We start from the raw sequence: 57,671 nt of genomic DNA on the forward strand, positions 1-57,671 counted from the left end.
TCGTAGCGCACGCCGAGCTGACGCTCACCGTGGCCGCCCTTGCGGTCGCCCTGGGTCTGGGTCTGGGTGGCCGGCTTGGCGTCCGACGCCGCGTAGGCGGCGGTGACGGGGCCGGCGATGGCCCCACCGGTGAACGCGAGGCCGGCGGCGGTCAGGGCGGTCTTACGAATCAGATCGGTACGCATGATGGCGTGCTCCTCTGCTTCATCGGGGGAGGGTCCACACGACGTGAATCGGGGGTGCGGTCGTGCGGGAAAGTTCTCGGGGGTTCACCCGGCGGCTCACCGAAGGGGCCGGCGTCGGGACAGGGTGTAACCGTTCGCGGCGGCGGATCATTCCACCCGCCTGCGCGACGGCCATGGTGCTCGGGCCGCGGGGGACGTAACCGGGGTGGCCCGGCGGATGTTCCCGGGGGCTGCCGCTCACCACGACCTGACAGCCGCGGTGGTCTGCCAGGTATAACGACCCCGGCCGGCCCCCGATTCCGCGACCGGGGTGGCCCCGACCACCCGACACCACCCGTCAAACCCGACAAACCAACCTAACGCCCACCGGACAAACCCGGCACGGCGGCCAGCACACCGTGATCCGCTCGGGTTTCTGGAATTCGGGGTGTCCCGGCGCGGGGGACACCCCGACATCATGAAACCCGAGTGGATCACGCCGCCGCGCGGCGGCCGGCGACACCTGCGGTGATCGGCGGCGCAGTGGCACGGGTCCTGACAGCGGGGTGGGGCAGCCCGAACGTGTCGGACTGCCCCATTCCGCTGTGCGGAGACGAAATCAGAACCCGAGGACGTCCCGGCCGCCGACCACCGGCAGTCGCAGCTCGCTGTCGTTGGGCGCGACCCGCAGTGCGGTGCCGCCCAACGGGAGCAGGGTGTACTCCTGGTCGCTGGAGAAGACGACCACACCGATGCGGTGCCCCGCCGGGAAGATGTAGTCCTTCGGCTCCATGGTCCACCGGTAGTCGTACAGCTTGCCCTGCCTGACCGGCTCGGTGCGCGCGGCGCTCTTGCGGTTCTGCGGGTCCATCCAGCCTCGGGTCACCACGGTCGGGGCGGCGGTCGACCCGGCCGGACCGTAGTCGACCAGGTACGCGGTGAGGTTCGCGTCCGGTTTGTTGTCGATCGCCATCCGTAGCCGCATCTCGGGGCGTCCGGAGATGCGCACGCTCTGCGTCAGCTCGGGGGAGCGGTAGGCGAGCCGGTTGGCGCTCGCGGCGTCCGGGTTGGCCACCAGGGTGTCCGGGTGGATGGTCCGGCCCTCGTCGACGAAGCTCTGCTCGACCTTGCCCTTCGGCGGCTTGCCGGTGGTGAGCGCCCCCGGAGCGGTGGCGTCGGTGGCCGCGAACCGCAGACCGACCTCCCGCGCGGCCGGGTCGGGCCAGTTGGCGTACGTGGTGTAGGCGCGGTCCTCGCGCTGGAGCACGGCCGTCGGCTCGTCCATGATGCCGTTGCGCACGTTCCACAGCCAGAAGTCGAACCAGCGGTTCTCGGTCTGCTTGTACGTCCACGTCCGGCCGTCCGGCAGGGTCACCGCCGCGCTGCTGCCCGGCCCGCCGTGCCCGCCCTGGTGCAGCCAGATCTTGCGCGGCACGTCGCGCTTGGCGAGCTGGTCCCACCAGCCGGCGAAGTGCTCGGTCTTCACGTTCCAGTCGTTGAGGCCGTGCACCACGAAGACGCTGGCCTTGACGTCACTGGCGTCGAGGTAGTCGCGGTCCTGCCAGAACTTCGAGTAGTCGCCGGTGACCCGGTCCTGCTCCTCGGTGATCTTCGCGATCTCGTCGGCGCAACGCCCCTCGGCGCGTGCCTGCCCGGCGGTGTACTGGGCCAGGATGTCGAGGTCCTCGCCCTGGAACGTGCCGGGCGCGACCACCAGTCCGTTGGCCCGGTAGTAGTCGTACCAGCTGCTGATCGCGGAGACCGGCACGATGGTCTTGAGGCCCTTGACGCCCGTGGTGGCCACCTGGTTGGGCAGGGTTCCGTTGTAGGAGACGCCGGTCATGCCGACCGCGCCGGTGGTCCAGCCGGCGGTGATCGGGGCGCCGTTCGCGTCGTACCCCTTGGCCCGGCCGTTGAGCCAGTCGATGACCGCCTTGGTGCCGAGCGTCTCGGCCTGGTCACCGCTGGTCGGGCAGCCGTCCGAGTCGCCGGTGCCGACACTCTGGCCGAGCACCACCGCGTAACCGCGGGGCACGTAGTAGTCGTCCAGGGAGCCGGGCAAGTTGGCCTTCGCCTGGGCCCGTTGGACGCCCACGTCGAGCGCGCGCCGCCCGGAGCGGTCGGTCAGGCCGTTCTGCGGCAGGTCGTCGACCAGCACGCTCGGGTACGGCACGTCACCCCAGGTGCCCTTGCGGTACGGGCTGTGCTCGAAGATGACCGGCACCTTGAAGCCCTGCGTGGCGGTCTCCCGGGGGCGGGAGATGTCGATCGCCACCCGGTCGGGTCGACCGTCGTGGTCGGTGTCCACCGGGGTCTGCACGAACACCCGCTCCTCGATCGCGTCGGCGAGCGAGAACACCGGTTGGGTCATGCCGTCGCTGACCACGATGCCGGTGGGCGTGGTGGGCGTGGGCGGAGCCGCAGCCGCTGGTGGGGCTGCGCCGAGGGCCAGGGCGCCGGACAGACTGACGCTCAGGAGCGCCAGATGACGGGGTCGACGCACGCGCGTCTCCCTTCGGTTGGGCTGGTTGCCGGGGTCGGCAGGGGCCGATCTCGAAGATCCAATCATCGACATGCTAGGACCGGTCCGTCGTCTCGTCGATCCCTTCGATCGGGGATGCCGCATTGGTCCACAATGCGCCCGGCGGTAGCGGGGCGAGTGGCAATCGAAACGTCATCGAACCGGGCGGCGGCCCGACACGCTGCGGAAATCCGCGATCGCACCAGTGGGAAAAGCCCTCGTCGAGGGTCCCCGAAGATCGTTTTCCTGCATAGGATCTTGCGGAAGTCGCCCCGAACGGGCGCGTTCGTCCACATCAGACGAGGAGCAACATGCTCAGGAGAACACGGTGGCTGTTGGCCGTCGCCGTCACGGCCACAACACTGACCGCCCTACCGGGCGGCGCCGCCACAGCCGGACCCGGCGACATCGGTCAGACCGGCACACCCGCGGCCTCGGCCGATCCGAAGACGCACACCGTCACCCTGCTGACCGGCGACGTGGTGACCGTACGGAACACCGGATCGGGCTGCCCGCAGGCCACGGTGCGACCGGCGGACGAGAACGGCGTGATCCGCCAGAGCTGTGGTCCCGACGGCCACCTGCACGTCGTCCCCGCCCGCGTCGCGTCCCAGATCGGGTCGGTCCTCGACCCCGACCTGTTCGACGTCACCACCCTGATCGCCGACGGCTACGACGACGACAACTCCGACGAGCTGCCGCTCATCGTGCAGCCCGCCACCGCCTCCGCCCGGGTCGCCGCGCTCGGTGACGTACTGGCACTGCCCAGCATCGGCGCGGTCGCCGGCCGCGTACCCAAGAAGAGCCCGGCCACCGCGAAGCTCGCGAACAACTCGCTGCTCGCCGGCGCGAAGAAGGTCTGGCTCGACCGCAAGGTGCACGCCACCGCCCTGACCGGCGGTGGGCGACCCGCCGACCTGGACCGCAACCTCGGCCAGATCGCCGCCCCGGACGCCTGGAAAGCCGGCTACACCGGCAAGGGCGTCCGGGTCGCGGTGCTCGACACCGGCGCCGACTTCACCCACCCGGACCTGGTCGGCCGGGTCGCCGAGCGGGCCGACTTCACCGCCGAGGGCGGTGACGCCGTCGACCACAACGGCCACGGCACGCACGTCGCCTCGACCATCGCCGGCACCGGCGCGGCCGCACACGGCCAGCGTCGCGGCGTGGCGCCGGAGGCCAAGCTGGTGATCGGCAAGGTGCTCGACGACCACGGCTCCGGCGAGGACTCCGGCATCATCGCCGGCATGGAGTGGGCCGCCGCCCGTGCCAAGGTCATCAACATGAGCCTCGGTGGCAGCGCGCCGGACGACGGCAACGACCCGCTCTCGCTCGCCGTCGACGGTCTGAGCAAGGCCACCGGCGCGCTGTTCGTGATCGCCGCCGGCAACAGCGGCGCCGCCATCTCCTCGCCCGGTTCCGCCGCCAGCGCGCTGACCGTCGGCGCGGTCGACCGTGACGACAAGCTCGCCGACTTCTCCAGCCGCGGACCGCTGGTCACCAGCAACGTGGCCAAGCCGGAACTGGTCGCACCCGGTGTCGACATCGTCGCCGCGCGGGCCGCCGGCACCAACCTGCAGGACCCGATCGACAGGTACTACGAGGCGATCAGCGGCACCTCGATGGCCAGCCCGCACGTGGCCGGCGCCGCCGCGCTGCTCGCCCAACGCCACCCGAACTGGACCGGTGAGCGGCTCAAGGCCGCCCTCGTCGGCGCCGCCGACCCGCTCACCGGCATCGACCCGTACGCCGTCGGTGCCGGCCGGCTCAACGCGGCCCGGGCCCTCGGCGGCCCGACCAGCAACCAGCCGGTGGTCAACCTCGGCACCTTCGCCTACCCGCAGGCCGGTACCAGCGAGACGACGCTGAGCTGGACCGGTGAGTCGACGGCGGTTCTCGACCTCGACGTGTCGATCGTCAACCACGACGGCCAGTCGGTGCCGCGCGGCGCGGCGTCGCTCTCGACGAGCCGGGTGACGGTCCGGCGTGGCTCCACCGCCGCGGCGACCCTCCGGGTCGACCGCGCGGCGCTGGCCGCCCGGCCGGGCTTCTACCTGGCCACCGTCACCGCCCGCACCGCCGGCCGCAAGCTGGTCGCGACGACTCCGGTGAGCTTCTACGTCGAGCAGCCCAGCTACGACCTGACCATCCGGACGAAGCCGCTGCCCGGGCTCAAGGAGGGCGCGGAGAGCTGGGTCAACCTGATGGTCACCAACCTCACCGACCCGACGATCTACTACGGTGGCGCGGGCGGTACGCCCGGAGACACCTTCACACTGCGGGTTCCGGCCGGTCGGTACTCGGTCCTCGGCGCCGCGGTCGCCTACTACGTCGACAGCGACGTGTTGGAGACGACGCTCAACGGCGAGGCCGACCTGGACGTGCGTGGTGCCCGGACCCTGACGTTCGACCCGGCGTTGGCCAGGCCGGTGACGGCGACGGTCGACGGGGCCCCCACGACGCCCACCCGGACCGACCTCACCAACGTGCAGACCGCGGTGAACGGTCTGTCCTGGTGGCACCAGATCAGCGGATACGGGACCGCGGCCTCGGTCCGTACCACCGCGCTGCCGAAGCCCACCGTCGGCTCCCGGCGCACCTGGGCGGCCGTCAACCTGGACTCGCCGGCCGGCACCGCCACGCCGTACCGCTACAACCTGGTGCACGAGTACGCGGGTGGCGTACCGGCCGACCCCGCGTTCCGGGTGAGCAAAACCGAGCAGGCCAGGCTGGCCCGGATCGACGAGCGGTTCCACCAGACGGATTCGCCGGAGATGTTCACCCAGTTGGTCCGTACCGGCATGACCCGCGACGGGGTGGGGGTGACCCAGACCCACGAGGGGAACCTGCCGCCGTACCGGACCGACTACCTCTCGCCCGACATCCTCTGGGCCGACCAGGGCGTCTACGGCGGGCTGGCCGCGGACGAGGCACCGCGCAGCTACCAGCCGGGGAGCCGGCAGACCAAGGTCTGGGCGCGTCAGCCACTGCACTCCGGCTGGTACGACGACCCGGCCGGCACCGGCTGGAGCTGTGCCACCGCACCGTCGCGGACCCGGGGCAACCTGCACCTCGACCTGGTGTCGCTGACCGATCAGCACCAGCGGGCCGACTGCCTGCAGGGCGAGGCGATCGGGGTGAAGCGCAAGCTGTCGCTGTACCGCGACGGCAAGCTGGTCGACGAACGGTCAGGCCCGTCCGGCGACTTCACCGTCGGGCAGTCGGTGGCCGACTACCGGGTGACCCTCGACGTCGACACCAGCCTGATCCTGCCGATCTCGACCAGGGTCAACACGTCGTGGACGTTCCGGTCGGCCGGGCCGGACGGGACCGAAAGCGTGCCGCTGCCGCTGCTCGCGGTCGACTACGCGCTGCCGATGGACCACGACAACCACCCGGTCGACGGCACGGCCGAGCTGGCCGTCCGACAGGCGCACGGTGTGCGGGCGCAGAAGGTCACGTCGTTCCAGGTCTGGACGTCCACGGACGACGGTGCCACCTGGCGGTCGGCCCGGGTCACCGGCAGCGGTGACAGCTACCGGGTCGAGCTGCCGAAGGCCACCACCGGGCAGGCCGTGTCGCTGCGCGTGAAGGCCGCCGCCAACGGCGGCAGCGGAATCGACCAGACCATCATCCGGGCGTACCACGCCGGCTGACGGTGGACGCGGTGGTGCGGCCCGGCTCCGGCCGGACCGCACCACAGTTCCTTCCTGTCGCGGTGTCGATCCGGCCGCACCTCGTTCGTCGTGACGGTGACCGTCACTGGCCCTCCCACACCGCTTTCGCCCCGGAGTCGCCGGTGCGGACCACGTAGTACACGGTGACGGCGGCGGCCACCAACGACAACACCTGCAACGCCGGGGTCAGCAGCCGGGGGCGCACACCCTCGGCGGGTTTCGGCGGGACGAGCCGGACCAGTGCCAGGGCCACCACCCCCAACCCGATGCTGGCGTAGAGCGTGATGTCGCCGAATTCCTGGTGCGCCTCCAGCTTCGGAAGGAACTCGGGCGTGACCCGGTTGGCAGCGCGCATCCGCTCGAGGAAGGCGTCACCGGAGAGCTTCGTCAGCAGAGCCGCGACGGGCGCACCCACGGCGAGCAGCCCCAGCACCCACCGGGTGTGCGGCCGGATCAGCGGGACGAACGCGTAGCCGACAGTCAGCAGGGCCAGCAGCGGCACGAACGCGACAGCGGCGTGCAGCAGCAGAGGGTGGGCCGGGATGCCCATGAACTCCTCGAACATCGGCGTCTCCTCCGGTGACATCAGCCTGGACGTTGATCGTCCACACAGGGGGACGCTATCGGTACCAGGCGGGCGTGTCATCCCCGCCGATCACTCACCTGTCGCAACGCAATGCGGACTCAGGTCGCCGCCGCGAGGACGCCGAGGCCGACCAGGATCACGCCGGTCAGCCGATCGAGCATTCGTCGTACCGATGCGGTGCGCAGCACCCGGGCGGCGGCACCGGAGACGACGGTCCAGCCGGCGAGCCAGCAGGTGTTCAGCGCGGCGTGCGCCGTGGCGAGCACCAACATCGGCAGCAGCACCGGTCGGCCCGGTTCGAGGAACTGCGGCGCCAACGTGAGGTAGATGGCGGCGGCCTTGGGGTTCAGCACGTTGCCGAGCAACCCCTGCGGGTACGGGTGGTCCACCCGCCAGGGCAGCCTCCGGACGGAAACCGTCGGTCGCCGTCCCGCCTCCCTGCGACGGCGCGACGCGGACCAGAGCATCCAGAGCCCGAGCCCGACCAGATAACCGGCCCCTACCAGCTTGACCACCCAGAACGCCTGCGATGAGCGGAGCACCAGCGCGGCCAGGCCGACAGCGGCCAGCGTGGCGTGCACGTAGAGCCCGGTCACCGTACCCAGGATCACCCACCAGCCCTGCCGGAGCCCGCCGGTGGCGACCCGTGAGACGACCAGGGTCAGGCTTGTGCCCGGCGTGGCGGAGATCGGCGCCACGGCGAGCAGGAAGCCGAGTACCGCGACGCCGCGCACGGTCAGACCACCACCCGGTAGTGGGTGGTGAGCGGCCCGGTGCCACCGCGGTCGTCACCGAGCAGACCCTTGCGGTACGCGTCGCGCACGTCGTGGTTGCCGGGGTAGACCATGACCGGCAACGGAGAGTCGAAGAGCCTTGCCGCGGTCTCGTACTCGGCCACCTCGCCGTGGTCGGCGGTGTCCCCGGTGATCAGGATCGCGTCGACAGGTCGTGGCAGGTCGTGCAGGTGATCCATGACCCGGACGCTACTCCGGGCCAGGTCGGCCGGCGCCGCAGCGCGGTGGCTGTCGCGCTCAGCCGCGGGAGCGCGGCAGACAGTCCTTCTTGTACTTGAGGCCCGAGCCGCACCAGCAGGCGTCGTTGCGCTCCGGCGGCCAGGCGATCCGTGCGGAGGGCCGCGCCGCCACCTCGGCCGCGTAGGCCGCCCGGACCGCCACGTCGGCCGGGTCGCCGCCGCGTCGACCGGCGACGCCGTTCAGCCCGTCCACCGTCGCCCGGAACACGCCCAACCCGGCCTGACCGGCACCGCGGAGCCGGACCAGCTCCTTCTCCAGCCGGCCCCGGTGCGCGTCCCAGTCCGGCCCGTACACCTCGGCGAGAGCGGGATGTTCGGCGAGCAACCGATCGAACTCGGCCCGGGGCCAGAAAAGCAGATCCGACTCGGCGTCCCGGCGCTCACCGGCGCGGCGCACGAGCTGGGTCTCCAACCGGTCCGCCAGGTCGTCCTGCCGGTCGTGCGGCAGGTTGAGATTTCGGCGTACCCGATGCCGCTGTTGCAGCAGGAAGAAGGCGACACCGGGCGCGTCCGGCGGGCCGAGATCCACCACCGGGTCGATCACGGTGCTGGCCGGCCCGGACGCCGCGGCCGCGCGTTCGTTGAGCACGGTGTCGACCGCCTCGCTCAGCCACGACTCGGCGGTCGGCGAGCGCCCACCGGCGTCCAGCGCGGCACTGACGTAGGCGGGGGCGTCGGGCTGCGTCAGCAGCAACGGGCGCAGCGCGGTCAACTCCGCCATCGCCTCGTCGTCGCGACCGCCGGCCCGGAACAGGGCACGGGCCCGCAGCGCGCGGGCGAAGCCGGCCCGGGGGTCGTCTCCGGACGGGTACGCGGCCAGGGCCCGCTCCGCGTACCGTAGCGCGGCCTCGGGCCTCGCCCGGATCTCGGCGATCTCGGCGGCCAACGTCAGCGCGTCCCCGGCGTCGTCCGGATCCTCCAGGCGGCCCTGCTCGGCCGCCTCCGCGACGTCGGCGGCGACACCGAGCGGGTTGGCCGTCCCGAGCGCCGACCGGCGCAGTTCAGCCAGGTCAGCCTTCGTGAGTACGTCTCTCGTCGACACGATCTCACGGTACGTCGGGGGACTCCCGGGATGCCGACAGATAGCCTGTTACGTCGCTTACCCTGCCGCCCGGCGCTACGACCACGCGCCGGCTGCCGCGGCCCGGGCGACGTAACTGTCGAAGTCGAGCGGGTCACGCCCGAGCACCCGACGCACCCCGTCGGTCGGTTCGGCGAGATGACCGGCGCGCATCCCGGCGAACAGGTTGTTCAACGCCGTCGCGGTCTCCTCCGGATACCCCTGGGCGAGAAGTTCGGCCCGGTACTGCTCCGGGGTGAGCTCCACGTAGCGGATCACCCGGCCGGTCGCCCGCGCGATCGTCGCCACCGCCTCGGCGAAGGTGAGCGCGCGAGGACCCGACAGGTCGTACACCTGTTCGTGGTGACCGGGTGACGTCAACAGCGTCGCGGCCACCTCGGCGATGTCCTGGGCGTCGACGAAGGGCTCCGGTGTGGCCCCCATCGGCAGCGCCAGCCGACCGTCGAGCAGCGGCTGACGCCACAGGTCCTCACTGAAGTTCTGGTTGAAGTTGTTCGGCCGGATGATCGTCCACTCGATGCCGGACTTCCGCACCGCCTCCTCCGCGGCGAGCATGCCGGGGGAGAAGTCGCCAACCTGGTCGATCCCGCGCCCGGACAGCGCCACGATCCGACCGACACCCGAGTCGACCGCGCGGGCCACGAAGCCGGCAGCCAGCGCGGGATCCTCCGGAGCCAGCAGGTAGACCGCCGACGTCCCCGCCAGGGCCGGCTGCCAGGTGTCCTGCCGTGACCAGTCGAACCGCACCTCACCCGAGCGGGACGCCGCCCGGACGGGCTGGCCCGCCGCCCGAAGCGTCTGTACCAACCGGCGGCCGGTCTTGCCGGTCCCGGCCATCACCAGCATCGAGGGTTCGTCAGTCGTCATGCTCACGAGTCAACCCGGCCGGTCGCGGCCGGTACATGTGCTGTCGTACGGCACGCATGTCCGATCGTCCGGACGCTGTCGGCCGCGCTCTATCGTCGATGCCATGGACCCGCTCGACAATCTGCTGCGAGGCGTGCACGCGGACGGCGCGGCCTTCGGCCGGTCGGTGCTGACACCGCCCTGGGCGCTGCGGTTCACCGACGGCGCCCCGCTGACGCTCTGTGTCCCGCTGCGCGGCGAGGGGTGGCTCTCCCACCCGGAGAGCGACAAGCCCCGGCTGGTACGGGTCGGGGAGGTCGCCGCCGCACGCGGACCGGCACCGTTCACGTTCTCCGCCGAGCCACGATCGAGCTTCCCACCCGGGGAGATCCGGGACGTCCGACGCGGCCGGACCGGCACGGCCGACCCGGTGGGCGCGGACCACACCGAGCGCCTGGAACTGCTCGTCGGGGTGTACCACGTACGGGGCAGCGTGCCCCAGCGGCTGCTGGGCGCGTTACCGCCGGTGCTCGTCGTGCCGGACGACCACGACTGCGCCCCGCTTCGCGACTACCTCGACGCCCAACTCGACGCGAGTCGACCCGGCCGGCAGATCGTGCTGGACCGCCTCCTCGACTGGCTGTTGGTGTGCACGGTGCGGGACTGGTTCGACCAACCGGACGCCGAGCCTCCCGGCTGGTACCGCGCGTTGAGCGACGACACGGTCGGCCCGGTGCTGCGGGCCATGCACGACGCGCCGGGCCGGCCGTGGACCCTCGCCAGCCTGGCCGGGCAGGCCGGAGTCTCCCGGTCCACACTGGCGAAACGGTTCACCGAGTTAGTGGGTGAGCCGCCGCTGACGTACCTGACCGACTGGCGGATGACCCTGGCCGCGGACCGGCTGGCCGAATCGACGGCGACGGTCGCCGCCGTCGCACATCAACTCGGGTACGCGGACGCGTTCGGCTTCAGTGCCGCCTTCAAACGGGTCCACGGGGTCAGCCCGAGCGGGCATCGCCGGCTCGCCCGTGCCCGCGAACAGGCCGCCTGACCGGTGGCTCGGCGGAGTCTCCGAGCCCCGGAGCCGGTCGCCGAGTGGCCGTAGAACCAACCAACTACGGTCATCTGCCGTCAACCCGTCGTCGGTAGCGTCCGGTCGCCAGTTTCTCGACCAGATCGCACAAAGGCGGAGTTATGGGCACGGTGGATCGCCGTACGTTCCTCAAGGCGATGGGAGTTCCCGCGATCGGCGCGGCGCTCCCGATGGACCTCAGCAAGGCGCTCGCCATTCCGGCGAACAACCGGACCGGCTCGATCAATGACGTCGAGCACGTCATCATCCTGATGCAGGAGAACCGCTCCTTCGACCACTACTTCGGCACCATGCGTGGTGTACGCGGATTCGGTGACCCGCATCCGGCGACACTGCCGTCCGGCAAGGACGTGTGGCACCAACCCAACGGCACCGACGAGCTGCTGCCGTTCCGGCCCGAGGTGAAGGATCTCGGCCAGACCTTCCTGCCGGACCCGCCGCACGGCTGGAACGACGGACACGCCGCCTGGAACGACGGCCGGTTCGACAGGTGGGTGCCGAACAAGGGCGTCACGGCGATGACCTACCACACCCGCCAGGACCTGCCGTACCACTACGCGCTCGCGGACGCCTTCACCGTCTGCGACAGTTACCACTGCTCGCTGATGGGGCCGACCGACCCGAACCGTTACCACATGTGGAGCGGCTGGGTCGGCAACGACGGCAAGGGCGGCGGCCCGGTCATCACCAACGCCGAGGCCGGCTACGACTGGTCCACGTACCCGGAGCGGCTGGAGCGCAACGGGATCTCCTGGAAGGTGTACCAGGACGTCGGCACCGGTCTCAACGCCGCCGGCTCCTGGGGCTGGACGAACGACCCGTACATCGGCAACTACGGCGACAACTCGCTGCTCTACTTCCACCAGTACCAGAACGCGCAGCCCGGCACGCCGCTGGCCGACAGGGCCAAGACCGGCACGGAGATCAGGACCCAGGGCCGCGACCCGGAGGCACTGCTTGCCGACTTCCGCGCGGACGTCGAGGCGGGACGCCTGCCGGAGGTTTCCTGGATCACCGCTCCCGAGGCGTACACCGAGCACCCGAACTGGGAGCCGGCGTACGGCTCCTGGTACATCTCCCAGGTCATCGACATTCTCGCGTCGAACCCCGAGGTGTGGAGCAAGATGGCGCTCTTCATCACGTACGACGAGGAGGGCGGCTTCTTCGACCACGTGGTCCCGCCGACGCCCCCGCAGACCCCCGAGCACGGGCAGTCGACCGTGCCGACCACCAACGAGATCTTCCCGGGCGACGCCAGCCACCCGGCCGGGCCGTACGGCCTGGGCATCCGGGTGCCGATGGTCATCGTCTCGCCGTGGACACGGGGCGGCTATGTGAACTCGCAGGTCTTCGACCACACCTCGCTGATCAAGTTCCTGGAGGCGCGGTTCGGGCACGGCCGACCGGACCTGATCGAGCAGAACATCACCCCGTGGCGGCGGGCCGTCGTCGGCGACCTGACCACGGCCTTCGACTTCCGGCACCCGAACCGTTCGCGCGAGGTCAGGCTGCCCGACACCGACGACTTCAAGCCCGAGGAGCTGGTCCGGCACCCCGACGAGGTGCCGGTCCCGCCGGCGAACCAGCGGCTACCGAAGCAGGAGCACGGGGTACGCCCGGCGCGCGCGATCCCGTACACCCTGCACGCCGACGGGCGTCTCGCCGACGGCTCGTTCCGGATCGACTTCCGTAACTCCGGCGGAGTCGCCGCGGTCTTCCAGGTCCGCCAGGCGGGCAGCGCGGACGCCCCGCGCAGCTACACCGTCGAGCCGGGCAAGCAGTTGACCGACACCTGGCCGGTCACCTCCGGGTACGACCTGTCGGTGCACGGGCCCAACGGCTTCTTCCGCCGGTTCACGAGCGGCCCGTCCCGCCTCGACGTCATCCCCTCGTACGACGAGCACGGCGACAAGGTCGCCCTCACGCTCGCCAACCGCGGGGCGAAGCGGATCGAGGTGACCGTCCGCGACGGGTACAACTCCCGTCCGGTGAAGGTGTCGGTGCGCCCCGGCGGCAGCGAGCGCGCGACGTGGGCGCTCGCCCGCACCCACGGCTGGTACGACCTCACGGTCAGCGTCGCGGGTGACGCCGACTTCGCGTACCGCTGCGCGGGTCATGTCGAGAACGGCAAGGACAGCATCAGCGACCCGGCCCTCGGCGGGCTCGTCTAACCGCAGGTCGCGTCACCCGGGCCGCTGCCGGCCCGTCGCCCCGCCACGCCGCCCGGACGCTCGCCGGTCGGAGGCGGATGTCTCGTTGAGCGTTATGACTCACAGGTATAAATATGCCTGTGAGTCATAACGCTCGTCGTGCTACCCGCCCGTCTTGAGGTCACGCTTCGTAGCGGCCACGCCGTGCCGTTGGTGCGTTGCCCGCACCGCACGACGACCGGCAACCCGCCACCAGCGGGCTAAGGGACACCTCCGAGGTACACACGCATCGCCTCGCGGCTACTCGGAAGGCCGTACTCACCGACGAGCATGGCCACGTTGCCGAACTCCTGCCCGTCGATGAGCCACGGCTCGGTCGACCGGCCCAGCACCTCCGCGAGCCGCCGCTGCCGGGACGGCAACGCCGCGACCGGCGTCCCCGCCGCCGGACCGTCCGGGAACGCGAGACGCAGCGCCACACCCAGCACCGTCAACGACCGCTCGCCGCTGACGGTGGGCAACCGGGCGAGCAGCGCGTCGAAGGCGCGGTCCTCGTGCTGCGGGCCGAGCTGCCGGGCTGCGAGGCCCGCGTAGCCGCCGCGATCACCGTCGAGGAACGGCACCCAGTCACTCTCGACCAGCGCGGGGCCGGCGTCGTCGGGTGGCGCTGACGCCCAGCCCAACAGCTCATCGACGGTCGCCGGGTCGGCTGTCGCGCCGAGGACCCGGGCTCGACCGATCGCGGCGGCCCAGCGGAGCGCCGGTCGCGGGTCGGCCAACCAACGAACGTCCGGCGCGGCACCGAGCAGCCCCGACGCCACCAGCATGGTGGCCAGCTCCCCGGGGGTCGACTCCACGCCCGGCCGCTCGGCGGCGTCGATCGCCCCGGCCAGCGCCGGCACGGTGCCCTCGGCCTCCTCCGGAAACCAGGCGAGGGCGTACGCCGCGACCGTCCGCACGCCCGGATCGGAGTGTGTCAGCAGGGTGCGGAACAGGGGCACCCCGGCGCGGACCGCGTCGTACACGGCCAACTCGACGTACGCCCACAGCCGACCCTGCTCCGCCGCGGACAGTGACTCGACGAACGTGTACTCGACGTACTCCTTCTTCGACTCGTCGGTGCCGGTCCACGGCGGCGGCTTCGCGGCGAGCAGCTCACGCCCGCCCTCGGCGGCCCGGCGGTACTCGGCCACCGGGAAGCCCTCCGGCAGGAAACCCTCGTCGTGCCCGACGGCCAGGGCGCTCAGCAGCCCGAGCACCGCCGCCGGATCCGGGGTGGCCGCAGCGGCGAGCATCTCCAACAGGAACGGCACCGCGTACGCGCTCGCCTCGAACCGGTTGCCCTGGTGGAAGACGTTCGTGTAGAGGTCGCCCAGGGCCTCGTCCCGGGTGGCCTGGTCGGGGGAGAGCAGGGCGCGCAGCTGGCCGGGCACGTCGTCGGCCGCCCCGTAGGCGTGGCCCAGCCGCGCCCAGTCGATGTCGTCAAGTCCGTCGAGCACGCCCCATGCTCTCCCAGCCCACTGAGCGTCAGCGGGTGGGGTTCGTCAGAACTCCTCGTACACCGCCGGGTCCTGGTCCGCGAGCCGCCCGTCCGGGCGGCCGAGCGCGGTGATGGCCTCGACCTGCGCGTCGGTGATCTTGGTACCGAAGACGTCCAGGTTCTCGGCCTGCCGCTGCGGCGAGGCGGCCTTGGGCAGCGGAATCACCTGGCGGGCCACGTGCCAGGCGAGGATCGTCTGCGCCGGGCTGACCCCGTGCGCGGTAGCGATCTCCACGATGACCGGGTGCTTCTGCAGGTCGTTGCCACGGCCGAGCGGGCTCCACCCCTGCACCAGGATCCCGCGTTCCCGGTGGTAGTCGAGCGCCTCCTGCTGCGGGAAGTACGGGTGCACCTCGATCTGGTTGACCACCGGGGCGACCCCCGTCTCGGCCACCAGCCGCTCGATGTGCTCGGGCAGGAAGTTGGAGAGCCCGATGTGCCGGACCAGCCCGCGCTCGCGCGCCTCGATCAGCGCCCGCCACGCCTGCACGTACAGGTCGACCTTCGGGTTCGGCCAGTGGATCAGGTACAGGTCGATTCGGTCGAGACCGGTGCGGAACACACTCTCCTCAATGGTGGTCAGCGCCTCGTCGTAACGGTGGTGCCGCCCCGGCAGTTTCGAGGTGACGACCAGCTCGTCGCGCACGTCGCCGGCCGAACGGGCGGCCCGGCCGACCGCGCCCTCGTTCTCGTAGTTCACCGCCGAGTCGATCAACCGGTAACCCGCCCGGATCGCCTGACCGATCGCGTCGACACCCGCCGAGCCGTTGAGTCGGTAGGTGCCGAGCCCGATCGCCGGCAGGGTGGTGCCGTCGGCAGCCGTAAGGTGGGGAATCGTCATGATTGGGACCCTACCCGCCAGTGGGGGCGTCTCGGATGGCGAGTGCGGCTTGGACGAGCGCGGCGTGGGTCAGCGTCTGCGGGTAGTTGCCGAGGTGGGCACCCGTCGCGGGGTTCAACTCTTCGGCGTAGAGGCCGAGAGGGCTGGCGTGGTCGACCATGGCCTCGAACAGCTCGACGGCCTCGCGGCGACGCCCGGTGCGGGCAAGGCCCTGAACGAGCCAGAACGAGCAGGGTAGGAACGCGCCCTCGGTGCCGGGGAGGCCGTCACGTCCGGGCGGGTAGCGGTAGAGCAGTGGGCCGCCGGCGGACAGCCTGTCCCGGATGGCGTCGATGGTGCCCCGTACCCGGGGTGACTCGGCCCCGTCCATGCCCAGCAGCGGCAGTACGAGCAGGGCCGCGTCGAGGTCCTGCGAGCCGTAGCTGCGGACGTAGCTTGCCGCCGCCGGGTCGAAGCCGCGCGTCCGGACCTCGGCGGCGATGGCATCCCGAGCGTTCTGCCAGCGTCGACGTTGAGCCTCCCGCAGGGGATGGGTGTCGGCGATGGCCAGGGCACGGTCCAGGGCGAGCCAGCCCATCAGCTTGGAATGGACGTGTTGGTCGGGCTGCCGTACCTCCCAGATGCCGGCATCGGGCTGCTGCCAACAACCGGCGACGACGTCGGCGAAACCGCGCACCGCCCGCCACGTCTCGGCGTAGAGGCGGTGTCCGGCCTGCGCGAACGCCCAAGCGGCGTCGATCACCCAGCCGTAGCCGTCGAGCTGGTGCTGACCGGCGGCAGCGTTGCCCATCCGTACCGGACGGCTGTCGAGGTAGCCGGGCCAACCGGACAGCTCCCGCTCCGCCGGCACGTGCCTGCCGTGCAGGGTGAGCAGCGCCGGCAGGCGTGGCCGTTGCAGTCGGCTGGCGTGCAAGAGCCACGCGAGGAACCCGCGGGCCTCGTCGGTCTTGCCGACGCTGAGGAAGGCGCTGACGCCGATGCTGGCGTCCCGGGGCCAGACATAGCGGTAGTCCCAGTTTCGTTCCCCACCGGGATTCTCGGGCAAGGACGTGGTGGGTGCGGCCACCGGTGCTCCCGAGGGCGAGTAGGTCAGCAGCCGCAAGGTGAGCAGGCTTCGTGCGACGTGTTCCCGGAACGGCAGCCGCTCGTCGATCTCCGCGGTCCAGGCCCGCCATCGCGCCTCGTCCTCGACGAGCAGTTCCCAGGCGGCCGTCGGCTCGACGTGGATCACCGGTTCGCGGTGGGCCACCGCCAGTACGAGGGTGACCGGGCAACCCGGCCTGACCGTGATCGAGCTGGGCCGACCCGGCTCGATTCTGCACGCGGGCGTGCTGTCCAGAGCGACCGCGAGCGCCCCCCACTCACACACGAGGGCCTGGCGTCGGTGGTGGACTCGGGGCCGGCGGTGCCGTGCGCCGAGGCGGGGATCGAACTCCACCACCGCGTCGACCGCAGCCTGCTCGGCCGACAGCCGTCGCACGATCAGGGTCGTGGGCAGCAGGCGACCGCTCACCTCGGCCACCATCGCCTCGGTGAGGCGGAGCCTGCCTCCGCCCACCGCCCAGGTGGTCTCCAGGGTGGCGGTGTGCTGCCGGTAGCGTCGTTCGACGACCGTGGCCGGCCCGGCCGGACCGACCCGGAACGTTCCGGCGTTCCGGCCCCCGACCAGCCGTCCGAACAGCGGATCGCCGTCGAAGCGTGGCACGCAGAGCCAGTCCATCCCGCCGTCACTCGCGACCAGCGCGGCGGTGCGTGTGTCGCCCAGCAGCCCGTAGTCGCCGATCGGTGCCGGGGGCTGAGGACGCGTCGGGTCGGGCCCACCAGTCATGGAGATCGCTCCCCGTCGAGCCGCGTGGGCGGTGGACCGCAGACTTCAGGCGGCGACGGCAGCCCGGTGCGGATCACCTGACTTGCAGGAGCAACCCGAGACAAGCCCCGTAGACGACGTGGACGACAGCCGTGACCAGGGGCGTCTGGATGCCGTAGTTGACGGCGAACAGCCCGGGCGGCTCCAACACCGCCGTGCTGGCCGGCCCCGCCCGCTGCGAGGCCATCCGCGGGTGGACACCAGGAAGCAGCGGCAGAATCACCGTCAGCGCGATCCCGACGTGCGCAATACCGAGCAGCGCGCCGATCCACCAGGTAGCGCGGTGCAACAACGCGAACGTGGCCGCGTACCCGAGCGCGAACCCCTGCCCGGCGCAGAGGTGGAGGAAGAACCCGACGACCCGGGCCCGATCGGGGTCCCCGGTGACGAACGCCCCGAGCACCAGGGGAAGGTCGAGGCGCGTGAGACCGGCCAGTTGAGCGGTGATCATCGCCGCGGTGAGCGCCGCGGTGGCGACCAACCCGAACAACGCCCATCCGGCCCAGTCCATCTCAGCAGTCGTCGGCGTCGCGGGCGTTCTCGGTCATCGGTCCACCCTCCGGCTGAACAGCGTGGATCCCACGGCCCGGACCGGACACCCACCCACCGGGCGCCCGATTTCTCACCATAGGGCATCGCACGAGACCGGCCCCCGGATTGCGCGAAGAATCCTGGAGTGCCAATCTCGTGCGAATGCGTCAGCCCGGTGCCGGCAGCCTCAAATGCCGAGGGATTTGCCGTACCGATCGAATTGTCAGGTGCGGCAGCCGGTTACAACGAGACGATGACCGGCTGGACCTGGACGTTCTTGGTCAGTTGCTCCGGCGAGGGGACGGGTGCGCTGACCTTGACGGACGTGTTGTAGCCGTAGATGACGACCCCGTCGAGGTGGTTCGCACCCGGCCAGTTCGACTTCAAGCGGACCGCCATTTGCGTGGGGAAGTTGGTCACCTCTTCGGCGCACGACCGGATCAAGACCACACTCGGGGTGGCGGTCAGGTGGGTGGCCAGCATTCTGGCCAGCTTCTTGTAGGTCCAGCCCCAGTCCTTGGCGCCGGCCTCGGCGTCGCCGATCTCGTCGTCGTTGCCGTGCGCGCGGATGCACAGCGGCTCGCCCGCCTTCACGCCGGCCAGGTAGGTGGCCAACTGTCGATCCGCCTCGGCCTGCGTGAGGCCGGCGTCGATGGGCAGGAGGGCACCCCAGGCAGCCGCCCCCGAGTCCGGCCCTTCAGATTGGCCGCGCGTATTCGGATCCTGCGTCGCCACGATGAACATGACATTCTCCTTCGAGGTAGCCGCGTGTTTCGGAACAACTGCCGAAGGAAGATTAGCGGCGGTCGAAGAATTGCCCTGTCAGCTATCCGGCTCACCCGGAATCTGTCGCTGGTCGGACAGCTATCGACGGCGGTGAAATGGTCGGGCTCGGTCAGCGTCACTGACCAATACACAAATCCCGGATGCGCAATTGGCGTACGGGCTATATGGACCGGGGCCGTCCGATCGCATGGGTCGCCTCGCGTGTCCGCGAGGGACACGACGACGCGACTGCTTCCGTCGCTGGTCAGGCGGTAGCGGCGACCTCAACGGGCCGAGATGGGAGGACCTTGACGCCCAGCCAACGGGGGCGCTGGTGTGGCGGACTTTCAGCCAAGGTCGTGCTCGTCCAAGCCGGTGTTGAGGACCCAGGCGAGCGGCATGGTCGCCCGGGTGACGTACTGGTCGCCATCCAGGCGGTGCATCGTGACGGTCTGCGCCGAATCCTGATCGACCACCCAGTACTGGGGGATACCGGCGGCGGCGTACTCGCTGCGCTTGGTCACCGTGTCGACGCCCTCGGAGCCGGGTGAGACGATCTCGACCACGAGGAGCACGTCGGCGACCGGCAGCCATACACCGTCTGCCTGGGCCTTGCCCCACACGACCAGATCCGGGATCCGTCCGCCGACACCGCCACCACGGCCCGGTATGCGTAGCCCGACCGCCTGGGCGATGTGTTCCGCCGGAACCCCGCCCTGGGCGAGCCACACCATGAGCCGGGTCGCGATGATCGCGTGGTTGTAGCCCGGCGGCGGCATGATCGAGACGACTCCCTCGGGGCTGATTTCGTACCTGTGGTTCTCGTCTGCGGCCATCATCGCCGTCAGGTCGTCGAGCGTCACGACAGGGGGCATGTACCTGCCAACCGCCTCTGAGCTCATGGGCGCATCGTACCGGTTCGCCGTCCGGCAACGGTGGTGGCGGAGCCGCATGGCCTCATCGGTCTTCGAATCGCTAGCCAAGTCAGCTTGCGAACAGCATCCTCGTCGGAAACTCGCCGCTGGAACGCCATGCCTTCACGATCTTTGCCGTGATCGCGCCGGCAGCGGAATTGAAATCACCATCCTCGACACGGGCGTCGAGGGTGCGTGGATCGATCGTCAGGATGCGGTCGAACTTGTCGTCCAAACCGAACTCGTATCGGATCTCGTCTGCACCCGCCTCGACGCGCCGCGCGGTCACCATCATCCCCATGGCGCTAGCCTCCAATGTTCGAGTAGTCCTCGTAGGTCGGCCCGGGTATGGACGCTCCCCAGTCGGACACCTGGTTGGCAGCAAGATGCGCTTCCCGGTAGGCCGCCTCCGGATGTGCCTGGTAGTACCGCAGCTCGGCCAGCTCGTGCTCCAATAACGCGTAATCCTCGGGCAGCGGGCTGCCCCGTCGCAGGCGCAACCAAGCCTCAGCCATGGGTGGACTCGGATCGTATCGTTGATGGACGACTCCGCCTGCGTAGTCATCCATAGGGTGCTCATCGAGGAAGATGTGCCGGCGGATCTGCTCGATCTCCTCCTTTGAGAACCCCCGGGAACCGTCGATACGGGGGGCGTCCGTTACGTGACGAGATATTACGTCAGCGTCGTCTTGCTGACGGATCACCTCGTACGCCTCCTCCGCCCAACGGTCTTGCCGACCATAGTCGGCGAGATCACGAGGCCGAGTGGTGTGGCCGCCGTGAACGCCTCGCGCCTCGTCGGCCGCGTTACCGGGGCGTGCATGCGGTGCGTCGCGGAGCCGCCCCAGGGCCTGCTTGAGTTTCTCGATGAGGTCGCCGAGTCGGCGCATCTCCGGAACCAGCCGCCGCAGGCTGGCCAGCAACCCCCGCAGCAGCCGCGCGATTCGCGCCCCCCACGACGCGACCAGGGTCGTGACCTGTTCCACCACCAGCGGCGCGGCCAGTCCGCCGGTGATGAGGAGTTCGCCCGCGTACACGATGAGGCGGGACACGCAGGTGGCGATGGCGTCGCGGACCAGGAGTCGGACGGCGGCCACCAGGCCGGCGGCGCCCTCGGTGATCGCGGCCAGGGTGTCGGCACCCTGGGCGAGGCCGATGATGGCCTGTTGCTGTTCGGCAGCCCAGGCCCGGTAGGCGGGGCCGGCGCTGCCACCCCAGCCGGCGACGTCGTTGCGGACGGCGCGAGCCAGTTCGGCTGCTTCGTCGCGCAGCGAGCCGGCGACGTTGCGCCAGGTCTGGGCGTGTGCGGTGATCTGCGCGGGGTCGCCGGCGAGCCAGTCCAGCGCCTCGCTGAGTGGCTTGACGTGTTCGATGAGCCAGGCGATCCCGTACTGGAGCAGGGCGCCGACCGGGTCGGAGACGAAGGCGAGGGAGTCCAGGCCGGCGCTCACGACGCCGAGGCTGCCGTCGATCCAACTGCCGTTGCGGACGCCCTGCGCGATGAGTTCGATGTCCTCGCAGATCCAGACTCCCGCCCAGGCGCTGGGCGCGGTGTCCGCGGCGGCGGCGACGAGCGGGTTGGACGTCACGGTTGTTGCCGCGCCCCGTCGAGTGGGTGCGGCGGCATCCCGTCGAGCCGCTGCTGGCGCACCCCGTCGAGCAACTGTTTGGCGTGGCTGTCGGAGCTTCGATAGCGGTCCGCTCCGACCCGGAGCTTGCCGGCGGTGTCCCGCACCGACGCGACGGCGGTGCCGATGCCGTCGACCAGGGTCCGTTGCAGGCCGTCGAGCAGCACCGGCATCATCGCGCAGAGTTGCCCGTACGCGTCGGTGCCCAACCGGACGTGCTGGCCTGCCCGCTGGGCGGTGTCGAGGCTGCCGGCGCAGTGATCGAGACGCGTGGCGTGGGCGGTCAGGTCGTCCGGGTCGACCTGGATGCCGTCACCGCCGGGCATCGTCTGATCCCTGGTCGGGGAGGAGCCGGCTACGGTACGAGTCGATGATGGCCTGGGCGCTCGCGTCGTCGCCGAGCGATCCCGCGGTGACAACATTCACCTGTCGGAGCAGATCGGCGCGGGCGGCGGTGGTGGTCTCCAGGATCTGCCGGGCGGTGTGCGCCGCGGGTTGTCGCCGGATGCGTTCGTCGAGCCGTAGGTCGATCAGCAGGCCGGTCGAGTCGACGGTGACGTCGACCGTCCGATCGGCGTTGCGGGCGGTGCCGGTCAGGTCCCGCATCATCGTCGACAACCGCTTCGCGCGTTCCGCCCGCTCGGCGAGCGATGATTCCCACTCGTCGAGCCGGAGCTGCGCCGCATCGAGCGCGGCGTCGTCCGCCCACATGTCGGCCCTCCCCAGGGGACACCACCGACGGCAGCCGGTGGGATCACCGGCACGTTATCAACCAGTCGCACTACGTGTGTGCCTGTATCACTCCGGCATGGCGGTCAGGTCGACGAGGATTGTCCCGTGACGAGCGACAACACGCGCCGGGGGTGGTCCGCCCGGACCGCCTGGGAGGGGCGGCTCAACGCTCCGCTGCGCTCGTTTCTGCGCACCGAGACCGGCGGCGCGCGGGTGGTGCTGCTCGCGGCGGTGGTGGCCCTCGGGTGGGCGAATCTGCACGCGTCGTCGTACGAGTCGCTCTGGAGTACCTCCCTCGAGATCCAGTTGGGCGACTGGTCCGTGTCACACGACCTGCGTACCTGGGTCAACAGCGGCCTCATGACGTTCTTCTTCCTTGTGGCCGGGCTGGAGTTGCGCCGCGAGTTCGACATCGGCGAGCTGCGGGAGCGGCGTCGGTTGGCGTTGCCGATGCTGGCCGGGTTCGGCGGCATGCTGCTGCCGATCGCGATCTACCTCGCCATCAACGCCGGGCACACCACCGCCGCGGGCTGGGGTGCGGTGATGGCCACGGACACGGCGCTCGCGCTCGGCGCGCTGGCCGTGTTCGGGCCGCGCTTCTCGGAACGGCTGCGAGGTTTCCTGCTGACCGTCTCCGTCGTCGACGATGTGCTGGCGATCGCGGTGCTGGCCGTCGCGTACCCGCACCATCCGTCGCTGACGGCGCTGGTCGTCGCGGCGGTGATCTTCGGTGTGGTGCTGCTCGTCCGGGCGTGGGGCGTGCGGTTCGGGCCGGTCTACGCGGTGCTGGGGGTGGCCGCCTGGCTCGCCGTCTCGATGTCCGGTGTCGATCCGGTCGCGGTGGGTCTGGTGATGGGGCTGCTGACCTACGCCTACGCGCCCGACCGGGGCGACCTGCAACGGGCCAGCGACCAGTTCCGCCTCTTCCGGGAGCAGCCCACCCCGCAGCTCGCCCGGATGGCCCGGGCCGGGCTCGTCTCGGCGTTGTCGCCGAACGAACGGTTGCAGACCCTCTACCACCCGTGGGCGAGCTATGTGGTGGTGCCACTGTTCGCGCTGGCCAACGCCGGGATCGTGATCGACGGTGAGCTGCTGACCCGGGCGGTGACCTCCCCGGTCACGGTCGGTGTCGTGGTCGCGTACATCGTCGGCAAGCCGGTCGGGATCGTGATCACCGCGTGGCTGGTGGCCCGGCTGAGCGGCAACCGGTTCCGACCACCCGTCGGTTGGCTTGCCGTCGTGGGGGTCGGCACGATCTCCGGTATCGGGTTCACCGTCGCGCTCCTGATCGCCACCCACGCCCTGAGCGGCCCGGCCCTGGACGAGGCGAAGTTCGGCATTCTCGTGGCGACGCTCGGCGCGTCGCTCGTCACCTGGCTGGTGTTCCGCTCCGTCGGACGGCTGTCACCGGCGCGGCGGACCCGCGCTCTGCTGGGCGTCACCGAGGGGATCGTCGACCTGATGCTGCCGGTCGACCCGGACCGTGATCACATGCGCGGGTCGCTTGAGGCGCCGGTGACGGTGGTGGAGTACGGCGACTTCGAGTGTCCCTACTGCGGGCAGGCCGAGCCGGTGGTCCGCGAGCTGTTGGCCGACTTCGCCAACGTCCGCTACGTCTGGCGGCACCTGCCGCTCACCGACGTCCACCCGCACGCCCAACTCGCCGCCGAGGCCGCCGAGGCGGCGGGGGAGCAGGGCGCGTTCTGGGAGATGCACGACCTGCTCCTCGCGCACCAGAAGGCCCTCGACCCGGCCGACGTGCTCGGCTACGCCGAACAGCTCGGTCTCGACCTGGACGGGTTCCGGGAGCACATGGGCAAGCGAATGGGCGTCGACCGGATCGCCGAGGACGTCGAATCCGCCGACCTCAGCGGCGTCACCGGCACGCCGACCTTCTTCATCAACGGTCGCCGCCACCACGGCGCATACGACATCGCCGCACTCTCGGCGGCGGTGAAGTCGGCGTTCGCGAGCGCGAAGCTCCGCCCCGAGTACCACCGTCGGGATCCCGGGCGCCGGGAGACCGGGCCGGCGAGCTGACCGCGCGCCGCCTGGGCCCCCGGCCCGCAGCCTCGCCGCCCGCGCGGCGGTCAGGTGGCGGGGAGAGCGGCCGGCCGGTTGGCGCGGCGGCCCGCGGCGGCCACGACGACGGCCAGGAGCAGGGCGATCAGGAAGAAGACGTCCGCGCCGGTGAAGGCCGCGTGGAAGCCCGCCGTCGGGTCGTTCGCGGAGCTGGCCCGGGTGTACGCGATGGTCAGGATCGCGATGCCGAGTGAGCCGCCGAGTTGGTGGGCGACGTTGACGAGACCGGACGCGGCACCGGCATCCTGCGGTTCGACTCCGGCGACGCCGCCCTGGGTCATCAGAATGATCGCGATACCTTGGCCGATTCCGATCACCAGCAGTGGCAGCAGCACGTCCGGGAAGTAGCTGGAGCCGGTCGAGATGCGCGACAGCCAGGCCATGCCGACCAGCGCGACGACGAGCGACGCCACCAGCAGGGCGGGGCGGCCGAGCCGGTTCTGCAGGGGCCGGATGGCGTACACCATGGCGAAGAACATGCCGGTGATGGGCACGTACGCGAAGCCGGTCTGCAGGGCGCTGAGGTGCAGCACCTCCTGGAGGTACTGGCTGAGGAAGTAGAAGGTGGAGAAGGTCGCGCCGACGATGAGGATCCGCCCGGCGTACGCCCCGGAGCGTTCCATGTCGCGGAAGAGCCGCAGCGGGGTGATGGGCTGGGGTGCCCGGTGTTCGATCAGCACGAAGGCGATCAGGAGGACGGCGCCGAGGCTCAACGCGACCACGGTGGTCGGCGCGCTCCAGCCGGCTGCGGCGGCGCGGATGAAGCCGTACACCAGGGCGGTCATGCCGGCGGTGGAGGTGAGCGCGCCGCCGAGGTCGAAGGCGCCGGAGCGGCGTTCGGTCTCGGCCAGGAACCGGGGGGCGAGCAGCGCGATGGCGATGCCGATCGGGACGTTGACGAGCATTCCCCAGCGCCAGGACAGCAGGTCGGTGAAGACGCCGCCGACGACGATACCGACGCTGCCGCCGGCGCCGATGACCGCGCTGTAGAGGGCGATCACCCTGGCGCGGGCCCCCGGCTGGGGGTGGTCGGCGACCAGCAGCGCGAGCGTGGAGGGCACCGCGAGCGCGGCGGCGAGGCCCTGCACGACACGGGCGGTGATCAGCCAACTGCCGTTCTGGGCGAGGCCGGCCGCGAGGGACGCCGCGGTGAACAGGGCGATTCCGGCGAGGAAGACGCGGCGGCGGCCGAGCAGGTCACCGGCTCGGGCACCGAGCAGGAGCAGGCCGCCGAACGCCAGGACGTAGGCGTTCTGCACCCAGGAGAGCCCGGACTGGGAGAAGCCGAACTGTCGCTGCACGTGCGGCAGCGCGGTCGTGATGATCGAGGTGTCCAGGGTCATCATCAGCTGCGAGCCGAGGATGAGTGCCAGGGCGATCCCGCGGCGGGCGGCGGGAGTCGGGGACATGGTCAGCCTTCTTTCGGGCTAGACTGATAGGGAACCTCCAGATAAACGGAGGCGCACTATCACTATAGTGATAGGTCGCATCCACTTCCTAGCCCCGGGAGAAGTCGGCACCGTGACGGCCCTCACCCACCTGCGCGTGGCCCGCCCGAACCGGGCGGACGCGGCCCGCAACTACGACGCCATCCTGGCGGTGGCCCGGGTCGCCTTCGCCGAGCAGGGCGCGGACGCTCCGCTGGAGGAGATCGCGCGCCGGGCGGGGGTGGGCGTCGCGACGCTCTACCGCAACTTCCCGACCCGGGAGGTGTTGATCGAGAACGTCTACGTCACCGAGGTCGAGGCGGTCTGCGACATGGCCGGGGCGGCCGAGAGTCGCGCCCCGCGCGACGGCCTGTACGCGTGGCTGCGGCGCTTCGTGGAGTACATCGGCGCGAAGCAGCCCCTGGCCGCCGGCCTGAACCGGGAGTCCGCCGCCTATCTGGAGTGCCGGCGGGCCCTGTACGCGGCCGGGGGGCCACTGCTGGAGCGGGCGCAGCAAGCGGGCGAGGTGCGCGCCGACGTGACGATCGACGACGTCATGCGCCTCGCCAGCGCCATCGCGTCCGGGCACTTCCCCCGTCCCGACCAGCGCGATCACGTGCTCACGGTCGCCCTGGACGGGTTGAGCAGGGGGCCCGCCTGACCTGTCGCTCGGCCACCCGCGCGTCGATGTCCGAAGTGGAACAGCTGCGGAGCGTGTTCGTGGAATCACGATGGACTGCGGCTCTTGACTCCCGAGAAACATCAGGCCACCATCTGACAACGTTGTCACAGCCCCCCGCCACCTGACAACGTTGTCATCACTGGAGGCAAGATGTCCGAGCCATCGCCCATATCGCGGCGTACCTTCCTCTCCGCCGGCGCGACGCTGCTGGCGTCGGTCGGGGTGACCGCGGTCCTACCGGGCGCCCCCGCTGCCGCCGCGGGGAAGGCGCCGACCGCCACCCCGCCGGCCACCGACCTCGCCCGGTACCGCCCGGTGACGGTCTCCTCGACCGACTACGCGCCGACGCCCGCCACCTTCGCCGTGGACGGCCTGCCGCAGGTCGGCGTCCGGGGGAGTGGTTGGCGCGCCGCCAGCGGCGATCCGCAGTGGATATCCGTCGACCTCCAGGCGCTGTGCCGCATCGAGGCCGTCTCCCTGGTCTTCGAGGCCACCCTCACCGACGGGCCCTTCGACGGCAACTACACCGACACCGACGGCGACGAGATCCTCTCCAGCGCCGCCACGGCGTACCGGATCGACGTCTCCACCGACGGCCGCGACTGGCGGTCGGTGTACGAGACCACCGAGGGCCAGGGCGGCGTGCAGGCCATCAAGCTGCCCGAGCCGGTAACCGCCCGATGGATCCGCATGACCGCCACGAAGCGTTCGAACAGCAACCCCGTTGGTCTCAACGGCTTCCAGGTGTACGGCGTACCGCTGGCCGGTCGGCCGACGGCCGAGGGCTGGACCAGCTGGGAGGGCGGCAACACCGACAAGGCTCCCGAACTCACGGTCGCCGCCGACGGCACGGTGCCGCTGGAGTCGGGCTGGTCGTTGACGATGGACGACTTCGCCGGCACCGCCGACGGCGCGGAACTCTCCCGCACCGGTGTCGACGTCCGGTCCTGGCTGCCGGCGACGGTGCCCGGCACCGTGCTGGGCACCCTGGTCGAGCAGGGCCACCTACCCGATCCGGTGGCCGGCTTCAACAACATGCGCATCCCGGAGGCGCTGTCCCGGCACACCTGGTGGTACCGGCGCGCGCTGCGACTGCCCCGCGATCTGGACACCTCGCCCGGCCGCCGGATCTGGCTGGAGTTCGACGGGATCAACCACGAGGCGACCGCCTGGGTCAACGGCGTACCGGTCGGCAGCGTCAAGCACCCGTTCGCGCGGGCCGCCTTCGACATCACCGACGCGCTGGCCGGTCAGCGTGGCGAGCACGTCCTCGCCGTCCGGGTCACCCCGATGCCGCACCCGGGCACCCCCGGTGACAAGGGCGCGGACGGTCGTACCTTCCTCCAGTCGGCCCACCACTACCTCGACGCGCCCACCTACCTGGCGGTGTCCGGGTGGGACTGGATGCCCGCCGTCCGCGACCGGGTCACCGGCCTCTGGGACCACGTGCGCCTGCGCAGCACCGGCGCGGTGGTCATCGGCGACCCGCACGTGCAGACCACGCTGCCCGACCTGCCCGGCACCGACACCGCCGAGGTCACCATCCGGGTGCCGGTCCGCAACGCGGCGGCCACCGCCACCACGGTCACCGTCCGCGCCGAGTTCGACAAGGTACGCGTCGAGTCCACGGTGACCGTCCCCGCCGGCGGGAGCACCACCGTCACCTTCACCCCGGAGCGCTCCTCCGCGCTGCGCCTGCGCAACCCGCGACTCTGGTGGCCCAACGGCTACGGCGACCCGCACCTGTACGACCTCACTCTCACCGCGACCGTCAAGCGCGCGGTCAGTGACCGGCGCGCGCTGCGCTTCGGGATCCGGGAGTTCGGCTACGACTGGCACCAGCCGATCGTCATCTCGCCCCCCGGCAAGCCGGCGCTGGAGTTCGTCGACGGCGCGGCGACCCAGACGGTCACGTTCGCCCGGCAGCACGCCCAGCATGTGCGGATCCAGGCCGGACAGCGCGCCACCGGGTGGGGAATCTCGATGTTCTCGCTGTCGGTGGCAGACGGCACCGGGCCGGATCTGGCCCTGCGCCGCGACGCCACCGCCTCGTCGTCGGAGAACGACAGCAACGGTCCCGGTAGGGCCGTCGACGGCGACCCGGCGACCCGCTGGGCGTCGCAGGCCGAGGACAACCAGTGGATCCAGGTCGACCTCGGCGCGGCGGTCGACTTCGACCGGGTCACCATCGTGTGGGAGCAGGCGTACGCGCTCGACTACCGCGTGCAGGTCTCCGCCGACGGCGACGCCTGGACCGACGTGACGTCGGTCAGCAACGACACCCCGCTGGGCAGCCGCGCCACCCAGGTCGAGACGTTCGCCAGCCAGACCGCCCGGCACCTGCGCATCCAGACCGGCGCACGGGTGACCTCGTGGGGGGTGTCGATGTGGGCGCTCTCGGTGCAGCGGCAGGCCGAGCCGGACGTCGACCTGGCGCTGCGCCGGACGGCCACCGCGTCGTCGTCGGACAGCGACGCGAACGGGCCGGACCGGGCCGTCGACGGCAATCCCCGGACCCGGTGGTCGTCGAAGTTCGAGGACAATCAGTGGATCCAGGTCGACCTCGGCGCTCCGGTCAGCTTCGACCAGGTGACCATCGTCTGGGAGCAGGCGTACGCCCGCGACTTCGTCATCCAGGTCTCGGACGACGGGCAGCGCTGGACCGAGGTGAAGTCGGTCAGCAACGCGGTCACCCAGCTCAAGATCAGTGTTAACGGGGTGCCGGTGTTCGCCCGGGGCGGCAACTGGGGCTGGGACGAGCTGCTGCGCCGGGTGCTGCCCGACCGGTTGGCCGACACGGTCGAGATGCACCGCGACATGAACTTCACGATGATCCGCAACTGGCTCGGCAGCAGCAACCGCGAGGAGCTGTACCAGGCCTGTGACGAGCAGGGCATCCTGGTGTGGAACGACTTCTGGCAGGCGGGCGCGTTCCTGCCCAACCCACCCGGCTACGTGGACATCGCCGCCGACACCATCCGGCGCTTCCGCCACCACCCCAGCATCGTGGTGTGGTGCGGCGCCAACGAGGGTGACCCGCCGCCGATCGTGGACGCCGGGCTCAAGCAGGCCGCCGCCACCGAGCACCCGGAGATCCTCTACATCCCCAACTCGGCCGGCGGCATCGTCAGCGGCCACGGCCCGTACCACTGGGTGGAGCCGGCGACGTACAACAACAGGAACACGTACGACACCGGCGCGTTCGGTTTTCACACCGAGATCGGCATGCCGGTGGTGTCGGTGGTCGAGAGCATGCGCAACCTCGTCGGTGACGCGCCGCAGTGGCCGATCGGTGAGGTGTGGAACTACCACGACTGGTCGACCATCGGCAACCAGCGCGTCGGCACGTACCAGGCGGCGATCGACGCGCGGCTCGGTGAGTCCGAGTCGCTGGACGAGTTCGCCACCCGGGCGCAGTTCGTCAACTACGAGAGCCACCGCGCCATGTTCGAGGCGTGGAACGCCAACCTGTGGCAGGACGCCACCGGCCTGCTGCTGTGGATGTCGCACCCGGCGTGGCACAGCACCGTCTGGCAGACCTACGACTACGACCTCGACGTGAACGGCGCCTACTACGGCGCCCGCAAGGGGTGCGAACCGGTGCACGTGCAGGCCGACCCGGGCACCTGGCAGGTCCGGGTGGTCAACCACACCGCCGCGCCGCTCAGCGGGGTCACCGTGACCGCCCGACGCTACGACCTGAGTGGCCGGTCGCTGGGCACGCCCCAGCGTCAGCGGGTGGACGTGGCCCGCTCGGCCACGACGGCGGCGTTCCCGCTCGCCACGCCGGACGGTGGTGGGCTGCACCTGGTGCGACTGGAGCTGCGGGACAGCCGCGACCGGTTGCTGGCGGAGAACACCTACTGGCGCTACGACAAGGCCGAGCAGGTGCGGGCGCTCAACGACGTGCCGAGCACCCGACTGTCCACGTCGTCGAGCACTGTGCGCGTCGTCGACGGACGGAACACCGTCACCACGACGGTCCGCAACCAGGGCCGTACGGTCGCCGCGTTGGTCCGGCTCGCCGTGCGTGACAAGCGCGGCGACCGGGTCCTGCCGGCCCGCTACGACGACAACTACTTCTGGTTGCTGCCGGGGGAGGCCCGGGAGGTGCGGATTTCCTGGCCGGCGCGGTCGGGCCTCGCCCGCCAGGTCACGGTGACCGCGCAGGCGTACAACTCCTGAACGCGTAGGTCCTGACCTGGCCGGGGCTGTGGGGCGCAGCCGGCGGTTGGCGGTGACCCTCGGTCGCCTCCGTCGGGGCGGACGCGGTATTGAGCGGTATACCTCAGAGTCATATTCATGCCTCTGAGGTATACCGCTCAACAGCACATCGACGTGCGGGCGCCCTGGGCTGAGCGCACGGCCCCCTGATGTGGTCGTTTCGGGCGGTTACCGCACCTCCGCCGGGGGCGAGACCCATGCTGTACGCGAGGACAGGGAGCCGCGACGGGGAGGTGCGGGAGTCGGCGGCGCGCAGGCAGGGGTCCGATCCCGGGGGGACTGGTCATGTCCGACGCGAGCGGCGCCGGGGGCGCGACGCCTCGGTCGACGTCCGGCGCGCTACGGGTCACGTTCGCGTTCTGGATCACGCTCGTGGGCACCACCGTGCCGACGCCGCTCTACCCGCTCTACGAGATGGAGTTCGGGTTCTCGTCGTTGACCGTGACCGTGGTCTACGCGTTGTACGCGCTGGGAGTGGTCGCCGGGTTGCTGGTGTTCGGTCGACTCTCCGACCAGATCGGCCGACGTCCGGTCATCCTCGTCGCGTTGCTGCTCTCCGTCGTCGCCGACGCCGTGTTCCTGGCCGCCGTGGACCTCGGGATGATCATCGTGGGTCGGATCCTCGCCGGGCTGTCCGCCGCGCTGATCATCGGCGCGGCGACCGCCGCGTTGGCGGAGCTGATCAGCCCACGGCATCCGAAGCGTGCCGCCACCGTGTCGATCTTCGCGAACCTGGGCGGCCTGGCCACCGGCACCCTGCTGTCCGGGATCGTGTCCGACGTGGCGCCCGACCCGCTCCGGCTGCCCTGGGCCATCGTGCTGATCCTGGCGTTGAGCGCGATCGTCGCGCTGCGCGGCGTACCCGAGACGGTCCGGGAGCGTTCGCCGGTGACCCTGCGGGTGCAGCGGCTCTCCGTGCCGGCGGCCATTCGCGGCGCGTTCGTCCGCTCGGCGATCACCGCCGGCGCGGGCTTCGCGGCTCTCGGGGTGCTCACCTCGGTGAGTGGGCTGTTCCTCGGCACGGTCCTGCACGAGACCTCGCACACCCTGGCCGCGCTTGTGGTCTTCGTGGCGTTCGCCGGAGCCGCGTTTGGTCAGCTGCTGACCCGCGTGCTGTCCTCGCGCGCCGCGTTGGCCGGTGCCTGCGTCGGCCTGATCGTGGGGGCGGCTCTGCTCGCGTTCAGCATGTGGATGGCACTGCTGGTGACGCTGATCATCAGCGCGGCGATCATCGGGGTCGCGTCCGGGGTGGCGGTCGGCGACGGCATCGCGACGATCACGATGAAGACCGAGCCGCAGCACCGGGCCGCCACGGTGTCGACCTTCTTCGCCATCCTGTTCGCCATGCTCGGTGTGCCCGCGGTCGGGGTGGGTCTGCTGATCCAGTCGAATGGCCTGCGCCCCGCCGGCGAGATCTTCAGCGCGGTGGTGGCGGTGCTCGCCCTGGTCGTCCTGCTCAGCCTCGTGCGGGGCGGCCGGACCCGGCCCGCCAGCTGAACGCCCGGCGGGCTCGTGATCGCCCCGGCAAGCCGTTCACCGAGGTCTTGCGGCGGTCATCGTATACAACATACGCTCCCCGAATCGCCCACCTGAGGAGCTCTCCATGACGAACCTCTCCGTCCGCGAAACGCGCCTGCCCCGCCGTCGGGTGCTCCGGGCCGCCGTGGCGGCGGCCGCTGTCGTCTGCACGGTCGTTGCCTGCTCACCGGTGTCGACCGACGACGGCGGCGACCAGCCCGGTGCCAACCGGTCGGCCGGGCAGGACTCCTTCGGTACGCCCGCGGATCCCGCCGCCGTGAAGCAGGGCGGCAAGCTGGTCATCGCCCTCTCCGCCGAGCCCGACGCGCTGGACCCGACGCTGTCGAGAAGCCTCTACTCCCGCTACGTCTTCCAGGCGATGTGCCAGAAGCTCTACGACGTCGACGAGAAGGCGCAGGTCGTACCGCAGCTCGCGACGGCCCTGCCGACCACGAGCGGTGACGGTCGGACGGTGACCATTCCGCTGCGTCCGGGCGTGCGTTTCGCGGACGGGACGGCGTTCGACTCCGCGGCGGTGAAGGTCACCCTGCAACGCCACCTCGACAACGCCCGCTCGGCGCGCAAGAGCGAACTCGGTCCCATCGACGGCATCGACACCCCGGACGCGCAGACCGTCGTCCTGCGGCTGAAGCAGCCGTTCGCACCGCTGCTCGGCGCCCTCGCCGACCGGGCCGGCATGATCATGAGTGCGCAGGCGCTGCGCAGCCGGGGTGACGACTTCGCGTCGGCGCCGGTCTGCGTCGGCCCCTTCAAGTTCGCGAAGCGGGTGCCGCAGAACTCGATCGACGTGGTGAAGGACCCCAACTACTACGAGGCCGACAAGGTCCACCTCGACGCCATCTCGTGGCGGATCCTCAGCGACGCGAGCATTCGCGCGGCCAACCTGCGCTCCGGCGACGCGCAGGTCGCCGACAGCGTCTCCACCCAGGACGTCGCCTCGCTCCGGCAGGACGCTGCGGTCTCCGTCCTCCAGTCGCAGTCCCTGGGCTACCAGGGCCTGACCATCAACGTCGGCAACGTCGACGGGGTCCGCACCCCACCCAAGCCGATCAACCGCCCCCTCGCCCAGAACGCCAAGGTGCGGCAGGCCTTCGAGCACGCCATCGACCGCAAGGCGCTGGTCGACGCGGTCTTCAACGGTCTGCACGCGGTCGCCTGCTCCCCGATCTCGCCCGCCAGCACGTTCTCGTCGCCGGAGGCGCAGACCTGCCCGGCGCACGACCCCGCCAAGGCCAAGCAGTTGCTCGCCGAGGCGGGCGTGCAGACGCCGTACGCGGTGACGATGCTCGCGTCGAACACGCCCGACACGCTGCGCCTCGCCCAGGCGTTGCAGTCCATGGTCAAGGACGGCGGATTCGACCTGAAGATCAACCCGGTGGAGTACTCGTCGCTGCTCGACGAACAGGACCGCGGCAACTTCGAGCTGCTGCAACTGGGCTGGAGCGGACGGATCGACCCGGACGCCAACATCACCAACTTCGTCGGCACCGGCGCCAGCCAGAACGTCGCCGGCTACAGCAACCCGCAACTCGACACCCTGCTGACCCAGGCCCGGCAGGCCGGCGACGTCGAGGAGCGCAAGAAGCTGTACGGGCAGGCGGTCACCCTGCTCCAGCAGGACGACGCGCTGATCTACCTCTACCGGCAGCGCAACCTGACCGCGGTCAGCAAGCAGATCCAGGGCCTGCAGGTCTTCCCGGACGGCGTGATCCGGGCGGCCTTCGCCGGTTACACCAAGTAGGTCGTCGTGGCCCGATACCTGCTCACCCGCGCCTGGCAGTCGGCGCTGACCCTGCTGATGTCGACGATCGTGGTCTTCGTCGGTGTGCGGGCGCTGCCCGGTGACCCGGCTCTCGCGCTGGCCGGCGAGGACCGGTCGCCGGAGGCACTGGACGCCATCCGTCGGCACTACGGGCTGGACCAGCCGCTGCCGGTGCAGTTCGCCCAGTACCTGGAGCGGATGGCGCAGGGCGACTTCGGGGTTTCGATCCGCACCGGTACGCCGGTCTCGTCGATGCTCACCACCGCCCTGCCGGTGACCGTCGAGCTGTCCGTGCTGGCGATCCTCATCGCGGCGGCCCTCGGCGTCGGCGCCGGGGTGCTCGCGGCGGTCCGTCGCGGACGCCCGGCGGAGTGGCTCGCCAACGGCCTGGCCCTGATCGGCCTGTCGGTGCCGCACTTCTGGCTCGGGCTGCTCGCGATCCTCTACCTGTCCGTGGCGACCGGGCTGTTTCCCGCCTCCGGCTTCGTGCCGATCCTGGAGGATCCCGTGGACAACCTGCACCACATCGTCCTGCCGGCGGTGATCCTCGGGACCGGCCTCGCCGCCATCATCATGCGGCAGACCCGGTCGGCGATGCTGGACTCGCTCTCCTCCGACTACGTGCGGACGGCGAAGGCGAAGGGCCTGCGACCGCGCGCCGTCATCACCCGGCACGCCCTGCGCAACAGTCTCATCGTGGTGGTGACCGTCGTGGGTCTCCAACTCGGCGGCCTGATCTCCGGGGCGGTGGTCACCGAACAGATCTTCGGGCTGCCCGGCTTCGGGAAGATGACCATCGACGCGGTGTTCCAACGGGACTACCCGGTGATCCAGGCCGTCGTCCTGCTCACCGCGACCGCCTACATCGTGATCAACTTCTTCGTGGACCTGCTCTACTCGGTGATCGATCCCCGCATCCGGGTGACGGGAGATCCGGCATGACCGTCCTCACCGTACCGATGGCGGAGACCGGTCCCGCCGGCGTCACCCGACGTACCCGGGTGCTGCGGCGGCTGCGCCGCAACCCGCTCGCCGTGGTGAGCTTCGTCGTGCTCGCGCTGGCCGGCGTCATCGCGGTGCTCTCGCCGTGGCTGGCGCCCTACTCGGTCGACCAGACCGACTTCGCCCGTACCTTCGCGCCTCCCGGCACAGCCGGGCACGTGCTCGGCACCGACGACCTCGGCCGGGACGTCCTGTCCCGCATCATGCTCGGTGCGCGGGCGTCGTTGCAGGTGGGGCTGCTGGCGGTGGCCACGTCGCTGGTCATCGGGGTGCCCCTCGGGCTCGCGGCCGGCTACTTCCGGGCGTGGGACGCGGTGATCTCCCGCTGCACCGACCTGCTGCTGGCGTTCCCGTTTCTGATCATGGCGGTGGGGCTGGCGGCCATCCGGGGGGCCAGCCTCGGCAACGCCGCGGTGGCCATCGGCATCGCCCAGATCCCCGGGGTGATCCGGGTGGTCCGCTCGGACACGCTGCGTCTCAAGTCGCTCGACTTCGTCGCGGCCGCCGTCGTGGACGGCGCGAGTGACCTGTGGGTGCTGGCCAAACACATCCTGCCCAACGCGACGTCGGTGATCCTGGTGCAGGCCACCGTCGCGATTCCGGCCGCGATCCTCGGCGAGGCGGTGCTGTCGTTCCTCGGCCTCGGCATCCAACCGCCGGCGCCCAGCCTGGGCACCATGCTGGCCACCGCCCAGCAGTTCGCCGCCCGCGCACCGTGGGCCGCCGTCCTCCCCGGTGTCGTGATCATGGGACTCGCGCTGGCGTTCAACGTCTTCGGTGACGCCCTGCGCGACGCCCTCGACCCGAAGGGAGACCGGCGATGACCACGACCACCGCACCCGTGCTGGAGATTCGCGACCTGTCCGTGTCCTTCCCGACCGAGACCGGCACCGTCTCGGCGGTCGACGGGGTCAGCCTGGACCTGGCCGCCGGGGAGATCGTCGGGATGGTGGGCGAGTCGGGGTGCGGAAAGAGCGTCACGGCGATGAGCATCGCCGGCCTGCTCCCGGGCAGCGCCCGGGTCACCGGGTCGGTGCGCCTGGACGGCACCCAACTGGTCGGGGCCCGCGAGTCGGCCCTTCGGCGGGTCCGCGGCCGGGAGATCGCCTACATCTTCCAGGAGCCGATGACGTCGTTGAACCCGGTGCTCACCGTCGGGCGGCAGATCGGGGAGGTGCTCCAGGTCCACGAGCGGATGTCCCGGCGGGCGGCGCGGGCGCGGGCCGTCGAGCTGCTGACGCTCGTCGGCATCCCGTCCGCCGCCCAGCGGGTAGACGGCTACCCGCACCAGCTCTCCGGCGGCATGCGCCAGCGCGTGATGATCGCGATGGCGGTGGCCTGCGGCCCGAAGGTGCTGGTGGCCGACGAGCCGACCACCGCGCTGGACGTCACCGTCCAGGCCGGCATCCTCCAGGTGCTGCGGGACCTACGCGACCGGCTCGGCACGAGCGTCCTCATCATCACCCACGACCTCGGCGTGATCGCCGACATCGCGGACCGCGTGGTCGTGATGTATGCCGGGCGGGTGGTGGAACGCGCGCCGGTGGACGACCTGTTCGCCAACCCGCGTCACCGGTACACGGCCGGGCTCCTGTCGGCGTCACCGCAGCCGGGCCGGCACGCCGGCACGGATCGGTTGACCGAGATCCCCGGGCTGGTGCCCGTGCTGGCCACCCAACCCGACGCCTGCACCTTCGCGGACCGCTGCCCGGCCGCCGACCAGCGCTGCCGGTCGACCGCCCCGCCGCTGGAGGGCTTCGGCGGCACCGACCATGTCGCGGCCTGTTGGCACCCCTGCGCGTTGACACCGACGGCAGCCCAGGAGGCGAACCGATGACGCCGCAACCGAACGCCCTGGAGATCGAGGACCTGGTGATGCACTTCGGCCCGGTCCGTGCCGTGGACGGGGTGTCCCTGACGATCCCGCGAGGCCGGGTCACCGCCCTGGTCGGGGAGAGCGGTTCCGGCAAGTCGACGGTGGGCCGATGCGTGGTGCGGCTCGTCGAGCCGACCGCCGGAACGGTCCGGATCGCGGGCACGGACGTCACCCACCTGTCCCGACGGCAGTTGCGCCTCCACCGCGGCGCGGTGTCGATCGTCTTCCAGGACCCGGCCGCGTCGCTGGACCCGCGCATGCTGGTGGGCGAGATCGTGGCCGAGCCGCTGCGGCTGGCCGGCAAGCGGATCTCCCGGCGTGACCGGGACGCCCGCGTCGCCCCGCAACTGGAACGGGTGGGCCTGCGCGCGGAGGTGGCCCGCCGCTACCCCCACGAGCTGTCCGGCGGGCAACGCCAACGGGTCAGCATCGCGCGGGCGCTGATCTCCGAGCCCATGCTGCTGATCGCGGACGAACCCACCAGCGCGCTCGACGTGTCCGTGCAGGCGTCGGTGCTCAACCTCCTCGCCGACCTGCAACGCGACATCGGGTTCGCCTGCCTCTTCATCACCCACGACCTGTCCGCGGTCGAATACCTGGCCGACGAGATCGCGGTCATGTACCTGGGTCAACTCGTCGAGACGGGCAGCCGCGAGCGGATCTTCGCGCGGCCCGCCCACCCGTACACGCAGGCTCTGCTGTCCGCCGCGCCGGTGGCCGATCCGGTGCGGCAACGCGAGCGTCAGCCGGTGCTGCTCGGCGACGACCTGCCGTCCGCGCTCGACCCGCCGTCCGGCTGCCGGTTCCGGACCCGGTGCCCGCTCGCGTTCGACCGGTGCGCGACGGAGGTGCCGGCGCAGACCGCGATCGGCGACGGCATGGCCGCGTGTCACCTGGTCCGGCCGGACGGCACCGGCCCCGACGTTCGCAGCGCAGATCCCCGTGAGGTGTTGTCATGACGTTCACCACCCGACCCACGTTGCAGGGCACCTTCGGCATGGTGTCCTCGACGCACTGGCTCGCCAGCCAGGCGGCGATGGGCATCCTCGAACGCGGCGGCAACGCCTTCGACGCCGCCGTCACCGCCGGGTTCGTCCTGCACGTCGTCGAGCCGCACCTGAACGGCCCGGGCGGCGAGGTTCCGGCCATCGTGGCCACCGCAGAGGACCCTCGACCGAAGGTGCTGTGCGGGCAGGGTCCGGCACCGGCCGGAGCCACCATCGCGCACTTCCGGTCCCTCGGCATGGACCTCATCCCGGGCGCCGGGCCGCTCGCCGCGGCCGTACCCGGCGCCGTGGACGCCTGGCTCCTGCTGCTGCGCGAGCACGGCACGCTCACCCTCGCCGAGGTGCTGGAGCCGGCGATCGGCTACGCCGCCGCCGGGCATCCGCTGGTGGGCCGGGTCGGGGACACCGTGGCGGCGGTCCGCTCGCTGTTCGAGGAACACTGGCCCACCTCCGCCGCCCTCTGGCTGCGCGACGGCCGGCCACCGGCCGCCGGGGAGCTGGTCACCAACCCGGCGTACGCGGACACCCTGCGCCGGCTCGTCGAGGCGGGACGGGCGGCCGGCGCCGACCGGGAGGCCCAGATCGAGGCCGCGCGCCGGGCCTGGGGCACGGGTTTCGTCGCCGAGGCGATCGACGCGTTCAGCCGGCGACCGTTCCAGGACTCCAGCGGACGCCCGCACGCCGGGCTGGTCACCGGCGACGACCTGGCGGCGTACTCGGCGAGCTGGGAGGCGCCCGCCACGCTGGACTGGCAGGGCTACTCGGTGGCGAAGACCGGCTTCTGGGGTCAGGGTCCGGTGCTGCTGGAGTCCCTGGCCACCCTGGACGCGCTCGACGACCCCGGCGCGTACGACCCGGATACCGCGGCGGGGGTGCACGCCCAGGTCGAGGCGCTCAAGCTCGCCTTCGCCGACCGGGAGGCCTGGTACGGCGACGGCGTCGACGTGCCCGCCGAGGCGCTGCTCTCCCCCCGGTACGCGCGGGAGCGGGCTGCCCTGATCGGCGATCGCGCGTCGACGCGGTTGCGGCCGGGGCGTCCCGACGGGGCGCAGCCGCGCCTGCCGGCCCACGTCCGACCCGGTGCGGTGCGGCCCACCGGGCCGACGGACGCCACGACGGGGGAGCCGACCGTGCAGTCGGACGGGGTGACCCGGGGCGACACCTGTCACGTGGACGTGGTCGACCGGTGGGGCAACATGATCTCCGCGACCCCCAGTGGTGGCTGGTTGCAGAGTTCCCCGACCATTCCGGAACTCGGCTTCCCGTTGGGCAGCAGGTTGCAGATGTTCTGGCTGGAGGAGGGGCTCGCCTCGTCGTTGGCTCCGGGCCGTCGACCGCGTACGACGTTGAGCCCGACGATGGTGCACCGCGACGGCGAACCGGTGCTGGCGTGCGGCACCCCCGGTGGCGACCAGCAGGATCAGTGGCAGTTGCCGTTTCTGCTGCGGCATCTCGTCGGCGGTCGGTCGTTGCAGGAGGCGATCGACGCGCCGGCGTGGCACACGGTCAGTCTGCCCGGGTCGTTCTATCCACGGGACATGGAGCCCGGCGTCCTGGTGGTGGAGGACCGCCTCGACGAGAGGGTGCTGGCCGAGCTGCGGGCGTACGGGCACGAGGTGCGGGTCACCGACGGGTGGAGCCTCGGCCGGCTCTGCGCGGTGACCCGTGATCCGGCGACGGGTGTGCTGGCCGCCGGTGCCAACCCCCGGGGCATGCAGGGCTACGCGTGCGGCCGTTGACCGGGGCGGGGCGGGGACGCCCCCGGGCCGGCCGACCCGCCACGCGGCCGTCAGCGGGTGCCGTAGCCGCCTTCGGCGTTCTCGAACGCCGCGGCGGAGGCCGCGTCGAGGTGGTCGAGGGCGGCCCGCTCGGCGCGGTCGCCGTCGCCCGACTCGATGGCGTCGACGAGCTGGATGTGCTCGGCCCACGAGTGTGGCGCGCGTTCGGCCGCGCCGAGCCGGAAGACCCACTGGACATGGAGGTAGAGCGACTTGGCGATCGACGACAGCCAGGGGTTTCCGCTGATCTGGAGGATGCGCAGGTGCAGGGTGCTGTTCAGCTCGGCGACCCGGGCCAGGTCCTGCCGCTGCGTCGCCTCGCGGCCCTGCTCCAGCAGGGCACGCAGGGACGCCACGTCCGCCGCGGTGGCCCGTTCGGCGGCCAACCGGGCGGCCAGCGCCTCCAGGCGCTCGCGCACGGCGAACATGTCGGCGATGGTCCCACTGCTCGGTGAGGCGACGACCGCCCCCCGGCGGGGGAGGATCACCACGAACCCCTCTGCCTCGGCGACCCGCAGTGCCTCCCGGACGGGGTTGCGGGAGACACCGAAGTCCTCGGCGAGCCGGTCCTCGGTCAGCCGTTCACCGGGCAGGTAGTCGCCGTCGATGATGGCGGTCCGCAGCGCGGCGAGGACCTGATCGCGTAGCGGCAGGTGTTGCGCGCCGAGCTTGTCCCGCAGGTCTTCAGCCACTTGTCGCCTCTCCGTGAACGTGTCGGGACAAAGTGTATACGAAGAACAATCATTGGAAGGTGGCCGACAGTGTCGAGCACAGCGCCCCGCGTCACCCGCCCCCGCGTCGCTCCCCACCGGGACGAGCGCCTGCTGCGGCGACGGCACTCACTCGTCGTCGTCCTCACCTTCCTGACCGGGAGCGCCGACGCCCTCGGCTTCCTCTCCCTCGGCGGCGCCTTCGCCAGCGTGATGACCGGCAACATGGTCCTGCTCGGACTCTCCGCCGGCCGGGGCGAGGCCGACCTGGCCCTGACGTCGGGCTGCGCCATCGCCAGCTTCATCGTGGGCGTCCTCGCGGGCGCCCGCGTCGTCGGCTCGGCCCAGCCCGACGACCCGGTCTGGCCACGGCGGGTCACCTGGGCGCTGGTCCTGGAGCTGACGGTGTTCGTCGTGTTCGCCGTCGTCTGGGAGCTAACCCTCGGCGCCCCCGACGCACGTGTGCACCTGGCGCTGTTGATGCTGTCCGCGGTCGCGCTGGGCGTGCAGAGCAGCGCGATCCAACGCTTCGGCGTGTCCGGCCTGTCCTCCACGTACCTGACCGGCACGCTCACCAGCCTGATCGCCGGCGTCGCCGCGCGCAGCCCGTGGGGCACCCTGCGCCCCAAGGCTCAGGTGCTGCTGGCCCTCATGGTCGGCGCTTCGGTCGGCGCCCTGGTCGCCCTGCACCTGCCGGTCGTCGCCCCGGCGCTGCTGATCGTGCCGCTGCTGCTCGTCATCCTGGTGTCCGCGCGGTTGCGGGCCTGAGCGTCACACCCCGCGGGCGGACAGGGCGAGGCGTACCCGGTTGGGGCTGTCGGTCTTGGTCATCAGACTGGTGATGTGGGTCTTCACCGTTGTCACACCGATGTGCAGCCGATCGGCGATCTCGGTGTTGGACAGGCCCTCGGCGACCAGATCGAGCACGTCTCGTTCCCGGGCGGTCAGACCCGGCAGGGCCGGGGGCGACTCGGGGCGGGCGTGCACCGCGCGCCGCACGAGGCGGCGCAACACCTCCGGGCTGAACGGGCTGTCCCCGACCGCGGCCCGGCGGATGCCGTCCAGCAACTCGGTCGGGGGCGCGTCCTTGAGCAGGAACCCGCAGGCGCCGGCGGTCAGGGCGGGGTAGAGGTGGTCGTCGTCGCCGAACGTGGTCAGCACCAGGATGCGGGTGCCGGGCCGTTCGGCGAGGATCCGGCTGGTCGCGGTGATCCCGTCCACGCCGGGCATGCGCAGGTCCATGACCACGACGTCGGGGAGGAGCCGCCCGGCCAGCGCGATCGCCTCCCGGCCGTTGTCGGCCTCCCCGACGACCTCGATGTCGGGTTGGGCGTCGCAGAGCATGCGCAGCCCGGCTCGGATGAGGTGCTGGTCGTCGACCAGCAGCACCCGGATCACGCCGACTCCGGCGCGGGTGATCCGACGGAGGCCGCGCGGTCCCGGGGCATTGACCGGGCGGACGGCACGGCGGCGGGCAGCACCGTACGCACCCGCCAACCGGTGCCGGTCGGCCCCGCCTCCAGCTGGCCACCGAGGACCTCGACGCGTTCGCGCATCCCGGTGATGCCGTGCCCGCCACCGGCCGGCGCCCCCGTCGGCGCCGCACCGCGCCCGTCGTTGGTGACCTCCCAGTGCACGCAGCCGTCCCGAACGGCGACCACGAGGCGCGCGAGCGCGGGCGCTCCGGCGTGTTTGGCCACGTTGGTCAGTGCCTCCTGGGTCAGTCGCAGCACCGCCATGCCGCGAACCGCGTCGAGTGAACCGATCGCCGGGTCGAGGTCGGCCTCCACGGTGACACCCGCCTGACGGGCCCGGTCGATGGACGCGCCGATCGCCGCCGGCAGCGCGGCGGGTTCGATCGCGGTCAGCGCCGCGTCACCGCGTACCCCATCGGGGTTGCGTAGCACCGCGACCAGCCGGCGCAGCTCGGCGAGGGCCGCGGTGCCGGTGCCGTGCACGTCGTCGAAGACCTCGCCGGCCCGGGGGTCCAGGTCGGTGAGCACGTGCCGGGCCACCCCGACCCGCAGGACCATCGACGCCACGTGGTGCGCGACGACGTCGTGCAGCTCGCGGGCGATGGCGCTGCGCTCGTCGGCGCGGGCGGCGCGGCTCTCCGACTCGTGCTGGCGCTGCTCGGCCCTGGCCCGCTCCACGGCCTGCCGACTCAGCTCCCGGTTGGCGCGGATGACGAGGCCGAGCAGCACCGGTACGCCGACCTCCAGGGCCAGCCCGACGACGCCGGAGGCGACCTGCCCGATCGGGTCGTCGATCGAGTCGAGCAGGTCGACCACGACCAACAGCGCGGCGGACAGCCAGATGGTCCGGGGGGCGCGTGCGCGCATGGTGACCTCGAGCAGCGCCCAACTCGCACCCACCTGGTTGATGGTGAAGTCGTCGACCAGGCAGATCGCGACCGCCAACAGGGCGGCCTGCGCCACCAGGTTGACCACCGGCCGGCGGTGCGCCGCCAGCGCCACGGCGAACGCGAGCACCGCGAGGATCCACTGTGTCGCCGTGGGCGTGCCGGCGGAGTGCGGGACGAGGAGCAGGTAGCCGACGCCGGTGAGGTCGAGCAGCGCCATCCGCACGAGCGTGTCCCGCATGTCGAACAGTCGCCCCGGCCAGCTCACGATGGTCAGCCTAGATGCCGGGATCGGCAGGCGACTGCCGCCACCGGGTGCGGACCGCGAGGTACGCGGCCAGGCCGAGCGGCCCGAGCAGGATGGTCAGCACCAGCACCGGAGCCATGACCAGCGCCGGCACCCCCCGTTCCCGACTGTCCAACCAGGCCCACCGGCCGACGAACAGGTCGAACGCGATCATGTGCGCCCAACCCGCCGACGCCCCGACGGAGGTGCCGAGCAGGTCGCGCACCCCGGCCAGGGTCGGCGACGCCACGGCCGGCAGTACCTCGCCGAGCGCCGGAAGCACCAGCAGCGCGTAGATCACCACGACCGGCAGCACGATCAGCGGCGAGGCGATGATCCGGGCGGTCCACGACCAGCGGGGCAGCAGGATCATCAGCGCCCAGAACGGCGCGGCCACTGCGAACGTCAGGGAGAACAGCGTCGCGGTCATGCGGCCAACGCTACTTCCGGGCGACGTCGGCGGGCCAGCACCAGACCGGTCGCGGTCGCCGTCGCCAGCACCAGGGCCGCGAGCGCGGCGAGCGTCACGACGTCCGGCCGCAGCAGCGGCTGGCCGCGCAGGGCCTGCCAGGTCAACAGCACGGTGAGTACGCCGTACGCGACGCCCGCGACGACCAGCAGCCGGACCTGGCGGCGCTCGTCCAGCCGGGTCACGAACCGGCGCAACAGGATCGCCAGCAGCGGCAGCGCCTGGAGGGCGTGCAGTCCCACGAAGTGCCCGATCCGCAGGTCGCCACCGGTGGTGCTCCAGCCGACCACCGGCAGCCCCGGCCCGCCGTCGGGGACGCCGACGCTGTGCGCCCCGCTGATCCCCTCGATCCCCGGGTCCTGCATCGGCAGCGCCATCGGCACCGCCGCGAGCATGCCCAGCAGGGACAGGCCGAGCCCCCACCCGACGGCGGTCGCGGCGACCCGATCGGGGATGCGCTGGATCAGGACCACGATCCCGATGACGAGGTGCGCGACGAACAACACCGTGATCGCCGCGCCCATCGCCGCGAACAGCGCGGCGTTCAGCGGGGTGGTGTCGTTGAAGTGGCTGGCCTGCCCGCGCAGCACCTGACCGACGATCCACGCGTTCTCGACGACCGCCACCGCCACGATGACGACGACCGCCCCCTCGGCGACCCGGCTGCGGCGCGGCAGCAGGGTGAGCATCCAGGCGAGCGTCGCGCCGTACAGCACGAAGGACACCGCGAACTTGAACGGCTTGAGCCAGATCGGCGCCCCACTGAGGACGCGCGGGTCGACCAGGACGCCGACCGCGGTGACGACGGCGAGCACCGCCATCACGGATACCAGGAACATCAGAGGGCGGTTTCCCTGCGCCGCCCGGCGCAACACGGAGGTCATGTCGTCGATGTTCGTGGCCGTGCCCGCCGGTCGCGTCCGACCCCGAGCCCCGGTCGCGGCCGGTGGTCGGAGCGCGCCTCCTCCCCGGGTAGGAGGGCAGAGCGTGTTGAACGCGCCGCCGGTGCTGGCAGAATGGCCGGCCTGCCGATGGGACGGGGGAGCGACAGGTGACGACCGACGAGGGCCAGGTTCGGGCGAACGAGACCATGGTGCCGCTGCTGCACTGCGCGGCGCCGGAGGAGACCGTCGCGTTCTGGCGGGCGTTGGGGTTCGAGGTGGCCTACGAGCAGCTCAAGCCGTACGTGTACCTGGCCTTCACCTGGAGTGGGTTCCAATTGCACTACGGCCCCGCGCCAAAGGACCTCGACCCGACGAAGGAGCAGTCCGGCGGCTGCCTGGTGATGGTGGACGCGGTCGCGGCGTACCACGCGATGTTCACCGAGGCGATGCGCCGCAGCTACGGCAAGGTGCTGGTCAAGGGTCTGCCGCGGATGACCCGTTACCGCGCCGGGGCGTCGCGGTTCAGCATCGTCGACCCGTCCGGCAACACCATCATCTTCATTCAGCGGGACGAGCCGAAGGGCCTGGAGTACGGCGGGTCGACGGAGCTTGAGGGGTTGGCCCGGGTGCTCGACAACGCGCGGATCCTGCGCGAGTTCAAGATGGACGACCGGGCCGCCTACCGGGCGCTCGACTCGGGCATGCGCCGCCGCGCCGAGGACGCGCCGGTGGTGGAGCAGGCGATGGCGCTGGCCGGCCTGATCGAGTTGGCGACCGCGTTGGAGAAGACCGACCAGGTGCCCGAGTGGGGTGCTCGCCTGCGCGCCCTGACGTTGACCGAGCCGGAACGCGTGCAGGTCAGGGGCTATGTCGCCGACCCGGCGCTCCTCGAACCGTGGTGGCGGCCGGACCCGACCTGATCGGCCCCGCCGAGTTCCGGCCCTGCCGCGTCGAAGGTCCGCTTTCGGGTAACCGACTTCTACGCGTACGTCAACGCATTCCCCCGCAACGGCATGAAATTACCCCTTTAGGGTAACCGTGACCAAGATGCCTACCTCCTCCGATAGCTTTCGAAGGAGAGGAAAACTCGTATTCCTCCCTTCGGGTGCGTAAGGAGTCAGAGATGAAGCGCAGTGTTGCGCTCGCGGCAGCCCTCCTGGCAGGTCTGACCAGCGTCGGATCGATCCCCGGGACCGCCTTCGCCGATGGCGGCGGCCCTGGACACCACGACGACCGCAAGGGGGGTGACTACCACCACGGCGACGAGGGCGCGGTCTTCGTCCAGACGAACAAGGCCGAGGGCAACACCATCAGGGTGTTCGACCGCGACGAGGACGGCCGTCTCACCAATGCCGGCGAGTACGAGACCGGCGGGCTGGGCGGCTTCACCATCGGTGCGCCGCTCGACGCGCTGGCCTCGCAGGGCTCCCTGGTCTACCACAAGGGAATGCTGTTCGCGGTCAACGCCGGCAGCAACACCGTCACCGTCTTCCGGGTCGAGGGCACCAAGCTGCACAAGCTCCAGGTCGTCTGGTCCGGCGGTCTGCTGCCGGTCAGCGTCGCGGCCCGGGGCGACCTCGTCTACGTCCTCAACGCCGGTGGCGAGGGCTCGGTGCAGGGCTTCGAGCTGAACAAGGGGCGCCTGTCCCGGATCGAGGACGCCAACCGGTCGCTCGGGCTGCACAACGGCAACCCGCCCGCGTTCGGGACCGCCCCGGCCCAGGTCAAGATCGACCCGGACAGCGAGTTCGTCCTGGTGTCCACGAAGGGCGCCAACGTGATGTTCAGCTACGAGATCGGTCGCGGCGGCAAACTGTCCCGCAACCCCGTCATCAGCGACGCGGGCAACACGCCGTTCGGCTTCACCTTCGACACCGAGGACTCGCTGCTGGTCACCGAGTCGGGTGCGAACGCGGTCAGCCGGTTCGAGCTGGAGGACGACGGCGCGCTCGACCAGGTCGGGCCGTCGGTCCCCAACGGCCAGCAGGCGCCGTGCTGGATCCAGCGCGTCGGCGACTTCTTCTTCGTCGCCAACGCCGGTAGCTCCACCATCAGCTCCTACCGGGTCGACGACGACGGCAAGCTCGAACTCGTCAAGGGCGTCGCCGTCGACACCGGCGGTGGCGCGATCGACATGACCACCAGCGACGGCTTTCTGTACGTGCAGAACCCCAACGCCGGCACCGTGCAGGGCTACGAGGTGGGCGAGGACGGGTCGCTGACGCTCGTCACCACCGTGGACGGTCTGCCGAAGTTCGCCGACGGCATCGGCATGGAGGGCATCGCCGCCTCCTGAGCGCACCACCCGCTGGTCCCGGTCGTCCACGACGACCGGGACCAGTCGCGTCCGGTCTGTCGCCGGTGGTCGCGCCGGGGGAGCCGGGGGTCGGGACTACGAGGCCAACCGCTCGCGCGCCGCGCGGGCCGGCCGGGAAAGTTCGGCCTCGCCGTCCGACTTGTTGATCTCCGACCAGACGGCGTCGAGGGAGAGGCCGAGCACGTCGGCGATCGCCGCGATGGTCGGGAAGGCGGGGGTGGCTATCCGGCCGGACTCGATCTTCCGAAGGGTCTCCGGCGAGACGCCCGCGTCCAGCGCGGTGAGGAGCATCGAACGCTCCCCCCGGGCTCGGCGCAGGAGGGCGCCCAGGCGCTGTCCGCGTTCGAGCTCGGCGGGGGTGAGCGGCAACCTGACCATGCTCCGATTCTAGTACCGGGATAATATGGCCGGGATACTTATTGGTCGCCCGAGGAAGGCGCTGCATGATCGAGATCCTGAGCCCCACCGACGTGCTGCGAGCGAAGGACACCGGCGCGCTGGTCGCCGGCATCCTGCAGACACTCAAGAGCCGTTGCGTGGTCGGCACCAACCTCCTGGACATCGACCGGTGGGCGCAGGCCATGATCGTCGAGGCTGGGGCGCAGTCCTGCTACGTCGACTACGAGCCGTCCTTCGGGCGCGGGCCGTTCGGCCACTACATCTGCACGTCGGTGAACGACGCCGTGCTGCACGGGCTGCCGTACGACTACCCGCTCGCCGACGGTGATCTGCTCTCGCTGGACCTCGCCGTCTCCCTGGGCGGGGTCGTCGCGGACTCCGCCATCAGCTTCATCGTGGGTGACACCCGGCCCCCGGAGAGCGTCGCGTTGATCGACGCGACCGAGCGCGCACTGGCAGCGGGGATCGCCGCGGCCGGCCCGGGCGTTCCCATCGGTGACATCTCCCATGCCATCGGCACGGTCCTCAGCGCGTCGGGATATTCGATCAACACCGAGTTCGGCGGTCACGGCGTCGGATCGACGATGCACCAGGACCCGCACGTCTCCAACACGGGGCGGCCCGGTCGCGGATACCGGCTGCGGCCGGGGCTGCTGCTGGCACTGGAGCCGTGGGTCATGGCGGACACCGCCACGCTCGTCACCGACGCCGACGGTTGGACGCTCCGCAGCGCGACCGGCTGCCGAACCGCGCACAGCGAGCACACCATCGCCGTCACCGAGGACGGCGTCGAGGTGCTCACCCTGCCGACGCCCTGATGATCCCGGCGACGTTCCCGACCTCGGGCCTCCGTGTCGTGCGCGGACGGTCAGCGGGCGAACAGGCTCGACCCGGCGCTCCGTCGGTGCACGGCACGTCGTTCAGCCCGCCATGAGGCGCAGCCCGACGATGCCCGCGACGGCGACGCCTACGGCGCCGATGCCGAGGTGTCCACCTCAGGCGTTCGAGCCGCCGTCCACGGTGATGGATGCCCCAGTTATCTGGCGGCCGCCGGGGCCCGCGAGGAAGGCGACCGTGTTGGCGATGTCAGCCGGGTCGCCATAGCGGCCGAGCGGGATCAGGGCGATCTCGTCGGCCGCGGTCTCGCCGTCGGCCGGGTTCATGTCGGTGTCGGTGGAACCGGGATGCACGAGGTTGGCGGTGATTCCGCGCTCACCGACGTCGCGCGCCAGGCCCCTGGTGAAGCCGGTGAGCGCGGACTTGCTCATCGAGTAGAGGGCCATCCCGGGGTACGGCACGCGCTCGGACAGGCTGCTCCCGATCGAGATGATGCGACCACCCCTGGTCATGTGTCGGACGGCGGCCTGGCTCGCCAGGTACACCGCGCGGGTGTGGATGCCCAGGGTCAGGTCGACGTCCTCCAGGGACACGTCATCGATCAGCCCGTACCGGTAGACCCCGGCGTTGTTGACGAGAATGTCTAGTCGCCCGAACTCCTCCTTCGTCTGGTCCACCGCCCCGATCACCGCGGCGGCGTCGGCACTGTCAGCGGCGATGACGACGCCACGCCTGCCATGGGCCCTGATCTGCTCGGCCACTTCGTGGGCGCGTTCCTCCGCGTTGACGTAGGTGATCGCCACGTCGGCCCCCAACTCGGCCAGGCGCAGGGCGATGGCCGCCCCGATCCCCCGACTGCCTCCGGTCACGAGCGCCGCCTTGCCACCAAGCTCCGACACGTCGCCTCATTTCTGTGTTGGTCGATACATAAACACTAGCGGCTAGCCTGTCCCTGTCAACACATTCCTTGTTGGTTGACACAGAAATGGGGGTGGTGGCCGTGGCGGGTCGCGGCAGACCGCGGGCCTTCGACCGCACGACGGCACTACGTCGCGCCATGACCGTGTTCTGGGAACGCGGCTACGCGGGCACGTCGATGACCGACCTCACCGAGGCGATGGGCATCGGCTCCCCGAGCCTGTACGCCGCGTTCGGCTCGAAGGAGCAGCTTTTCCGGGAAGCCCTGGCCTACTACGACGAGACCGAAGGGGCTGCGGCGACCAAGGCGCTGCGGGAGGGGACAACAGCGCGGGCAGCCGTCGCCGAAGCGCTGCGGATCAACGTCGAGGTCTGTTCCGACCCGGCGAAGCCGCGCGGCTGCATGATCGTGTTGTCGGCCACCACCAACACCGACGACAACCCACGCCTGCGCGACTACCTCCGGGAGCTGAGCCTGGGCAACGAACGGGCGTTCCGTGAACGGGTCGAGCGCGGCGTCGCCGACGGCGACGTCCCTGCCCACGCCGATGTCGATGCCATCGCGAGTTTCTACGACGCGGTGATGCAGGGCATGTCGCTGCAGGCCCACAACGGAGCCTCCCGTGCCGCGTTGGCCCGCGTCGCCGAGGGCGCCATCGCCGCCTGGGAGACGCTGACCCTCCGGTAGGTCCGGCGCGCCCTCGACCGGCGGCGGCGCGGCTCGCGAGTCGCTGACCTGCGTTCAGAATGAACCGATCGGTCATATTTTCCGTGATGACGGTCAGGGTCACCCACACCAGAGTCGCGGAGGCACGATGTCAGGGGTTCGAACCGGTCCGGTCGTCGGACTGCTCGTGCAGGTCGTCGTGCTGGCGGTGCTCGCCGGGACGGTCGGTCTGGGCACGGCGGGGTGGGTGGCCGGGCTGACGTACGGGGTGGTCCTGTGCGCCCTGCTCGGCCGGGGCATGTCCCGCTCCGGCGCGGGTGGCCTGAGCCCGGCCGACCGGGTGACCCTGAGCCGGGCGATCCTCGTCGGTGGCGTGACGGCCCTGGCCGCCGACTCGTTCGGCCGGTCGGCGCCGGTCACGGTGATGGTCGTGCTCACCAGCGTGGCGCTGGCCCTCGACGCGGTGGACGGGTACACGGCTCGACGCACCGGGACCACCAGCGAGCTCGGCGCGCGCTTCGACATGGAGATCGATTCCATCCTGGTCCTGGTGCTCTGCCTGCACGTGGCCCCCGCGGTGGGTGGCTGGGTGCTCGTGATCGGCGCGATGCGCTACGTCTTCGTCGCCGCGAGCTGGGTGTTGGGCTGGATGCGCGGATCCCTCCCGCCGCGCTACTGGCGCAAGGTCGTCGCCGCGATCCAGGGCGTGGTGCTGACGGTGGCGATGAGCGACCTGCTGCCCGGGGCGCTGACGACCATCGTGCTGCTGGCGTCGGTGGCGCTGCTGGTCGAGTCGTTCGGGCGCGACGTCGCCTGGCTCTGGACGACCCGCGACCTGCGCGGCACCGTCAGCGACGACGCGCCGGCGGCGCTGGCCCAGGTGGGCGGCGCGGTGAGCCACAGTGTCCCGACCGCCGGGGCGGGGTTGGTCGGGTTCGGCTCGGGAAAGACCGATGGGCTGGCCTGGGCGGACCGCCCCACGGTGTCCGTGGCCCGACGCGGGATCGCCCGCGTCTGAGCCGTCCTGGATGCCCGCACCATCAGTGATCATGGAAGGATGCCGGGTTGTCGCTCATGACGCGCGTACGTCAGCTGCCGAGCCAGGGACGGAGGGCGATGAGGAACGAACCCTCGGCCGGTGCCGCCGGCGGCGCCGACGTCGAAGGCCAGCCGAAACGCTCCATCGTGGCCCGGCTGACGACCGTCCTGGCCGCGCTGCTCGTGCTGCTCGCCCTCACCGTGCCGTACGACTTCGGCCGCCTCGCCCCGGCGGCGTTCGTGCGGATCCCCCTGGAGGCGCTGCTCGTGGTGGCCCTCCTGCTCGCCCTGCCGTCGCGTGGCAGCCGACTGGTCGCGACGCTCGCCGGCGTGGCCCTCGGCCTGCTCGGCCTGCTGAAGCTGCTCGATCTGGGGTTCTCCGCCTCGCTCAGCCGGGCGTTCGACCCCGTGCTCGACTGGGCGCTCGTCGACGAGGGGTTCGCCTTCCTCAGCGAGTCCTACGGTCGGCCCGCCGCCGTCGGCGCCGCGATCACCCTGGCGGTGGTGGTCGTGGGCCTGCCCACCCTGGTCACGCTGTCGCTGCGGCGACTGCGGCCACTGCTGGTCCGGCACCGCACCGCGACCACCCGGATCGTGGCCGCGCTGGTGGTCGTCTGGGTGGCCTGCGCGGCGTTCAACGTACGGGTGGCCGAGGGCGTCCCGGTCGCCGACACGTCCGCGACCACCCTGGCCAACGGCCACGGCTTCCAGGTACGCCTCCGCCTCGACGACCGGGAGACGTTCGGCGCCCTGATCGAGGCCGACAGGTTCGGCGACACCCCGGGTGACCAGCTTCTGACCGCGCTGCGGGGCAAGAACGTGGTGGTCGCCTTCGTGGAGAGCTACGGCCGGGACGCCGTCGAGGACCCGGAGTTCGCGCCGCAGGTCGGCGCGGTCCTGGACAGCGGCACCATTCGACTCGGCGCGGCGGGTTTCGCCGCGCAGAGCGGCTTTCTCACCTCACCGACGTTCGGCGGCGGCAGTTGGCTCGCGCACGACACACTGCTCTCCGGCCTCTGGATCGACAACGACCAGCGACACCGCACCCTGCTGGCCAGTGATCGGATGACCCTCAACGGCGCCTTCCGACGGGCCAACTGGCAGACCGTGGGCGTCATGCCCGCCGTCACCAGAGCGTGGCCGGAGGGCTCCTTCTTCGGCTACGACCGGTTCTACAACGCCAAGACGCTCGCGTACGGTGGCCCGAAGTTCAGCTTCGGCACCCCGCCCGACCAGTACACCCTGGCCAGCTGGCGGCGCCTGGAGCAGGCGAAGCGCGACGGCAACGTGATGACGGAGTTGGCGCTGGTGTCGAGTCACGCACCCTGGACGCCCGTTCCGCCGTTGCTGGACTGGGACAGCGTCGGCGACGGCGCGGTCTTCCGGGGGGCCGCCCGTGGCACGTCCGACGACCGGCGCCGCAACACCGCCCAGATCCGGGCGGACTACCGGAAGTCCATCGAGTACACGCTCGGCGCGCTCATCTCGTACGTGCAGACCTACGGCGACGACGATCTCGTGTTCATCTTCCTCGGTGACCACCAGCCCGCCGCGGTCGTCACCGGCGAGAACGCCAGCCACGACGTGCCCATCTCGATCATCACCCGGGACCGGGCCGTGCTGGACAAGATATCCGGGTGGGGCTGGCAGGACGGGCTGCGGCCGGGACCACAGGCACCGGTCTGGCGGATGGACAGCTTCCGGGACCGCTTCCTGACCGCCTTCGGACCGTAACCCCGGCCACCTCGCGTCTCTCACCGACGGGACCACACAGATGACGGCTCTCACCGACACCAGGATCGCGGCGCTGCGCGCCGACCCGGCCCTGTCCCTCCTGTACCGGTCGTTGGAGGTCTACTACGGCGATCCCGAGCGGGACGCGAGGATGGACGCCTTCTACTCCCGCTTCGTCGGCACCGGGGACCTCGTCTTCGACATCGGCTCCCATGTCGGCGACCACATCGGCAGCTTCCGCCGCCTGGGCGCCCGGGTCGTCGCCGTGGAACCACAACCGCTGTGCCTGCGCGCCCTGAAGGCGATCTACGCCGACGACGACCAGGTGACGCTTGTCGAGGCCGCGTGTGGCGCCGTTCCCGGGCGTACCCGGTTGCACGTCAACTCCGCCAACCCCACCGTGTCCAGCGCCTCGCCCGACTTCGTGCGGGCGGCGGAGGGCGCGGGCGGGTGGGAGGGCCAGGTGTGGGACGGCGACATCGAGGTCCCGGTAGTCACCGTCGACGCGCTGATCGAGGCGTACGGCGTGCCGGCCTTCGCCAAGATCGACGTGGAGGGTTTCGAGGACGAGGTGCTGGCCGGCCTGAGCCGCCCGCTGCCCGCGCTCTCGTTCGAGTTCACCACCATCGCGCGGGCGGTGGCCGACCGGTGTCTCGACCGACTGACCGCGCTCGGCTTCGACGGCTTCGACGTCGCGCTCGGCGACGACAAGTCGATGACGTTCCAGCGTTGGGTCTCCGCCGACGAGATGGCGGCACACCTGCGCGACCTGCCGCACGAGGCGAACTCCGGCGACGTGTACTGCGTGTCCCGCGACAGCTGGACGAGTACCTCCTCACCTGGCCGGGCTGTTCGGTGGCGGTGACCGTCCGTCACGTTCGGCGGGGCGGATGCGGTAGAGGACGGTATGACTCAGCGGCATAATTATGCCGCTGAGTCATACGAGGTTCAGATCCCGTAGCCTCCGCGCATGAAGCTCGACGATCTTCCGCTTGCCGAGTTCGCGTTTCCGGGGCCGTTGCGGGACACGCTCGTCGCCGCGATCCTGTCCGGAGCGAAAACCTCGACGACCGGCCTGCTGATCGGGTACGAGTGCGCCAACGAGCCGTTGCCCGAGGTGGGGCAGCGCTCCGCCGTCGTGGACTCCGCGGGCCGGCGGGTCGCGGCCATCGAGCTGACCGACGTACGGGTGATCCGGCTCGCCGACGTCGACCTGCCACACGCTCTGGACGAGGGTGAGGGCGACGAGTCGGTGGCGCAGTGGCGCGCGGGGCACGAGGCGTTCTGGCACAGCGCCGAAGTACGCGCCGAACTGGGCGACAGTGACTTCACCGCCGATGACGACACCCTGGTGGTCACCCAACGCTTCCGGCTGGTGCACGTCGTCTGAGCCGCGTTGCCCGCTGGTCTTCGTGACCGGGATCCGCCAGACTGCGCGCTATGAGTGAGCGTTCGCGCCGGTGGGCGTGGGTGGCGGTCTTCGTTGTCGGTTTGGTCCTGTACCTGGCGGTGCTGCGGACCCTCGTCAGCACCAAGAATCCGAACTTCGTGCCGGCGTTGATCCTGCTCGGGGCGACGCTGGTGCCGCTGACGTTCCTGACGTTCGCGCAGGCCCGTACCGGGCGGTGGCAGGTGCCGGCGTCGGCGCTGGTGACGTCGGCGTTCTTCGGCGGTGTGATCGGCACGGTGGTCGCCGGCACCCTGGAGTACGACACCCTGCGCGGCCTCGGCGTTCTGCCGATGTTGTTCGTGGCGCTGATCGAGGAGTCGGCGAAGCTGATCGTGCCGGTGGTGCTGCTGTTCACGGTGGTGGCCCAGCATCGACGTCGGGTGCCCTCGGACGGGCTGGTCATCGGCGTCGCCGCCGGCATGGGGTTCGCCGCGCTGGAGACGATGGGTTACGCCTTCAGCGCGTTGTTGAGTTCGCAGGGCAACATCGGCGCGGTGGAGCAGACGCTGTTCATCCGTGGTCTGACCGCGCCCGCCGGTCACACCGCCTGGACCGGGCTGACCGCCGGCGCGCTCTGGGCGTTGCTGGCCAGCCCGAGCGTCCGCCGGCTGGTCGGGTTCATCGGCACGTTCCTGGGCGTCGTCGTCCTGCACACCCTCTGGGACACGTTCTCCGGCTCGCTGGTCTTCGTCGTGGTGGCGATCGTCAGCATCGGCTGGCTGTTCTGGGAGCTGCGCCGCTACCGCACCTTCGGCGAGCAGGGCGTCGCCCCACTCCAGCCGAGCTGAGCACCGCAATACACCATGCCCTCCCCGGTCTGCGTGAAAAGGGCCGGGGGAGGCGTCTCTCCGCTGATCTCGCTGCGACCGGGCTGGCATCTCGTCTACTGTCAGGCTGTTCACATTTGGTGTGATTAGTCGGAAAGGTGCGCAGCGATGGGGGTGCGGAGCTGGTTCGAGGGCTGGCCGGTCTACCGCCAGCTCACCGGCACCGACCCGCTGGGCCGGGGGACGGCGGCCGAATCGGCCGGGTCCCGGGCGCTCACCGCACGCACCGACACCGCCGACTCGATGGCCCGGTCCGTCTGCCCGTACTGCGCCGTTGGTTGCGGTCAGCGGGTGTACGTCAAGGACGGGCAGGTCACGCAGATCGAGGGTGACCCGGACAGTCCGATCTCGCGGGGTCGGCTGTGTCCGAAGGGCGCGGCCAGCAAGAGCCTGGTCACCAGCCCGCTGCGGCAGACGACGGTCCGCTACCGCCGGCCGTACGGCACCGAGTGGGAGGACCTCGACCTCGACACGGCGATGAACATGATCGCCGATCGGGTCCTGGCCGCCCGCGACGAGACCTGGGAGGACGTCGACGCCGAGGGCCGGCCACTCAACCGGACGCTGGGCATCTCCAGCCTGGGTGGGGCGACGCTGGACAACGAGGAGAACTACCTCATCAAGAAGTTGTTCACCGCGATGGGGGCGCTCCAGATCGAGAACCAGGCCCGTATTTGACACTCCGCCACCGTCCCCGGTCTGGGGACCAGCTTCGGTCGTGGCGGTGCCACGCAGTACCAGCAGGACCTGTCGAACTCCGACGTGATCGTCATCCAGGGTTCGAACATGGCCGAGGCGCACCCGGTGGGTTTCCAGTGGGTGATGGAGGCCAAGCGCAAGGGCGCGAAGGTCTTCCACGTCGACCCACGGTTCACCCGGACCAGCGCGCTGGCCGACTCGTACCTGCCGATCCGGGCGGGCACCGACATCGCGCTGCTCGGCGGGGTGATCCGCTACATCCTCGACAACGAGCTGGACTTCCGGGAGTACGTCGTGGCCTACACCAACGCCGCGACGATCGTGACCGAGGAGTACGCCGACACCGAGGACATGCACGGGCTCTTCTCCGGGTTCAACGATGACAACGCCACCTACGACCAGGCCAGTTGGCGCTACGAGGGCCACTCGCAGAATCAGACGACCCGCGACAGCGAGACGCAGCGGGAGACCGCGGCCGGGCTGGAGCACGAGTCGCACGGCGCGCCGGTCGGCGGCCAGACCGAACGCGACGAGACGTTGCAGCATCCGCGTTGCGTCTACCAGATCCTGAAGCGGCACTACGCCCGCTACACGCCGGAGATGGTGGAGCGGGTCTGCGGCATTCCCCAGGAGAAGTTCCTGGAGTTGGCGCAGGCGTGGACGGAGAACTCCGGCCGCGACCGCACCGGCATGCTCGTCTACTCGGTGGGTTGGACGCAGCACAGCGTGGGGGTGCAGTACATCCGCACCGGGGCGATCATCCAGCTGCTGCTGGGCAACGTGGGCCGCCCTGGTGGCGGGGTGATGGCCCTGCGCGGGCACGCCAGCATCCAGGGGTCCACCGACATCCCGACGCTGTTCAACCTGCTGCCCGGCTACCTGCCGATGCCGCACCACGCCGAACACCCGACCCTGGACAAGTGGGTGGACAGCATCCGCCATCCGGGGCAGAAGGGCTTCTGGGGCAACGCCCGCACCTACGGCGTCAACCTGCTCAAGGCGTACTGGGGTGATGCCGCCACCGCCGACAACGACTACTGCTACGGCTACATGCCGCGGATGACCGGTGATCACGGCACCTACCAGCAGGTGCTCGACATGATCGACGGGAAGATCAAGGGGTACTTCCTGCTCGGTCAGAACCCGGCGGTCGGCTCCGCGCACGGTCGGGCCCAGCGGCTCGGCATGGCCAACCTCGACTGGCTCGTGGTCCGGGACCTCTTCATGATCGAGAGCGCCACGTTCTGGAAGAACTCCCCGGAGATCGAGACCGGGGAGATCATGCCGCAGGAGTGCCGCACCGAGGTGTTCTTCCTGCCCGCCGCCTCACACGTGGAGAAGGAGGGCACCTTCACCCAGACGCAGCGCCTGTTGCAGTGGCGGGAGAAGGCCGTCGAGCCGCCAGGCGACGCCCGTTCCGAACTCTGGTTCTTCTACCACCTCGGGCGTGTCATCCGGGAACGGTTGGCGACGTCGACCAGGTCGCGCGACCGGGCGCTGCTCGACCTCGCCTGGGACTACCCCACGCACGGTCCGCACGCGGAGCCGAGCGCCGAGGCCGTGCTGCGCGAGATCAACGGGTACGACGTGACGACCGGCCGCCCACTGGCCTCGTTCACCGAGATGAAGGACGACGGCTCCACCGTCGGTGGCTGCTGGATCTACACCGGCGTGTACGCCGACGGCGTCAACCAGGCCGCCCGGCGCAAACCCGGCTCGGAGCAGACCCTGGTGGCCCCCGAGTGGGGCTGGGCGTGGCCGGCGAACCGCCGCATCCTCTACAACCGTGCCTCCGCCGACCCGGACGGCAACCCCTGGAGCGACCGCAAGCGCTACGTCTGGTGGGACGCGGAGAAGTCCGAGTGGACCGGTTACGACGTGCCGGACTTCGAGAAGACGAAACCGCCGTCGTACCGACCCGAGCACGACGCCTCGGGCGTGGCGGGCATCGCCGGCGACGACCCGTTCATCCTCCAGGGTGACGGCAAGGGCTGGCTGTACGCGCCCACCGGTGTGCTCGACGGGCCGCTGCCGACGCACTACGAGCCGGTCGAGTCGCCGGTGCGCAACCCGCTCTACCGGCAGCAGTCCAACCCGACCCGCAAGGTCTACACCCACCCGATCAACACGCTCAACCCGAGCCCGCCGGAGCCGTACAGCCAGGTGTTCCCGTACGTGTTCACGGTCAGCCGGCTCACCGAGCACCACACCGCCGGTGGGATGAGCCGGACCGTCTCGCCCCTCGCGGAGCTGCAACCGGAGATGTTCGTCGAGGTGTCCCCGGAACTTGCGGCCGAACGTCGGCTCGACCACCTGGGCTGGGCCCACCTGGTGACCGCCCGTGCGGCCATCGAGGCGAGGGTGCTGGTCACCGACCGGCTCACCCCGTTGCGGGTGGACGGTCGGATCATCCACCAGGTGTGGTTGCCGTACCACTTCGGTTTCGAGGGCCTGGTGACCGGCGACTCGGCCAACGACCTGTTCGGCATCAGCCTGGACCCGAACGTCCTGATCCAGGAGAGCAAGGTCGGCACCTGCGACATCCAGCCCGGCCGACGCCCCCGGGGCCTGGAGTTGCAGGAACTCGTCATCGACTACCGGCGACGGTCCGGGGATCTCAACCCGCACTACCCACCGCAGGTCACGACCGACTCCGCCGACAGCGGCCCGGACCAGGAGGTCTGACCCATGCCCCACGCCAACGCCCTGTACGGCCCGTTGGACCC

At 70.9% G+C, this 57,671-nt stretch carries 48 protein-coding genes and 2 pseudogenes (1 of these 50 running past the window's edge); 25 read left to right on the forward strand and 25 right to left on the reverse strand.

Features of this window, described 5'->3' with window-relative positions; genetic code table 11:
• Together AB0J33_RS28960 and AB0J33_RS28965 are read right to left on the reverse strand one after the other, a co-directional pair.
• A pseudogene (locus AB0J33_RS28960) lies at positions 1 to 185 on the reverse strand (phytochelatin synthase); the annotation flags it as partial.
• A gap of 598 nt (positions 186 to 783) precedes the next feature.
• Positions 784 to 2,667, reverse strand: coding sequence for a Xaa-Pro dipeptidyl-peptidase (locus tag AB0J33_RS28965; RefSeq protein WP_363617908.1), 1,884 nt, complete (start codon positions 2,665 to 2,667; stop codon positions 784 to 786).
• Between the two features lie 329 nt (positions 2,668 to 2,996).
• On the opposite strand from AB0J33_RS28965, the gene AB0J33_RS28970 reads away from it, so the two are divergent.
• Positions 2,997 to 6,341: a S8 family peptidase gene (locus AB0J33_RS28970; RefSeq protein WP_363617910.1), complete on the forward strand. Its 3,345-nt coding sequence runs from the start codon at positions 2,997 to 2,999 to the stop codon at positions 6,339 to 6,341.
• 103 nt (positions 6,342 to 6,444) lie between these two features.
• Here the strand turns inward: AB0J33_RS28970 and AB0J33_RS28975 are convergent, their stop codons facing one another.
• From AB0J33_RS28975 to AB0J33_RS28995, 5 genes are all read right to left on the reverse strand, one after another.
• Positions 6,445 to 6,948, reverse strand: coding sequence for a DUF2231 domain-containing protein (locus AB0J33_RS28975; protein ID WP_363617912.1), 504 nt, complete (start codon positions 6,946 to 6,948; stop codon positions 6,445 to 6,447).
• A 98-nt stretch (positions 6,949 to 7,046) separates the two neighbouring features.
• A complete protein-coding gene (locus AB0J33_RS28980; protein WP_363617914.1) occupies positions 7,047 to 7,682 on the reverse strand; it encodes a LysE family translocator in 636 nt (211 codons plus the stop codon).
• Positions 7,683 to 7,684: 2 nt separating this feature from the next.
• The gene (locus tag AB0J33_RS28985; RefSeq protein WP_363617916.1) at positions 7,685 to 7,921 is read right to left on the reverse strand and encodes a metallophosphoesterase; all 237 of its coding nucleotides are present in this window, start codon (positions 7,919 to 7,921) and stop codon (positions 7,685 to 7,687) included.
• A gap of 58 nt (positions 7,922 to 7,979) precedes the next feature.
• Positions 7,980 to 9,023: an SEC-C metal-binding domain-containing protein gene (locus AB0J33_RS28990; protein WP_363617918.1), complete on the reverse strand. Its 1,044-nt coding sequence runs from the start codon at positions 9,021 to 9,023 to the stop codon at positions 7,980 to 7,982.
• Between the two features lie 75 nt (positions 9,024 to 9,098).
• Positions 9,099 to 9,929 (reverse strand): NAD(P)H-binding protein, encoded by an 831-nt coding sequence (locus tag AB0J33_RS28995; RefSeq protein ID WP_363617920.1) that lies wholly within the window; start codon positions 9,927 to 9,929, stop codon positions 9,099 to 9,101.
• A 103-nt stretch (positions 9,930 to 10,032) separates the two neighbouring features.
• On the opposite strand from AB0J33_RS28995, the gene AB0J33_RS29000 reads away from it, so the two are divergent.
• Positions 10,033 to 10,959, forward strand: a complete 927-nt coding sequence (locus AB0J33_RS29000) for an AraC family transcriptional regulator (protein WP_363617922.1) — start codon at positions 10,033 to 10,035, stop codon at positions 10,957 to 10,959.
• 143 nt (positions 10,960 to 11,102) lie between these two features.
• Positions 11,103 to 13,172: a phosphocholine-specific phospholipase C gene (locus tag AB0J33_RS29005; protein ID WP_363617924.1), complete on the forward strand. Its 2,070-nt coding sequence runs from the start codon at positions 11,103 to 11,105 to the stop codon at positions 13,170 to 13,172.
• A 239-nt stretch (positions 13,173 to 13,411) separates the two neighbouring features.
• On the opposite strand, the gene AB0J33_RS29010 is transcribed toward AB0J33_RS29005, so the two are convergent.
• From AB0J33_RS29010 to AB0J33_RS29055, 10 genes are all read right to left on the reverse strand, one after another.
• Positions 13,412 to 14,650 carry a hypothetical protein gene (locus tag AB0J33_RS29010; RefSeq protein WP_363617926.1) on the reverse strand — a complete coding sequence of 413 codons (1,239 nt, stop codon included), beginning with the start codon at positions 14,648 to 14,650 and terminating at the stop codon, positions 13,412 to 13,414.
• 45 nt (positions 14,651 to 14,695) lie between these two features.
• Entirely contained in the window at positions 14,696 to 15,532 is an 837-nt protein-coding gene (locus AB0J33_RS29015; RefSeq protein WP_363617928.1) for an aldo/keto reductase, read from the reverse strand.
• A 10-nt stretch (positions 15,533 to 15,542) separates the two neighbouring features.
• Positions 15,543 to 17,360 carry a glycoside hydrolase family 15 protein gene (locus tag AB0J33_RS29020; protein WP_363617930.1) on the reverse strand — a complete coding sequence of 606 codons (1,818 nt, stop codon included), beginning with the start codon at positions 17,358 to 17,360 and terminating at the stop codon, positions 15,543 to 15,545.
• 73 nt (positions 17,361 to 17,433) lie between these two features.
• Entirely contained in the window at positions 17,434 to 17,910 is a 477-nt protein-coding gene (locus AB0J33_RS29025; RefSeq protein WP_363617932.1) for a hypothetical protein, read from the reverse strand.
• Positions 17,911 to 18,170: 260 nt separating this feature from the next.
• On the reverse strand, positions 18,171 to 18,674 hold the full coding sequence (locus AB0J33_RS29030; protein ID WP_363617934.1) for a hypothetical protein: 504 nt from the start codon (positions 18,672 to 18,674) through the stop codon (positions 18,171 to 18,173).
• A gap of 368 nt (positions 18,675 to 19,042) precedes the next feature.
• Complete coding sequence (locus tag AB0J33_RS29035) at positions 19,043 to 19,597, reverse strand: Uma2 family endonuclease (RefSeq protein WP_363617936.1); 555 nt, start codon at positions 19,595 to 19,597, stop codon at positions 19,043 to 19,045.
• An 82-nt stretch (positions 19,598 to 19,679) separates the two neighbouring features.
• Complete coding sequence (locus AB0J33_RS29040) at positions 19,680 to 19,910, reverse strand: hypothetical protein (RefSeq protein ID WP_363617938.1); 231 nt, start codon at positions 19,908 to 19,910, stop codon at positions 19,680 to 19,682.
• A gap of 4 nt (positions 19,911 to 19,914) precedes the next feature.
• On the reverse strand, positions 19,915 to 21,198 hold the full coding sequence (locus AB0J33_RS29045; protein ID WP_363617940.1) for a WXG100 family type VII secretion target: 1,284 nt from the start codon (positions 21,196 to 21,198) through the stop codon (positions 19,915 to 19,917).
• Positions 21,195 to 21,563 (reverse strand): type VII secretion target, encoded by a 369-nt coding sequence (locus tag AB0J33_RS29050; protein WP_363617942.1) that lies wholly within the window; start codon positions 21,561 to 21,563, stop codon positions 21,195 to 21,197. Before AB0J33_RS29050 ends, AB0J33_RS29045 begins: the two co-directional genes overlap by 4 nt.
• Positions 21,550 to 21,948, reverse strand: coding sequence for a YbaB/EbfC family DNA-binding protein (locus tag AB0J33_RS29055; protein ID WP_363617944.1), 399 nt, complete (start codon positions 21,946 to 21,948; stop codon positions 21,550 to 21,552). Before AB0J33_RS29055 ends, AB0J33_RS29050 begins: the two co-directional genes overlap by 14 nt.
• A gap of 126 nt (positions 21,949 to 22,074) precedes the next feature.
• On the opposite strand from AB0J33_RS29055, the gene AB0J33_RS29060 reads away from it, so the two are divergent.
• Positions 22,075 to 24,009 (forward strand): Na+/H+ antiporter NhaA, encoded by a 1,935-nt coding sequence (locus AB0J33_RS29060; protein WP_363617946.1) that lies wholly within the window; start codon positions 22,075 to 22,077, stop codon positions 24,007 to 24,009.
• A 50-nt stretch (positions 24,010 to 24,059) separates the two neighbouring features.
• Here AB0J33_RS29060 and AB0J33_RS29065 read toward each other — a convergent pair whose 3' ends face one another.
• On the reverse strand, positions 24,060 to 25,460 hold the full coding sequence (locus tag AB0J33_RS29065; RefSeq protein WP_363617948.1) for an MFS transporter: 1,401 nt from the start codon (positions 25,458 to 25,460) through the stop codon (positions 24,060 to 24,062).
• A 112-nt stretch (positions 25,461 to 25,572) separates the two neighbouring features.
• Here AB0J33_RS29065 and AB0J33_RS29070 point away from each other — a divergent pair, with 112 nt between their 5' ends.
• The 9 genes from AB0J33_RS29070 to AB0J33_RS29110 all read left to right on the forward strand — a co-directional run bounded on the left by AB0J33_RS29070 (position 25,573) and on the right by AB0J33_RS29110 (position 39,309).
• On the forward strand, positions 25,573 to 26,139 hold the full coding sequence (locus tag AB0J33_RS29070) for a helix-turn-helix domain-containing protein (protein ID WP_363617950.1): 567 nt from the start codon (positions 25,573 to 25,575) through the stop codon (positions 26,137 to 26,139).
• A 171-nt stretch (positions 26,140 to 26,310) separates the two neighbouring features.
• On the forward strand, positions 26,311 to 30,345 hold the full coding sequence (locus tag AB0J33_RS29075) for a discoidin domain-containing protein (RefSeq protein ID WP_363617952.1): 4,035 nt from the start codon (positions 26,311 to 26,313) through the stop codon (positions 30,343 to 30,345).
• A gap of 324 nt (positions 30,346 to 30,669) precedes the next feature.
• Complete coding sequence (locus AB0J33_RS29080; RefSeq protein WP_363617954.1) at positions 30,670 to 31,881, forward strand: MFS transporter; 1,212 nt, start codon at positions 30,670 to 30,672, stop codon at positions 31,879 to 31,881.
• 106 nt (positions 31,882 to 31,987) lie between these two features.
• Positions 31,988 to 33,664 (forward strand): ABC transporter substrate-binding protein, encoded by a 1,677-nt coding sequence (locus AB0J33_RS29085; RefSeq protein ID WP_363617956.1) that lies wholly within the window; start codon positions 31,988 to 31,990, stop codon positions 33,662 to 33,664.
• A gap of 6 nt (positions 33,665 to 33,670) precedes the next feature.
• On the forward strand, positions 33,671 to 34,627 hold the full coding sequence (locus AB0J33_RS29090; RefSeq protein WP_363617958.1) for an ABC transporter permease: 957 nt from the start codon (positions 33,671 to 33,673) through the stop codon (positions 34,625 to 34,627).
• Complete coding sequence (locus AB0J33_RS29095) at positions 34,624 to 35,511, forward strand: ABC transporter permease (protein WP_363617960.1); 888 nt, start codon at positions 34,624 to 34,626, stop codon at positions 35,509 to 35,511. Before AB0J33_RS29090 ends, AB0J33_RS29095 begins: the two co-directional genes overlap by 4 nt.
• Entirely contained in the window at positions 35,508 to 36,524 is a 1,017-nt protein-coding gene (locus AB0J33_RS29100) for an ABC transporter ATP-binding protein (protein ID WP_363617962.1), read from the forward strand. Before AB0J33_RS29095 ends, AB0J33_RS29100 begins: the two co-directional genes overlap by 4 nt.
• Positions 36,521 to 37,522, forward strand: coding sequence for an oligopeptide/dipeptide ABC transporter ATP-binding protein (locus tag AB0J33_RS29105; RefSeq protein ID WP_363617964.1), 1,002 nt, complete (start codon positions 36,521 to 36,523; stop codon positions 37,520 to 37,522). Before AB0J33_RS29100 ends, AB0J33_RS29105 begins: the two co-directional genes overlap by 4 nt.
• On the forward strand, positions 37,519 to 39,309 hold the full coding sequence (locus tag AB0J33_RS29110) for a gamma-glutamyltransferase family protein (protein WP_363617966.1): 1,791 nt from the start codon (positions 37,519 to 37,521) through the stop codon (positions 39,307 to 39,309). Before AB0J33_RS29105 ends, AB0J33_RS29110 begins: the two co-directional genes overlap by 4 nt.
• 50 nt (positions 39,310 to 39,359) lie before the next feature.
• Here the strand turns inward: AB0J33_RS29110 and AB0J33_RS29115 are convergent, their stop codons facing one another.
• Positions 39,360 to 40,040 carry a GntR family transcriptional regulator gene (locus AB0J33_RS29115; protein WP_363617968.1) on the reverse strand — a complete coding sequence of 227 codons (681 nt, stop codon included), beginning with the start codon at positions 40,038 to 40,040 and terminating at the stop codon, positions 39,360 to 39,362.
• Between the two features lie 69 nt (positions 40,041 to 40,109).
• Here AB0J33_RS29115 and AB0J33_RS29120 point away from each other — a divergent pair, with 69 nt between their 5' ends.
• Complete coding sequence (locus AB0J33_RS29120; protein WP_363617970.1) at positions 40,110 to 40,826, forward strand: YoaK family protein; 717 nt, start codon at positions 40,110 to 40,112, stop codon at positions 40,824 to 40,826.
• A gap of 3 nt (positions 40,827 to 40,829) precedes the next feature.
• Here AB0J33_RS29120 and AB0J33_RS29125 read toward each other — a convergent pair whose 3' ends face one another.
• Genes AB0J33_RS29125 through AB0J33_RS29140 form a run of 4 tightly spaced genes read right to left on the reverse strand, consistent with a single transcriptional unit; the run spans position 40,830 to position 44,059 of the window.
• A complete protein-coding gene (locus AB0J33_RS29125; RefSeq protein WP_363617972.1) occupies positions 40,830 to 41,456 on the reverse strand; it encodes a response regulator transcription factor in 627 nt (208 codons plus the stop codon).
• Positions 41,453 to 42,688 (reverse strand): histidine kinase, encoded by a 1,236-nt coding sequence (locus tag AB0J33_RS29130; protein WP_363617974.1) that lies wholly within the window; start codon positions 42,686 to 42,688, stop codon positions 41,453 to 41,455. The genes AB0J33_RS29125 and AB0J33_RS29130 overlap by 4 nt, the downstream gene beginning before the upstream one ends.
• Positions 42,689 to 42,698: 10 nt before the next feature.
• Positions 42,699 to 43,136 carry an ABA4-like family protein gene (locus tag AB0J33_RS29135; protein ID WP_363617976.1) on the reverse strand — a complete coding sequence of 146 codons (438 nt, stop codon included), beginning with the start codon at positions 43,134 to 43,136 and terminating at the stop codon, positions 42,699 to 42,701.
• Positions 43,133 to 44,059: a hypothetical protein gene (locus tag AB0J33_RS29140; protein WP_363617978.1), complete on the reverse strand. Its 927-nt coding sequence runs from the start codon at positions 44,057 to 44,059 to the stop codon at positions 43,133 to 43,135. The genes AB0J33_RS29135 and AB0J33_RS29140 overlap by 4 nt, the downstream gene beginning before the upstream one ends.
• 167 nt (positions 44,060 to 44,226) lie before the next feature.
• Between AB0J33_RS29140 and AB0J33_RS29145 the strand changes: the two genes are divergently transcribed.
• Both AB0J33_RS29145 and AB0J33_RS29150 read left to right on the forward strand, forming a co-directional pair.
• Positions 44,227 to 44,979: a glyoxalase gene (locus AB0J33_RS29145; protein ID WP_363617980.1), complete on the forward strand. Its 753-nt coding sequence runs from the start codon at positions 44,227 to 44,229 to the stop codon at positions 44,977 to 44,979.
• 203 nt (positions 44,980 to 45,182) lie between these two features.
• On the forward strand, positions 45,183 to 46,355 hold the full coding sequence (locus AB0J33_RS29150) for a beta-propeller fold lactonase family protein (RefSeq protein ID WP_363617982.1): 1,173 nt from the start codon (positions 45,183 to 45,185) through the stop codon (positions 46,353 to 46,355).
• A gap of 96 nt (positions 46,356 to 46,451) precedes the next feature.
• On the opposite strand, the gene AB0J33_RS29155 is transcribed toward AB0J33_RS29150, so the two are convergent.
• Positions 46,452 to 46,754, reverse strand: a complete 303-nt coding sequence (locus tag AB0J33_RS29155; protein WP_363617984.1) for a helix-turn-helix transcriptional regulator — start codon at positions 46,752 to 46,754, stop codon at positions 46,452 to 46,454.
• Positions 46,755 to 46,819: 65 nt separating this feature from the next.
• On the opposite strand from AB0J33_RS29155, the gene map reads away from it, so the two are divergent.
• Complete coding sequence (gene map, locus AB0J33_RS29160) at positions 46,820 to 47,593, forward strand: type I methionyl aminopeptidase (protein ID WP_363617986.1); 774 nt, start codon at positions 46,820 to 46,822, stop codon at positions 47,591 to 47,593.
• Between the two features lie 177 nt (positions 47,594 to 47,770).
• On the opposite strand, the gene AB0J33_RS29165 is transcribed toward map, so the two are convergent.
• Complete coding sequence (locus AB0J33_RS29165; protein WP_363617988.1) at positions 47,771 to 48,511, reverse strand: 3-oxoacyl-ACP reductase family protein; 741 nt, start codon at positions 48,509 to 48,511, stop codon at positions 47,771 to 47,773.
• 158 nt (positions 48,512 to 48,669) lie between these two features.
• On the opposite strand from AB0J33_RS29165, the gene AB0J33_RS29170 reads away from it, so the two are divergent.
• From AB0J33_RS29170 to AB0J33_RS29205, 8 genes and pseudogenes are all read left to right on the forward strand, one after another.
• On the forward strand, positions 48,670 to 49,218 hold the full coding sequence (locus AB0J33_RS29170; protein WP_363617990.1) for a TetR/AcrR family transcriptional regulator: 549 nt from the start codon (positions 48,670 to 48,672) through the stop codon (positions 49,216 to 49,218).
• 127 nt (positions 49,219 to 49,345) lie between these two features.
• Positions 49,346 to 50,020, forward strand: a pseudogene (locus tag AB0J33_RS29175) (CDP-alcohol phosphatidyltransferase family protein); the annotation flags it as partial.
• 293 nt (positions 50,021 to 50,313) lie between these two features.
• On the forward strand, positions 50,314 to 51,969 hold the full coding sequence (locus AB0J33_RS29180) for a sulfatase-like hydrolase/transferase (protein WP_363617992.1): 1,656 nt from the start codon (positions 50,314 to 50,316) through the stop codon (positions 51,967 to 51,969).
• Positions 51,970 to 52,009: 40 nt separating this feature from the next.
• Positions 52,010 to 52,834, forward strand: a complete 825-nt coding sequence (locus AB0J33_RS29185) for an FkbM family methyltransferase (protein WP_363617994.1) — start codon at positions 52,010 to 52,012, stop codon at positions 52,832 to 52,834.
• A gap of 105 nt (positions 52,835 to 52,939) precedes the next feature.
• Positions 52,940 to 53,359 (forward strand): ASCH domain-containing protein, encoded by a 420-nt coding sequence (locus tag AB0J33_RS29190; protein ID WP_363617996.1) that lies wholly within the window; start codon positions 52,940 to 52,942, stop codon positions 53,357 to 53,359.
• 50 nt (positions 53,360 to 53,409) lie between these two features.
• Complete coding sequence (locus AB0J33_RS29195; protein WP_363617998.1) at positions 53,410 to 54,207, forward strand: PrsW family intramembrane metalloprotease; 798 nt, start codon at positions 53,410 to 53,412, stop codon at positions 54,205 to 54,207.
• A gap of 147 nt (positions 54,208 to 54,354) precedes the next feature.
• Entirely contained in the window at positions 54,355 to 57,630 is a 3,276-nt protein-coding gene (gene fdh / locus AB0J33_RS29200) for a formate dehydrogenase (protein ID WP_363618000.1), read from the forward strand.
• A 3-nt stretch (positions 57,631 to 57,633) separates the two neighbouring features.
• The coding region annotated (locus tag AB0J33_RS29205; RefSeq protein WP_363618002.1) for a 4Fe-4S dicluster domain-containing protein crosses the window boundary (this coding region is incomplete at its 3' end): on the forward strand, positions 57,634 to 57,671 show 38 of its 599 nt. The annotated region continues 561 nt past the right edge of the window.

It is taken from the genome of Micromonospora sp. NPDC049645 (genome assembly GCF_040675155.1).
GTDB lineage: Bacteria > Actinomycetota > Actinomycetes > Mycobacteriales > Micromonosporaceae > Micromonospora.

Coding starts and splice junctions, on each gene's coding strand:
- AB0J33_RS28970 (WP_363617910.1), top strand. CDS start 2,997: ATGCTCAGGAGAACACGGTGGCTGTTGGCCGTCGCCGTCACGGCCACA.
- AB0J33_RS28975 (WP_363617912.1), bottom strand. CDS start 6,948: ATGTCACCGGAGGAGACGCCGATGTTCGAGGAGTTCATGGGCATCCCG.
- AB0J33_RS28985 (WP_363617916.1), bottom strand. CDS start 7,921: ATGGATCACCTGCACGACCTGCCACGACCTGTCGACGCGATCCTGATC.
- AB0J33_RS28995 (WP_363617920.1), bottom strand. CDS start 9,929: ATGACGACTGACGAACCCTCGATGCTGGTGATGGCCGGGACCGGCAAG.
- AB0J33_RS29000 (WP_363617922.1), top strand. CDS start 10,033: ATGGACCCGCTCGACAATCTGCTGCGAGGCGTGCACGCGGACGGCGCG.
- AB0J33_RS29005 (WP_363617924.1), top strand. CDS start 11,103: ATGGGCACGGTGGATCGCCGTACGTTCCTCAAGGCGATGGGAGTTCCC.
- AB0J33_RS29015 (WP_363617928.1), bottom strand. CDS start 15,532: ATGACGATTCCCCACCTTACGGCTGCCGACGGCACCACCCTGCCGGCG.
- AB0J33_RS29020 (WP_363617930.1), bottom strand. CDS start 17,360: ATGACTGGTGGGCCCGACCCGACGCGTCCTCAGCCCCCGGCACCGATC.
- AB0J33_RS29025 (WP_363617932.1), bottom strand. CDS start 17,910: ATGGACTGGGCCGGATGGGCGTTGTTCGGGTTGGTCGCCACCGCGGCG.
- AB0J33_RS29030 (WP_363617934.1), bottom strand. CDS start 18,674: ATGTTCATCGTGGCGACGCAGGATCCGAATACGCGCGGCCAATCTGAA.
- AB0J33_RS29035 (WP_363617936.1), bottom strand. CDS start 19,597: ATGAGCTCAGAGGCGGTTGGCAGGTACATGCCCCCTGTCGTGACGCTC.
- AB0J33_RS29040 (WP_363617938.1), bottom strand. CDS start 19,910: ATGGGGATGATGGTGACCGCGCGGCGCGTCGAGGCGGGTGCAGACGAG.
- AB0J33_RS29050 (WP_363617942.1), bottom strand. CDS start 21,563: ATGCCCGGCGGTGACGGCATCCAGGTCGACCCGGACGACCTGACCGCC.
- AB0J33_RS29055 (WP_363617944.1), bottom strand. CDS start 21,948: ATGTGGGCGGACGACGCCGCGCTCGATGCGGCGCAGCTCCGGCTCGAC.
- AB0J33_RS29065 (WP_363617948.1), bottom strand. CDS start 25,460: ATGTCCCCGACTCCCGCCGCCCGCCGCGGGATCGCCCTGGCACTCATC.
- AB0J33_RS29075 (WP_363617952.1), top strand. CDS start 26,311: ATGTCCGAGCCATCGCCCATATCGCGGCGTACCTTCCTCTCCGCCGGC.
- AB0J33_RS29080 (WP_363617954.1), top strand. CDS start 30,670: ATGTCCGACGCGAGCGGCGCCGGGGGCGCGACGCCTCGGTCGACGTCC.
- AB0J33_RS29085 (WP_363617956.1), top strand. CDS start 31,988: ATGACGAACCTCTCCGTCCGCGAAACGCGCCTGCCCCGCCGTCGGGTG.
- AB0J33_RS29095 (WP_363617960.1), top strand. CDS start 34,624: ATGACCGTCCTCACCGTACCGATGGCGGAGACCGGTCCCGCCGGCGTC.
- AB0J33_RS29100 (WP_363617962.1), top strand. CDS start 35,508: ATGACCACGACCACCGCACCCGTGCTGGAGATTCGCGACCTGTCCGTG.
- AB0J33_RS29105 (WP_363617964.1), top strand. CDS start 36,521: ATGACGCCGCAACCGAACGCCCTGGAGATCGAGGACCTGGTGATGCAC.
- AB0J33_RS29110 (WP_363617966.1), top strand. CDS start 37,519: ATGACGTTCACCACCCGACCCACGTTGCAGGGCACCTTCGGCATGGTG.
- AB0J33_RS29135 (WP_363617976.1), bottom strand. CDS start 43,136: ATGACCGCGACGCTGTTCTCCCTGACGTTCGCAGTGGCCGCGCCGTTC.
- AB0J33_RS29140 (WP_363617978.1), bottom strand. CDS start 44,059: ATGACCTCCGTGTTGCGCCGGGCGGCGCAGGGAAACCGCCCTCTGATG.
- AB0J33_RS29150 (WP_363617982.1), top strand. CDS start 45,183: ATGAAGCGCAGTGTTGCGCTCGCGGCAGCCCTCCTGGCAGGTCTGACC.
- AB0J33_RS29155 (WP_363617984.1), bottom strand. CDS start 46,754: ATGGTCAGGTTGCCGCTCACCCCCGCCGAGCTCGAACGCGGACAGCGC.
- map (WP_363617986.1), top strand. CDS start 46,820: ATGATCGAGATCCTGAGCCCCACCGACGTGCTGCGAGCGAAGGACACC.
- AB0J33_RS29170 (WP_363617990.1), top strand. CDS start 48,670: ATGACCGTGTTCTGGGAACGCGGCTACGCGGGCACGTCGATGACCGAC.
- AB0J33_RS29180 (WP_363617992.1), top strand. CDS start 50,314: ATGAGGAACGAACCCTCGGCCGGTGCCGCCGGCGGCGCCGACGTCGAA.
- AB0J33_RS29185 (WP_363617994.1), top strand. CDS start 52,010: ATGACGGCTCTCACCGACACCAGGATCGCGGCGCTGCGCGCCGACCCG.
- AB0J33_RS29190 (WP_363617996.1), top strand. CDS start 52,940: ATGAAGCTCGACGATCTTCCGCTTGCCGAGTTCGCGTTTCCGGGGCCG.
- AB0J33_RS29195 (WP_363617998.1), top strand. CDS start 53,410: ATGAGTGAGCGTTCGCGCCGGTGGGCGTGGGTGGCGGTCTTCGTTGTC.